This window comes from Patulibacter sp. (assembly GCF_030655195.1).
GTDB lineage: Bacteria > Actinomycetota > Thermoleophilia > Solirubrobacterales > Solirubrobacteraceae > Patulibacter.
In genome coordinates this window covers 1-43888 of sequence record NZ_JAURWA010000042.1, presented here as the reverse complement: position 1 = coordinate 43888, position 43888 = coordinate 1, and the positions used below count along the sequence as shown (strand labels likewise).

Sequence of the window (43888 nt, the reverse complement as noted above, 5' to 3'; positions counted from 1 at the left end):
GCGCCGCGCCGCGCCGCGCCGGGGTATCTGCGGGGCACGGCTCTGGTCGAGCTCTGGGCGGGTCCGCCTCCGGCGCGGCTCGCCGGCGCCCGCTGGCGCACGCCGTCCGGGACCCGGCCGACGGCCGGTCTCCGGATGCGGACGGGGTGCACCCCGCCTAGAGTGTCGGCATGCGCTCCAGCCGCCGCCGTCCAGCCCGGGCCCTCACGGGCCTCTCGATCGCCGTCGCGGCCGGCCTGGGCCTGTCTGCGTGCGGCACGTCGACGATCAAGACCGACCAGGTCGAGTCGACGATCGTCAAGCAGTTCGCCGCCCAGGGCGTGAAGCTCACCGACGTCGACTGCGAGGACGGCGTGAAGGCGGAGGTCGACGCACGGATCAACTGCACGGCCTTGAACCCCACCGAGACGAAGCTCGTGCTCGAGGGCAAGGTCACCAAGATCGACGGCGACAAGGGCTCGTTCCAGGTCAAGGCCGTCCGCGGGATCGCCAAGGGCACGGTCGTCGCCGAGCAGGCGAAGATGATCTACGACGCACAGGTCGGCGAGACCGCCCGCGCGTTCACCTGCCCGGCCGAGGTCCCGCTCCCCACGACGCCGAGCGTCACCTGCAAGCTGACGGCGGAGGACGGCAAGACGTCCGACGCGAAGGTCACGGTCGACGCCCAGAACCAGCTCCGGGTCGAGGTCGCGGACGCGTCGAAGTAGGCCGATCGGGACGAGGGGCGGCGGGGAGTACGTCGGCGGCACGCCGCGAGTACGGCCCCGCGGCGAGCAGGGTCCCGCGGTGGACGCGGCCCCGCGATGGGCGCGGCCCCGCGATGGGCGTGGCCCCGCGGCGGGCGTGGCCCCGCGGCGGGCCTGGCCCCCGGCCCGGTGACCGCACCCGGACCCGGGCGGGTCAGCGGCCGCTGTAGCGCGTCGCGGCGCTGAGCACCAGCAGCGCGAGCGAGCAGACGAGCACCGCGACGGCGACCGCCGACTGGCCGACGACGGCGAGCGCGGCCGCGCCGCCGACCCCGCCCAGCGCGAGCGCCTGGTCGTAGGACTCGTGGGCGGAGAGCGGGAGCGTGGACGCGCGCGGGCCGCCGACCGAGGTCAGGGCCACACCGGCGATCAGGACCCCCAGGGCGACCGAGATCACGGTCCCGGCGGGGTCCGCGCCGAGCAAGAACGGTGCGGCCATCAGCGCGAGACCGAGCGGGAACTCGATGGCGCCGTGGGCGGCGAAGGGGATGCGACGGGAGGAGGACATCGTGCGGTGCATGCTCCCCGCGCCCGCACTCCGAGGGTGTGGCGCGGGTCACGGCCGGGGTGTGGGTCGGGTCACGCGAGCTACCGCCGGTCGCAAATCGCTCCGGAGCGCGCGACGGCCAGCCGGTACCGTGTCGTCCGAATGCCCAAGGTCCGCCTCGACACGCTCCTGCACCAGCGGGGCCTGTACCCCTCGCGATCGGCGGCCGCGGCAGCGGTGCTCGCCGGCGCCGTGCGCCTCGGGGGCCCGGACGCCAACCCGCACGCCCGGCCGCTGAAGCCCGGGCTGCAGGTGGGGGAGGACGTCGAGGTCGAGACCGCGCAGGCCGCCCGCTACGTCTCGCGCGGCGGGACGAAGCTCGAGAACGCCCTCGACGCGCTCGACGTCGACGTGACCGGACGCCACGCCCTCGACGTGGGGGCGTCGACCGGCGGGTTCACGGACTGCCTGCTGCAGCAGGGGGCGGTCGCCGTCGCCGCGGTCGACGTGGCCTACGGCGAGCTGGCGTGGTCCATCCGCGAGGACGACCGGGTCACCGTCATCGAGCGACAGAACGCCCGCGAGCTCACCCGGGAGCAGCTGCCCTTCGCCCCGGACCTCGTCGTGGCCGACGTCTCGTTCATCTCGCTGACGAAGCTCCTGCCGGCGATGGCGGGCGTCGTCGCGGAGCGCTTCGACGCGCTCCTGATGGTCAAGCCGCAGTTCGAGCTGGGCCGGGGACGCGTCGGTCGCGGCGGGGTGGTCCGCGAGCCCGCGCTCCGTCGTGAGGCCATCCGCACGGTCGCCGCGGCAGCGGCGTCCGGGGGCTGGTCCGTGCTCTCGGCGGTCTCCTCGGGTCTGCCGGGACCCAAGGGCAACCAGGAGACGTTCCTGCACCTCGCCGAGGCCGGCCGGGGCGGCGTCGACGACCTCGACGCCCTGGCCCTGGCCGCCGAGCCCGAGGTGGTGTCGTGAGCGAGGGGCGGGCCGCGCGCTCCGCGTCGGTCATCACGCACGGCCGGCCGGCGCAGTCCGCCGACGCGCTGCAGGCGCTGCTGCGCGTCGCCGCGGAGACCGGCACCGAGCTGCGCTTCGACGACCAGGAGGTCGAGAAGCACGAGCTGACGTCCGGTCCCGGCGTCGTGGCCGGTGGGGGCTACCGCCCCGACTCCGACCTCTGCGTCGTCCTGGGCGGCGACGGGTCGATCCTGAAGGGCCTGCGCCGTCAGATCTGGACGGGCGTCCCGATCTTCGCCGTCAACCTGGGCGAGATCGGCTTCCTGGCGACGATCGACCCCGCCGAGCAGCTCGACGGCCTGCGCCGCGCGTTCGCCGGGGACTTCGAGGTCCTCGGACTGCCGGCGCTCGAGGCGACGCTGCCCGACGGCACGTCGTACTCCGCGATCAACGACATCAGCGTCAACCGGCGCTCCGGAGACCGCGTCGCGGAGCTCCAGTACGGGATCGACGGCGAGGACGTCGGGCAGGTCCGCTGCGACGGCCTGGTCGTCTCCACCCCCGCCGGCTCGACGGGCTACAACCTCGCCAACGGCGGACCGATCCTGGCGTGGGGCGTCGAGGGCTACGCCGTGTCGTTCATCGCCCCGCACACCCTCTCGGCGCGGGCGCTCGTGGTCTCTCCCGACGGCGAGCTGACGCTGCACAACGGCTCGTCGTCACCGGTCGAGCTCGGCGTCGACGGCCGTCCGCGCGGACTGATCGGCGCGGGAGAGGTCCTCCGCATCCACTTCCGCCGCGAGGCCGCCGTGCTCGCCCAGACCGAGGGCACGAGCTTCTACCGCCGCCTCCGGGAGAAGTTCGGGCGTCTCGCGGGGTGAGGCATGCGGGCCCCGCCCCGAGCGTCTCGGGTCGGGACCGGCTCACGGGTCGTCAGGGCTCGGGGCACCCGCAGGGGCGGACCGGGACGGTCGCGGAACGACGCCGGAGGGGTTGCGAAACAGCATCGTCACGCGATCCGTCCGCGGTCGATGCGAACCTGTGTTCGTGTTGCTCGAGCTGCGCGTCGAGAACCTGCTCCTGATCGAGCGGGCGGAGCTGGACCTCGTCCCCGGACTGAACGTCGTCACGGGGGAGACCGGTGCGGGCAAGACCGTGCTCGCTCACGCGTTGGACCTGCTGCTGGGCGCCAAGCCCCGGTCGGGCATCGTCCGGCCGGGTGCGGCCGAGGCGTGGGTCGAGGGCGTCTTCGCGCTCGACGGCCGCACCGACGTGCTGCCGCCCGAGATCGCCGAGCGCCTGCCGGAGGGCGAGGACGAGGTCGTCCTCGCGCGCCGGGTGACGGCCGAGGGCCGGTCACGCGCGTTCATCGGCGGCCGGTCGGCCACGGCCGCGGACCTGCGCGAGGTCGGTGGGGCGCTCCTGGCGTTCCACGGCCAGCACGAGGCCCGGCGGCTGCTGTCCCCGGCCGCGCAGCTCGCGCTGCTCGACGCGTACTGCGCGTCGGAGGAGGCGGCTCCGCGGCGCAAGGGCGCCAAGGCCGCCGCCGAGGGGCACCTCCAGCGCCGGGACGCCCACGCTGCGGCCCACGCCGCGGAGCGCGACGCCCGCCGCCGGCTCGAGGAACTGCACGACGCCGCGGGCGCGCGGGAGCGCGAGCTCGACCTGCTGCGCTTCGAGCTGCAGGAGATCGACGACGTCGCGCCCGTCGAGGGCGAGCAGGAGGAGCTCTCCGCGGCCCGCGAGCGCCTGCGGCACGTCGAGGCCCTTCGCGGCGCCGCGTACGTCGCCTCGCAGGCCCTGGGCTCCGACGAGGGCAGCGCCGGCGCCGGGCTGGCCACGGGCGAGTCCGCGCTGGACGCCGTGGCGGGCGTCGACGCGGACCTCGACGTGCTCGCCGCCCGGCTGAGCTCGCTGCGGATCGAGGCCGACGACCTGGCCGCCGAGCTCGCCCGGCACCTCGACCGCCTCGATGCCGATCCCGCCGAGCTCGAGCGGGTCGAGGAGCGGCTGCAGGCCCTCTCGCGGCTGGAGCGCAAGCACGGCGGCAGCGTGCTGGCGGTGCTCGACCACGCCGAGCGGTGCCGTCAGCGGATCGCCGAGTTCGAGGACGTCGAGGGCGCCACGGAGGCCGCCGAGGCCGACCTGGCCGACGCCCGCCGTCGCCGCGAACGCCTGGCGAAGGAGCTCTCGGCCGCGCGGTCCGCGGCCGCGCCGCGGCTCGCCGCCGCCGTCGTCGAGCGGCTCGCGGGTCTGGCCATGCCCGCGGCCACCCTCGAGGTCCGCCTCGAGGAGCGCGAGCCCGGGCCCACGGGCGCGGACCACTGCGAGCTGCTGCTGGCGCCCAACCCCGGCGTGCCGGCCGCACCGGTCCGCGAGTCCGCGTCGGGCGGCGAGCTCTCGCGCGTGATGCTGGCGCTGCTGGCCGTCGCCGGGGCCGGGACGGACGCCACCCAGGTGTTCGACGAGATCGACGCCGGCGTCGGCGGACAGACCGGGCGCGCGGTCGGCGAGCAGCTGCGCGCGCTCGGTCGCGAGGGCCAGGTCCTCTGCATCACCCACCTGCCGCAGATCGCGGCGCTGGCGGATCGCCACTTCGCGATCGAGAAGACGACGTCGCAGGAGACGGCGGTCACCGTCGTGCGGCGCCTGGACGATCCCGAGGTCGTCGGCGAGCTCGTCCGGATGCTCGGGGGCGAGACGGGCGACGAGGGCGCCCGCCGCCACGCCGAGGAGCTGCGCAGCGCCGCCTGAGCGGCGCCGCGCGGGACGCTCAGCCCTGGGGCTTGGCGTCCGTGTCGAGCTCCAGCGACGCCGAGTTGATGCACCAGCGCTGGCCGCCGGCACCTGGGCCGTCGGGGAAGACGTGGCCGAGGTGGCCGCCGCAGTTCGCGCACTTCGCCTCGACGCGGACCATCCCGTAGGCGCGGTCCTCGTGGAGCGTCACGGCCTCGGCCACGACCGGGTCGGTGAAGCTCGGCCAGCCGGTGCCGGAGTCGAACTTCGTGTCGCTGGCGAACAGCTCGGTGCCGCACGCCGCACAGCGGTACGTGCCGTCGTCCTTCGTGTTCCAGTACTTGCCCGAGAAGGCGGGCTCGGTGCCGCACTGGCGCAGCACGGCGTACTGCTCGGGGGTGAGCTCCTCGTCCGGCTTGACGGTGACGCCGGCGGGGGCGGTGGAGGGCTGCGTGTCGGCCATGGGGATCTCCCGGATCTCGGAGGACGGACCGTCGGTCGCGACGGACGCCACGACGACACGTCCATCGTCGCACGTCGGGCACTCCGGGCCGCAACCTTCCTGCTCGTAGCGGGAATCGCCGTCCGGGGACGATCCCGGGCGTCGTGGGGCGGCCGGGCCACGTCCGGGACACCCGGTACCGTCAGCGACGGCTCACGAGGTCGGGAGCCGCCCCAGGGCGGTCCTCCCGAGCCCGCCCGCGCACCCCGCGAGCCCGCCGTCCAGCAGCTCCAAGACGAGGAAACACCCGTGCCAGACCGCTCCCCGACCAAGTACGTGTTCGTCACGGGAGGCGTCGTCTCCTCGCTCGGCAAGGGCATCGCCGCAGCCTCGATCGGCCGTCTCCTCGTCGCCCGCGGCCTGACGGTCTCTCTGCAGAAGCTCGACCCGTACATCAACGTCGATCCGGGCACGATGTCGCCGTACCAGCACGGCGAGGTCTTCGTGACGGAGGACGGGGCCGAGACCGACCTCGACCTCGGGCACTACGAGCGGTTCACGAACACGAACACGTCGAAGGCGTCCAACGTCACGACCGGCGGCATCTACGACACCGTCATCCGGCGCGAGCGGCGCGGTGACTACCTCGGCGGCACCGTCCAGGTCGTCCCGCACATCACCAACGAGATCAAGAACCGGATCAAGCTCGCGGGCGAGTCCTCGGACGTCGATGTCGTGATCTGCGAGATCGGCGGCACCGTCGGCGACATCGAGTCGCTCCCGTTCCTCGAGGCCATCCGCCAGTTCCCGGTCGACGTCGGTCGGCGCAACTGCATGTACGTCCACCTGACGCTCGTGCCCTACATCAAGCACGCCGGCGAGCTGAAGACGAAGCCCACCCAGCACTCCGTCAACGAGCTGCGCCGCATCGGCCTGCAGCCGGACATGCTGATCTGCCGCTCCGAGGCCGTCCTCTCGCGCGACATCCGCTCCAAGATCGCCCTGGGCACCGCGCTGCCCGAGGACATGGTCATCTCGGGCAAGGACGTCTCCGACGTCTACGAGATCCCCCTGTGGTACCGCGAGGAGAAGGTCGACCAGCGCGTCGTCGACCACTTCGGCATCGACGCCCCGGCGCCGGACATCAGCGCCTGGGAGGAGGTCGTCCGCCGCGTCCACGCCGCCTCGGGCGTCACCCGCATCGCGGTCGTCGGCAAGTACGTCAAGCTCGAGGACGCCTACAAGTCCGTCGTCGAGGCGCTCAAGCACGCCGGCGCCTGGGACGGCACCGCGATCGAGATCGACTGGGTCGACTCGGAGCACCTCGAGACGGAGCAGGCCGCGATCGACCGCCTCTCCGGCGCCGACGGCATCCTCGTCCCCGGCGGCTTCGGCGGCCGCGGCATCGAGGGCAAGATCCTCGCCTGCAAGGTCGCCCGCGAGCGGCGCATCCCGTACCTGGGCATCTGCCTGGGCATGCAGATCGCGGTGGCCGAGTTCGCCCGCCACGTGGCCGGCATGCCGGGCGCCAACTCCACCGAGTTCGACGCCGAGACCGAGTGGCCCGTCATCGACCTCCTGCCGGAGCAGAAGGAGGTCCGCGACCTCGGCGGCACGATGCGCCTGGGCGCGGACCCGATCCGCCTGCAGCCCGGCACGCGCATCCGCGAGATGTACGCGGAGGAGACGATCTACGAGCGTCACCGCCACCGCTACGAGGTCTCGATCACCCTGCGGCGCAAGCTCGAGGGTGCCGGCCTCGTCGTCGGCGGCACCTCGCCCGACGGCCGCCTCGTCGAGGCGATCGAGCTGCCCGAGCACCCGTTCTTCGTGGCCGCGCAGGCGCATCCGGAGTTCAAGAGCCGCCCGGAGCGCCCGTCGCCGATCTTCCAGGGCTTCGTCGCCACGGCGCACCGTCGCGCGACGGACCGTGCCGCCGAGCGCGCCGACGCGGTCGCCGAGGCGCGCTCGTAGCCGAGGGATCCACCCCGTCGGGGCTCGGGTCGCTGTTCGACGCGCCCGCGGTCCCGTCGGCGCACGACCACGAGCGGCTGCGCACGACGTTCGCCGACCTCTGCGCGGTCCGCAGCCCGTCCGGCGGGGAGCGGCGGATCGCCGACGACGTCCTCGGGCGACTCCGGCGCCTCGGGCTCCGGGTCGAGGAGGACGACACGGCCCCCGTCCTCGGGGGCGACGCGGGCAACCTGCTCTGCCGGATCCCGGCGGCCGGCGGCACCGCGGAGGACCCCGACTGCGGCGGCACGGCCCCGTGGGTCCTCCTCTGCGCCCACCTGGACACGGTCCCCGTCGGGGCCGTGGTGCGGCCGGCGTGCGTCGACGGCGTCTGGCGCGACGCGGGCGGCGGGGTGCTCGGCGCCGACAACAAGGCTACGGTCGCGGCCCTTCTCGTCCTGGCCGAGATCCTGGCGCTGCGTCCCGTCGGGGCCGCGGTCGAGCTGCTCCTGACCGTCCAGGAGGAGCCGCAGCTCCGCGGGGTCACCGCGATGGACCACGGTGTCCTGCGCTCCCGGACGGGGGTCGTCGTGGACCACCCCAGTCCGCAGGGGGGCCTCGTCGTCGGCGCGCCGGGGCACGTCCGCTTCGAGGCGCACCTCACCGGACGGGCTGCCCACGCCGGGATCGCCCCGGAGCAGGGGCGCAGCGCGGTCGTCGCCGCCGCGCGGGCCGTCCTCGCGCTGCCCGCCGGGCGGCTGCCGGACGGGAGCACCGTCAACGTCGGTCTCGTCGAGGGGGGCGCGGGAGCGGGTGTCCCCGGCGCACCCGTCGTCACCAACGTCGTCCCCGCGCACGCCCGGCTCGTCGGCGAGATCCGTGCCCCGGACGACGACGCGCTCCAGCGCACGGTCGACGCCTGCGAGGCCGCCCTCCACGACGCCGTGCACGACCCCTCCGGTCCCGTCGACCTGGACCTGACGCTGGAGACCCGCTTCCGGCCCTACGCCCACGCCGCGTCCGCACCCGTCGTCCTGGCGGCGGAGGCGGCACTGCGGTCCGTCGGTCTGACCCCGCGGCCGTTCGCCGACGCCGGTGGCAGCGACGCGAACGTCCTGAACGCCCGCGGCCTGCCGACCGTGAACCTGGCCGGCGGCAACCGCGGGGCGCACGAGGCGGGGGAGGCCGTCGACGACGTCGACCTGGGCCGGACCCTCGACCTGCTCGCGGCGGTCGTGCGCGGCGTCGCGGTGTAGGGCGGGCCGCGACGCGGTCCAGGCCGCGACGGCGTCGGCCGCACCCCCGGTCAGGGCAGGAGCAGGAGATCCGTGAAGCCGACCGGACCGGTGTAGCGGTCCGCGAGCTCGGCGACACGTTCGGCGGGCAGGTCGCGCGGGGGTCCTTCGAGGAACGGCGGACCCAGGTCGACGACCGTCCGGAAGGAGGACGCGATCAGTCCGTGCAGCGTCTCGAGGCCACCTGCGCGGCGCAGACCGTACGGCCAGTACTCGATGGAGACGGGGATCCCGGCCGCGAGGACCGAACGGGCCCCCTCGAGGACCTGGGCCTCGTGGCCCTGGACGTCGATCCACATGATCGCGACGTCGGAGAGGTCGACCCGGCCGTCCGAGACCAGGCTGTCCAGGCGATGCGCCGGGACCCGGACGACGGTCCGCTCCGCCTCGCCCATGGCGTCACCGTGGGACCGGGGGTCGCCCACCCGGACGCGGTGGTCGCCGCCGTCCTCGCCCGAGAGCTCGAACTCGACCTCCCCGTCGGTGCTCGAGAGCGCGGCCTCCACGATCTCCACCCGATCGGCGAGACCGTTGGCCACCACATTCTGGTGGAGCAGCCGGAGGTTGCCCGGCTCGGGCTCGAACGCGACGGCGCGGGCGGCCCCGAAGCGGGCGACCGCGTAGACGCTGGTGGTCCCGATGTTGCCGCCGACGTCGAGGACCGTGCGGCCGGCGAGGGGCTGCGTCGTCCCCACGCGCTCGCCGAGCACCTCCACGAGACGGTGCATCGCGCCCTCGTCGAAGCCCCTGTGGGCGAACGTCACGCGGCCGATCACGTCGTCCCCCGTCGACACGAGGAAGCGGACGCCCTCCGCGTCGACGGCCAGGACGGGGGTGAAGCGCTTCGCGATCCGGAAGAAGTACTCCCGGACGAGTTGCTCGCGCCGCCCACGGTGGTTCAGCACCAGCTTGGCGAGCGTCTTGAGTTCCTGGACGAGAGCGGCGATGGGGCGGCAAGCTACTACGGACCGGCCAGCGATGGAAGGGTGCACGGGGGCCGGGACCGCGCCCGTGCGCCACCGACCGCCCGCGGTCCGGATGCGGCGTACACCCCCGGACGGCACCCCCGACCGGCGATTCGTTGTCACGCCGGTATCAGATGAATGTCTGTTTCATGCGTACACCGAGCCCGAGGCGTCGACTGCACGGAACATGGGTCTCGCTGTACTCCGGACGCTCGTCCGCTCCTGGCTGGTCGTCGCGGCGCTCTGCCTGATCGGCCCCGCGACCACGCAGGCCGCGGCTCCGCCGCTCAAGGGCGTCGCGGTCGACGTCCTCTACGGAGAGTCGGACGCGGACACGCAGCTCCAGCTCGACCGCGCGCGGAGCCTCGGCTCGAACGTCGTGCGTCTCAGCGTCAACTGGTCCGGACTGGAGCCGTTCCGGAAGGGCGAGTACGCCCAGTGGTACCTCGACCGCCTCGACCGTGCCGTCGACGGCGCCGCGCGTCGCGGGATGGGCGTCGTCATGACCCCGGTCTCCACCCCCTGCTGGGCCTCCTCCGCCCCGGCGAGCATGCGCCGGCAGTGCGCCGGTGCCGACTGGGACACCGGTGCCGTGCAGTGGGCGCCGAGCCGCGCCTCGGACTACGGCGACCTGGTCGGCATGCTCGTGCGTCGCTACACCACGCGCCTGACGGCCCTCGAGGTGTGGAACGAGCCCAACCTCCCCGAGTTCCTCCGCAACCCCCGTCCGGCCCAGGTCTACGTCGGACTGCTCCGGGCCGCCTCGGCGGCGAGCCGCAAGGCCGATCGTCGCGTCCAGGTGCTGGCCGGCGCGCTCTCGGGCTCGGACACGGCGTTCCTCGGGGAGATGTACGCCGCCGGTGCCAAGGGCCTCTACGACGGCCTGTCGGTGCACCCCTACAACGGCGACCGGGCGCCGGAGGTCCTGCTGGAGGCCCGGTGGATCGCGGCGTCGTTCGTCCAGGGCGTCCCTGCGGTGCGCCGCCTCGCGCTCAGCCGGCGCGACTCCAGCCCGCTCTGGGTGACCGAGTTCGGCTACAACACCTCGACCACCCGTGGCGTGGACCAATGGTCCGACGGCATCAGCCCGGACGACCAGGCGGCGTGGCTCTCCCGCTCGGTCGCGATGCTGGGCGCCCTGCCGTACGTCCGGACCGCGACGATCTACCACCTCCGGGACCGCGGCTCGAACCCCGCCGCGGCCCAGGACAACTTCGGCCTCCTCACCCGGAGCTACGCCCCGAAGCCCGCCTACGCGGCCGTCCGCGCGGCGTTCGCCGGCTCCCGGACGCCGGTCGCCGCCCGGACGCGTGCCGCGCGGGCCAGGGCCGCACGCGCCAGGGCCGCCAGGGACCGGGCGTCGCGGCGGCAGAAGGTCGCGGCGGTCGCCGGGTCCGTGGGGTCGACGCAGCGATCCTGGGTCGACGGCTGACCGAGGGGACAGCGAGGGTCGTCGGCCTCCCGCCGGGACCTGTCGCTGCTCCTTCGGCACCGGAGCGTTCCGGCCGGCAGGGACGTGTGGCGGCCCGGATCGACCTGTCCGCGTCCCGTTAGGGCCGGGGACGTGTCCTCGCGAGGCGCGCCCCGAAGCCTTCGTGGGCTACGCGGCACCAGAACATGTACCGCGTCGGTCCGGCGTAGTGCCGCAGGACGGTCCGCGCCGGCCGCGCCGCCTCGCGGTACTGCAGGTAGTCGTCGCCCCGGATGACGTACCGGTCGGGGTCCAGCGGCAGACCGCCGGCGTCCTGCATGGCGAGGTGGACGACGCCCTGCTCGATCCAGGCGCCGTCGTCCAGCCGGTCCAGCGCGGCCAGGCGACCCACCGCGTCGGTCCAGTCGAGCCGGCCGTGCAGGACGACGACCCCGGTGTTCGTCGGCGCCGTGCGGCGATCGGGGTCGACGATGCGCCCGTCCAGCACGTCGTAGCAGTCCAGCTGGTACCGGGGGGCGGCCTCCGCCCCGGCGAGGTCGACCTCGAGATCAGCCGCCCCGATGTCGAACAGGACGTCGGAGTCGACCATCAGCGTGGCGCCCAGGACCGGCAACGACGACATCACCGCGAGCTTCTTGCCCAGGGGGTGCGCCGCGGCGAACGCCGCCACCGCCGGATCCGGATCGGACGCCACGTCGTCCCAGTCGCGGACCCGCACGCTCGGATGGAGCCTCCGCAGCAGCGCGCGGCCGGCGTCGTCGTGGCTGCCGTCGGAGGCGACGGTCCACGACCGCGGGCGTCCCCCGTGGCGCAGGAGGCTCCGGATGCTGGCGACCTGCTCGGGCAGGTCGCGCTGCGACGAGAAGGACCACAGGTCGACGGGCAGGTCGGCGTCCCGGACCTCGGTCGAGGTCGCGGTCCGCTCGAGCCCGGCGACGTAGGCCCGTCGCGCGAGCGCGCCCTCCACGTAGCCGGCGACGCATCCGGGATGGCGCAGCAGCGCGGCCCGCTCGCGCAGGCGGGGCCCGGAGGACCGGGGGGCGGCGGGCGGCAGCCGGGGCGGATGGAGTCGCGGGTCGTCGACCGCGAGGGTCGGACGCGCTCGGGGATCGTCGGTCATGACACGGAGCGGCGCACGAGGACCTGTCTGACAGCGCGGAAGTCCGCCGGGAACAACGACCGCTCCGCCAGCACCAGGACACCCGCGTAGACGGCCATGGCGACGGGCAGGACCGCCAGGGCGTCCCCGAGCGCGAGGACCGCGGCGACGGCGGCCGCGGAGGCGACGAGCGGACCCGCCGTCGCCCGGACCACGAGGACCGGACCCGTCGCGCGACGGGCGAGCACGAACAGCAGTCCGGCGGTCAGCGCCATCGAGAGCGACATCGCCAGGGCGGCGCCGTCCTCGGCGTGCGGGGGCACCAGGGCGAGGTTCAGGCCGGCGTTGCACGCCGCCCCGACGAGGAGCCCCGCGACGACGGCGCGCTGACGGCCCAGCGCGGCGAGCACGTTGCAGGTCATCGTGAACGCTCCGGTGAACAGGATCGCCGGGGCCAGGAGCTGCAGACCCGACACCGCGTCGACGTACTGCGGTCCGTAGACGAGCTCGATGATCGGGTCAGCGAACAGGGTCAGCGCCAGCACCATCGGTGCGGTCGTCACGACGAGGACCTTGAGCACCCTGCCGTACGCGACGCCCATCGCGGCCCGGTCGTCGGGCCCGATGCGGGACAGCATCGGGAACGCGGCGAAGGCGAACGTCGCGACGACGAAGAGGCAGCTCTCGAACAGGCGGTAGCTCGCGCCGTAGAGCGCGACGGCGGTGGCGGGCTGCAGCAGGCCGAGGATGATGACGTCGAGCCTCGAGAGCGCCGCCCCGAACACCGACGAGAGGCCCAGACCGAACGAGTCGCGGAGGACGGCGCGGGCACCGGCCGCGCTGCGTCGCCCGTGCGGCACCGCCCCGATGCGGAGGGCACGGGACAGGGTGAAGAGCAGGCCGATCGTCGCGCACGCGATCCAGATCAGGGCCACGACGACCAGCCCGGCGCCCTGCGTCAGGGCCGCGATCCCGAGGAACGCGGTCGCCGAGCGCTGGAGCAGCTGGCCCTGGGCGATCGGCCCGGTGCGCTCCACGCCCCGGAGCACCGCGTGCACGCTCATGGTCACCAGCTCGATGAGCGTCGCGAGGCCGAGGAGCGCGGTCCCGATCACGACCTGCCGGTCGTACCCGCCGATCGCGGCGACGCCGACCACCGCGGCGATCACGAGGACGCCGAGCCCGACCTTCGTGGTGACGGAGTCGCGGAACGCGTCGCCGGCGGCGACGTCGCCGCGGGCGACGAGCTTCGTCGTCGTGAAGTCGACGCCGAAGCCGGCGACGAGGACGAGCAGCGCGAGCGACGCGGCGGAGGTGAAGTCGCCGAAGTCCTGCTGTCCGAGCTCCCGCGCCATGACGGCGTAGAGGACGAGCATGGCGACCTTGCTGCCGGCCTCGCCACCGGCCTGGATCACCGAGTTCGCGGCGATCCGCCGCGCGCCCGCGACGCCGCCGTGGCCGTCCGCGTCGGTGGCGGGGATGCCGGTGACGTCGCCGGGGGCTCCCGCGACCGCGGCGGCGGGAGCGCCCGCGACGCTGCTGGGCTCGTCGGCCATCGCCGGCTCAGGCTCGGCCGGAGGCCGGGGGGTCGTCCGGGTCCTCGGCCGCGACGGCGTCGAGGATGTAGTACGACGCCAGGTTCGGGTGCGCCCCGGACGCCGCCCACTCCTCGTACAGCAGGTAGGCGGCCCGCAGCGCGGGGGAGAACGAGAAGTACCAGCCCGCGGTGAACACCGGGACCACCGTCGCGCGGCCCCACGCGGTCTCGCCGACCGTCGTCAGCTCGTCGTAGGTGCAGTGGTCGTAGTGCGCGCGGAACACGGTCTCGGGCTGCCGGCCCAGCAGCCGGTGCATGAGCAGCTTCGCGGCGGAGTGCGGGACCACGCGGTTGAGGACCGAGCCGATCGACCACGAGCCGGCGAGGTAGCCGAGGAACCTGCCGCCCGGTCGCTGGTAGCGGCCCAGGTTGTGCAGGGCCAGCGGGACGTTCTCGACGTGCTCCATCGTCAGCCACGAGAGGACGAGGTCGAACTGGCCGACGAGGTCCGGCTGGAGGACCGTGATGTCGGCGACCCGATGGTCGTCGTAGGAGCCCGGGGGAGCCTTCAACAGCTCGTCCTCCTCGACGTCCAGACCCACGTACTCGACGCCCGGCGGCCGATCCTCGACGGGGACGACGGGCAACGACCCCGCTCCGACGTCGAGGATGCGGATGCCCGGGCGCAGCGACTCGGCGAGCAGCCGGTCGAAGGGCACCCGCCAGGAGTCGGTCGCGTACCGCACGGGCAGACGACCGCGCAGCGACTCGCGCACGATCCTCCCCGCGTGGCGGCGCGGACTCGACCGCTCGGCCCCGGGCAGCCAGACCTCGATGTCGAGGTGCTCGGCGAGGGCCAGCGGATCGTCCTGGGCGGCGGCCGGGACGGTCCGCCACGGGTCACGGGACACGGAGATCCTCCGATCGGGGACGACGATGGGCGACGAGCCCGAGGTGCGTGGCGCATCCCGCGAGCACGAAGACGGCCACGGCGATGTTGAAGTTCTCGAGGGGGTAGTCCACGAGTCCCTGGACCGCCAGGGCGACGAACGAGGCCCCGAGCCCGAAGGCGAGCGCGCGGTCGAGCTCCGCCCTGGCGCTGACCGCGCGGCGGATCGCCGCGACGAGCCCCACCGAGAAGGCGACCAGGCCGATCAGGCCGAAGATCCCGAGCTCGACGAGGATCGTGAGCGCGATGTTGTGGGCGTGCGTCGTCACGCCACCCGTGATGGGGATCCCGTACTGGACGGAGTAGTCGCGGAACTCGAGCGCGCCGACGCCGAGCAGCGGGCGGTCGGCGACCATCCGCGGGACGGTGCGGTAGACCTGGCCCCGCGGATCGGTCCCCGCCTCGCTCGACGTCCCCGAGATCCGGGAGACGATCCTGTCGGCGTCGACGGAGGACGTCAGCGGGTTCGCGCCGACGATGCTCAGCACGACGAGCAGCAGGACGCCGGCTCCTGCGGCGCGACGGAACGGCCGCCAGAGCATGAGCACGAGCAGGCCGACCGCCAGGCCGAGGAACGCGCCGCGCGACAGCGTGAGGCTGAGCCCGAACGTGGCGCACAGCAGGGCGACGGCCATCGGCGGCCGCCACAGGACCGGCCCCTTCAGGAGCAGCGCGAGCTGGCACGGGATGGCGAGGGCGAGGAAGATGCCGAGCCCGTTGGGACTGCCGAAGCTCCCGGCGGCCCGCTCGCCGATGGCGGGGTCGTAGAGGACCGGTCCGGTGGCCGGCGCGACGGCCGCGAGGAGCCCGACGAGTCCGCCGCACACCGCGAAGGCCAGGATCACGCGTCGGACGTCCTCGGTCCGCGGGGCGGACACCAGCGCGTTGAAGAGCAGGAGGCAGGCGCCCCAGTTGACGACCTGCCTGAGGGGATACGACGGCTGCGGCGCGAACAGGACGCCCGTCCCGCTGGCGATCACGAGGATCGCGAGCCCGACGCCCACGGTCGTCGGGACGACCGCCAAGGGACGGGTGGCCCACCACCGGGCCCCGGCTCCCACGGCGGTCAGCAGCAGCAGCCCCTGGGCGGGCGAGATGGCCCCGCCGGCGGCGAACGTGTCCAGGGGGATGGCCAGGACGGCGACCGCCAGCGCGGGGAGCGGCCGCGCGAACGCGAAGCCGAGCCACACGAGGGCGAGGACGCCGCCGACCACGAGGACCGGCGACCCGGAGGCCGCGACCGCCAGCCCGAGCAGGGCGGCGACCGCCAGCAGCCCGACGGCGAACGTCGATCCGTCGGGGATCCGCGGGGTGCGGGGTGCGAGGCGGGCCGGGGCGCTCAACGCGACACGACCCCGCCGTTCCGCTCAGGCGCCGGCGGGAGCGTACGCATGGGAGTAGGCGTAGTAGGCGAAGCCCTCGTCGCGGGCGTCGGTCAGGACGATCCCCGTCGGGCGGTCCGGCAGCCGCCCGAGCACCTCGACGGCCGCAGCGGCCTGGTCGCGGGTCGTCTGGCCGCGTCGCAGGCAGAGCAGGACGGCGGCGGCGTGGGGCACGATCTCGAGGGTGTCGCCCACCGGCAGCAGCGGCGGGGTGTCGATGACGACGTAGTCGTAGGCGGCCGAGACCTCGGCGACGAAGGTCCGGAAGCGCTCGCTCGCCAGGAGGACCGCCGGGTCGGGCACCGATCGGCCGGCCGCGATGCAGACGAGCTCCCCGCCCTGCGCCCCGCCGGGCACGGTCTGGATGATGTCCTCGGGCTCCGCGAGGCCCTGCAGGTAGTCCGAGAGGCCGGGCTCGGCCTGCAGACCGAAGCGCGACGCCACGGTCGGGCGCCGCAGGTCGCAGTCGACGAGGAGGGTCCGCCGGCCGGATGCCGCCTCGACGTGCGCGAGGAAGGTCGAGACGGTCGACTTGCCCTCCTCGGGCAGCGGGCTGGTGACCACCACGACCTGGGCCCGGGCGTCCGCCAGCTGGAAGCCGACGTTCGTGCGCAGGATGCGGAAGGCCTCGAGGTGCTCGTCCGACAGGGCCTCCTTGCCGCCCGTGGCGGACGGGCTCTTCCCCAGGGCGTCGCCCTTGATGGTCCCGAGGACCGGCCGGTCGACGAGCCCGCGGACGTCGGCGACGTCCCGGATCCGGCGGTCCAGGGCCTGGCGGAGGAAGACCGCGACGAGCGCGAGCACGAGACCGAGGACCAGGGCGAGGACGCCGTTGCGCACCGGCCGGGGCGACGTGGGGCTGTCGGGGCGCTCGGCGGCCTCGACGACGTCCACGGGCCGCGCGAGGCGTGCGAGGCCCTGCAGGCGCGTGATCTGCTGCAGGTAGGTGGCCTGGGTGACCGCGTCGGCCCCGTCGCCCAGTCGCGCGGCGGTCCGCTGCAGGTCGCGCGCGGCAGCGGTGTACCGCGCGCTCGTCTGCTGCGCGATCAGGTCGCGGGACTCCGCGGCGAACGCGTTGGCGAGGTCCGTCGCGAGCTGCGCGGTCCCGGCCTCGGCCGTGATGTCCACCAGGTTGCTGGCCGGCTCCACCACGGCCTGGATCTTCGACTGGAGCTCGGAGGCCGGGGTGGTGAGCCGGAGCTTCGCCCGCACGCGCTCCGCGACCTCAGCACCGGTGATCGTCGTGGCCTGCGCGGCCGCGGCCTTCTCGGGCGTCGCGGCCGGGGCGGCGGGCGTCCCGAGCGCCTGGAGGTCCTGGCTCTGGTCGTTGAAGCCGACCTTCGCGACCGCCGTGTAGGTCACCTGACGGGTCAGGGAGAACACGACCGACGCCACGAGGGCGACGATCACGATCCCGATGATCAGCGCGCGTTGGCGCCGCAGGACGTCGAGGTACTCGCGAAGCGGTACGGAATTCGGTGACTCGTCCACAAGTGTGACCTCGGTCGAACAGGCGCGTACGCTACCAGCGGCGCCGGGGGAGCCAGGGGAATATCGCCCCGGTGGCCGGATCCCCCTCGCGGTGCCGGTCGGGCCCCCCTCCGCGGGACGTCGGCTCCACCGGACCGCTCCCGGCGGATCCCCCGGTCCGCGGACCCCGCCGCGGAGCGGCCCGGGCCTCGCGGCGCGCCGCGCCCGCCGCTACCGTGGCCGCATGTCGACCCCACCCGACCGCCGGTTCGAACGCACCGGCGGCACCACCCTCCACGACGGACGGGTCGTGCACCTCGTCGAGGACACCTTCCGGTACGCGGACGGCGCGGAGGTCCGCCGCGAGATCATCCGCACGACGGGCTCCGTCGGGATGCTCGTCCACGACGGCTCCGACCTCCTGCTGACCCGGCAGCCGCGCGAGGCGATCGGGCGGTCCGACAGCCTCGAGATCCCCGCCGGCCGTCTGGACAGGCCCGGGGAGGACCCGGCCGACTGCGCGCGGCGCGAGCTGACCGAGGAGGTCGGGTTCGCCGCCGCGAGCCTGCGGCCGATGCTGACGTTCCAGCCGTCCGTCGGGATCCTCGACGAGACCGCCCACCTCTACGTCGCGTGGGACCTGACGGCGCAGCGCACCGACAGCGGGGAGGACGAACGGATCGAGGTCGTCCGGTGGCCCGTCGGCGACCTGGAGGGGGCGCTCGAGCAGGTCTCGGACGCCAAGACGATCATCGCGCTGCAGTGGGCGATGATCCACGGCCTGCCCGGTGTCTGACGGGGTAGCATGCGGCCCGCCGCGCGACGTGCGTGCACCGCAGACATGAACCCCCGAGCGTCCCTCCGCGACCCCCGCCGTGCCGCGACCAGCTGAACCGGTCCGTGCTCCGGGGACGTCCGGCGCGCCCGTCGCCGACGCCCCGGTGGCGATCGTCCACGACTACCTGAACCAGTTCGGCGGCGCCGAGCGCGTCGTGCTCGCCATGAGCGCGCTCTGGCCCGACGCACCGATCCACACCTCGCTCTACCGCCCCGGGTCGGTCTACCCGGAGTTCCGGGCGCGCGACGTGCGGACCTCGTGGGTGGACCGGCTGCCCGTCGACGAGCGGTTCCGCGCCCTGGCACCGGTGCTGCCGTCCGCGATGCGCTCGCTGGGCGTCCTGCGCAACGACCTCGTCGTCTCGAGCTCCAGCGGCTGGGCGCACGGCGTGCGGACGGCGCCGGGCAGCACGCACGTCGTCTACTGCTACACGCCGGCCCGCTGGCTCTACCCGCGCCTGACGGGCGGCGAGCGGCCCCACCCGGCGGCCGCGCTCCCGCTGCGCGCCCTCCGTCGCTGGGACCTGGGGAAGGCGCGCCTCCCGGACGGGTACATCGCCATCTCGCGGCTCGTGGCGGACCGGATCGCCGCCGTCTACGGCCGCCGGAGCGACGTGGTCTACCCGCCGGTCGACACGTCCGCCTTCACGCCGTCGCCGCCCGGGACCCGGCTGCTCCTCGTCTCGCGGCTGCTCCCGTACAAGCGGGTCGACGTGGCGATGGCCGCGGCGCAGGCGGCCGGCGTCGGGCTCGACATCGTCGGCACCGGGCCGCTCCTGGAGCCGCTCCGGGCCGTGGCGCCGAAGGGCGTCGTCCTGCACGGACGGGTCGACGACGCCACGCTGCTGGAGCTCTTCGCGTCGTGTCGTGCCGCGATCCTGCCGGGGCAGGAGGACTTCGGTCTCCTGCCGCTCGAGGCCAACGCCTCGGGCAAGCCCGTCATCGCGCTGGCCGCCGGCGGGGCCCTCGAGACGGTCGTCGACGGGCGGACGGGGTTCCTCTGCCCCGAGCCCACGGCCGACGCGTTCGCCGCGTGCATCCGGCGGCTCGACGACCTCGACGCCGACCCCGCGGTCTACGCCCGACAGGCCGAGCGCTTCTCCGCCGAGGCGTTCGGCCGCGAGCTGACCGCGGCGATCGACCGGATCCGCGACCGGCGGGACGCCCCGCACACCTCGCGACACGGTCGCGGCGGGACCGGGGCGGGCGGCCCGCGGTGACGGGACGGGCATCCCGCGGGCCACGCCCGGTCCGCGTCGCGTTCGTCGCGCCGAGCGCGGTGCTCGGGGGCGCCGAGGCCGTGATGACGGGGGTCGTCGACGCCCTGGGCGACGGCTGGGTCGCGGGGGTGGTCGTCCTGCAGGACGGACCGCTGGTGTCCGCCCTGCGCGGGGCGGGCCGTCGGGTCGCGGTCGTCCCCGCGCCGCGCGGGCGGGGCCTCCCCGGGGCCGCGCTCCGCCTGCGCCGGGCGCTGCTGGCGCTCGACGCCGACGTGGTGCACGCGAACGGGATCAAGGCGGCGCTGCTCTGCGTCCTGGCCGGACCGGGGTGCGGGCGGATCCTGTGGATGAAGCACGACACCACGGGGGACGTCCGGCTCTCGCGGCTCGTGGCGCTCGGCTGCGCGGACGTCGTCGGGGTGAGCCGCACCGTGATGGCACCGTTCGCGCGACGGCGCCGGCGGGCCGGCGTCGTCCGCAACGGCATCCCCGAGCGCACCGTGGACCGCGCCACCGGTCGCGCCCGCGTGCTCGCCGCCCTGGGGCTCGGCGGACCGGACGACGCGGCGGACGGGGCGGGGGAGGACCCCCGACACGACGCCGGGGGCGAGGCTGCGCCCGAGGTCCTCGTCCTCGTGGGCCGGATCGCGCTGGGGAAGGGCCAGCTCGAGCTCGTGGCCGCGCTCCCGCGCATCGTCGCGCGCCGGCCGACGGTCCGCGTCCTGCTGGTCGGCCCGTCGGACCCGGCGTTCCCGGGTCTCGACGAGGAGATCCTCCGCGCGGCCGAGGTGACGGGCGTGGGCGACCGCGTCGTGCTCACCGGGCACCGCTCCGACGCGGTCGAGCTCATCGCGGGCGGCGACGTGCTCGTGGCCCCCAGCGTGCGCGACCCCGGTGGGTGGCGCGAGGGGTTCGGGCTGGCGGTCGCCGAGGCCATGCAGGCCGGGACGCCCGTCGTCGCCTACGACAGCGGGTCCCTCTCCGAGGTCCTGGGAGACGCCGGGGAGATCGTCCCCGAGGGCGACCGCGACGGCCTGGCCGACGCCGTCGTCGCGCTGCTGGAGGACCTGGACCGCCGGGCCGCGCTGGCCGCCCGTGGCCGTCGCCGGGTGCGCGACGAGTTCCCCGCATCGGCCTCGATCGACGGCCTCCGCGCACGGTACCTTCACCTCGCCAACCCCCGTCGACGCCGTCGACGCCGTCCCACGGAACAGGACCAGACATGAACAGAACGGCCGCCCTCCGGCACGCCGCCAGGCGCCTGGGCCTCCGCGCCGCGCTCCAGCGCACCGGCGGCGCGCTCGGGTTCGACGTGGTGCGGCGCGACTTCTACAGCCCGGTGCCCGACTGGCGGGCCGAGCCCCCCGCCCGCTGGAGCACGCCGAGCGCGATGCCGGGCGTCGCGTTCGACCTCGACGCACAGCGCGCGACGTTCGAGCAGGACCTGGCGCCCCGGTTCCCCGAGTTCACCCCGCCCGTCGAGCCGGGGGCCGACCCTGCGGAGTACCACTACGCCAACGGGTTCTTCGGTCCGCTGGACGCCGACGTCCTGCACGCCGTCATCCGCTGGGCGGCGCCCGGTCGGGTCGTGGAGCTGGGGTCGGGGCACTCCACGACGGTGATCGCCGCCGCGGCCGCCAAGAACGCCGCCGATGGCTCGCCGCTGCGCCACGACGTCTACGACCCGTTCGCGCGGGAGGAGCTCCGGACGGCCATCCGGGCCAGCGCCGACCTGCACCTCGTGTCGGCGGTCGACGTGCCGCTCGCCAGGTTCGAGGAGCTCGAGGCGGGCGACGTCCTGTTCGTCGACACGACCCACACCGTGAAGCTCGGGAGCGACGTCAACTTCGTGATCCTCGAGGTCCTCCCGCGGCTGCGCCCGGGCGTCCTCGTCCACATCCACGACATCTTCCTCCCGTGGGAGTACCCCAAGGCGTGGTTCTCCGACCTCGAGGTCTACTGGGCCGAGCAGTACCTGCTGCAGGCCTACCTGTCGGGCAACGACCGCTACGAGGTCGTCCTGGGGAACGCCGCGCTGGCCCGGGAGCACCCCGACGTCGTGGCGCGGGCGGTGCCGCAGATGGCGCACGCGTTCAACCCCGGATCCATGTGGTTGCGGGCCCGATGAGCGTGGGGGACGGCGGATCGCCCGTGACGGCGGCGGTCCCGCGGGACGAGACAACGGCCGACGCCCCTCCGGTCGGGCGGGGCGGGACCGCACGGCGCATCGGTCGCCTCCTCGCCCGGGGACCGCTCCGGCCCGGGCAGTTCGACGACGCCCGGCGCATCGCGCAGACGCCGGTGCTCCGCGCCCTGGTCGCGGGCGGCCCGGGGGTGACGGGCGCCGTGCTCGACGCGGGGTCCGGTCGGGACGGCCTGTACGACGCGTTCCTCGCGGAGCAGCGCGGCGTCCGGAGCGTCGCCCACGTGGACCTCGACCCGCCCGCCGGCGACGATCGTCCGGGGCACACCCAACACCGCGCGTCCCTGACCGACCTGCCGTTCGACGACGCGTCCTTCGACAGCGCGGTGTGCTTCGAGGTCCTCGAGCACATCGAGGACGAGCGCCGGGCGGCCACCGAGCTCGCACGGGTCGTCCGGCCGGGCGGCACGGCGCTCGTGAGCGTGCCGATGCCCCCCGCGCCGTTCGATCCCGCCCACGTCCGGGAGGGCTACGCCCCGGCGCAGCTCGACGCGCTCCTGCGCGACGCGGGCTTCACCGTCCTGGCGCGTGGCACCTGCATGTACGGGCTCCTGCGGGCGCTGATCGCGGTCTGGCGCCTCCAGGGGCGCGTCGTGTTCGGCGACCCCACGGTGGGCTACGTCCCCGCCGGCGTGGTGCGCCTCGTCGCCCATCTGGACCGGCGCCTGCGACTCGGGCGCCCCTGGGATCTCGTCGTGCTGGCGCAGCGGACGGACGGTCGCTGAGGCCTCCGGATCGCGCTCGCCCACCGACCTATACTGCGACGCCCCACCGACCGACACGGGAATCCGATGGCCCCCACGTTCTGGGAACTCTTCACCGCCGACTACCGCGCGCTGTACCGGGACCGGGGCGACTCGCCCCGGAAGAGCCGGCTCGCCTTCCTCCCGCGCCTCGTGACGAACCCGTCGCTCCACGCCGTGCTGCTGTACCGGCTGGCGAACGCCTCCCCGCGGTACCTGGGGTGGTTCTGGCGGCAGGTCCTCGTGTCGAAGCACGGCATGGACTGGACCGGTCACATCGAGATCGGTCCGGGCCTCCGGCTGCCCCACCCGATGGGGATCCTCATCGGGCCCGGCGTGCACCTGGGGTCGGAGGTGCTGATCTCCCACAACGTGTCGATCGGCGGGGACGCCCACGGCCGGGCACCGAGGATCGGCGACCGGGTCGCCATCTACCCGGGAGCGATCATCATCGGCAACGTCACGATCGGCGAGGGGTCCATCGTCGGCGCAGCGAACTTCGTGACGTCCGACGTCCCGCCGAACTCGGTGGTCAAGCGCGGCGTCGTCGAGCCGATGCGCGAGTCGTCGTTCTCCCGTGAGGTCGACCGCACGCCCTGACGGCGAGCGGCGTCGGCCGTGACGCGGCGGCTACGGCGTCCCCGGTCCCGGCGTCGGGGCCCCGGCGTCCGCCGCACCAGGGGTCGCGCCACCCTGACCGAGCGCGTCCTCGTAGAGCCCCAGCCCGACGTCGGGCCGGACCGCGCGGCGGACGCGGAGGACGTGGCCGACCCACACAAGCGGCATCGCCACCCGGAGCCAGACCGGCGTCACGGGGTCGCGGCGGATGCGTCGGCGCATGCCGGCGAGCCACAGCCGCTGGTCGGGGTGGTCGAGATGCCCGAGGCTCAGCGAGTCGCCGTGGACGCGGTAGAGCCGGCCCTCCGCGCGAAGCATCCGCACCCGTCCGCGGATGGCGAGGTGCGTCGACAGCGACCAGTCCTCGAAGAACTCGATCTCCTCGGCGAACCCGCCGGCGTCCTTCGTCGGCGCGGTGCGCAGCAGCGCCGGTCCCGTCGTCGTGAACGGGTTGAGGACGGTCGAGATCAGGGCGAACAGCCGCCGCCGGTTGCACAAGCGGTACATCGGGTCGCGGGGCCACGGCCAGATCTCGCGGGGGCCGCCCTCGGGCGTCCAGGTCCGGCTCTGCGCCGTGACGGCCACGGTCCCCGGGTCCGCGTCGAGGACGGACATCAGGCGCGTCAGCGTCCCCGGGAGCATCAGGTCGTCCGCGTCCCAGAACATGACGTACGGCGTGCGGACCGCCCACAGGCCGGCGTTGCGTGCCGCACCGACGGCTAGGCGCTCCGGCAGCCGCAGGACCTCCGCCCCGACCGGTGCGGGCACGGGCTCGTCGGCGGCGTTGTCAACGAGGAGCACCCGGACCGGGACGTCGTCCTGCAGCACCGTCGCCACGGCCTCGGGGACGTACGCGGCGTGGGCGCCCCAGACCGGGATCACGACGGTGATCCGGGGGGTCGTCGAGGCGTCGTCCGGCCGCTCGTGGTCCGCTGGTGCGGGCGTCTCAGCCCCTGTCGGTGCCATGTCGGCGCATCCTACGTCCGTCGGGGCGTGGTCGCACGTGCACGAGCGACGAGCACCCGGGGAGCCTCACGGCGTCGTCCCGCGCCCGCCGCTCGAGGCGAGGCTCCGTTCGAGGAACGCGTTCTGCGTCTCGCCCGCCTTCGCGAGCTGGTCCGCGTCGACGGTGGAGTGCACGAACGGCGCGGACCCTGCCCCGAGGACGACGAGCCGACCGGCGGGCAGCGCGCTCTCGAGCCGGCGCACCTGGGCGATGGGGACGTACCGGTCGTTCTCCGCCGCGATCTGGAGGACGGGCATCCGCAGCGTCGACGCCACGGCGCTGGGGCTGTACCTGCGCAGGCCGTCCGCACCGAACGCGCGACGCGCCCACCCGGCGGTCGGGGCGCCGGGCGCGTCGCGGGCGAGCGCGGTGAGGTCGGTCGGGGCCGCCTGGCTCACGACGCACGCCACGTCGGGGCGTCGCGAGGCGACGAGGAGTGCGAGGTGCCCGCCGGCCGACTGCCCGAAGAGGCAGACGCGGTCGTTCGGGAACCGCTTCCGGGTCTGGTCGTAGCGGGCGAGGAGGTCGCGGAACCCCTGCGTCCCCGCACGGTAGTCGGGCGAGACCGTGATGAAGCCGGACTCCTGCAGGAAGCGCGCCGCGGGACGCTGCGCCCGCATCGTCGCGGGATCCGGACCGGCCCAGCCGCCGCCACGGACGAGCATCACGACGCCCTTCGGGCTCGCACGGTCGTTCGGGTCGGACGGGAGGCCGACCGTCGCGGGCGGGCGCCCGCCCCCGCTCGGGAGCGCGTCGGCCGGCGGGGCGACGTCGTCCTTCGCACCGCACCCGGTCAGCGCGACGGCCAGGGCGACCAGCGGGACGACGGCGACGCCGTTCAGTGCTCTCACGACCCGCAGGATAATCCCCTCGCGCGCGCCCTCGGGACGGTTCGGGGGCGGCGTGTCGCCCTCCGTCGTCAGGACCGGGGGGATCCGCGCCGTCGCACCGTTCGTTGCAACGGGCGGGCGGCCCGTTGCACGCGGCAGGGGGCCGGGCCGGGAGGGCGCATCCAGACGGCGTCCATGCAGCCAACCGCCGCGGCCACCACGCTCCCCACCGTCCAGGGGCTCGTCCTCGACTTCCTGGCGTACCTGGAGTTCGAGCGCGGCCTGTCGCGCAACACCCTCGACGCCTACCGGTCCGATCTGGGCCAGTACGCCCAGTTCATGGAGGCACGCGAGCACGACGTGCTGAGCGCCACGGGTGAGGACATCAGCGCCTTCCTCGACGGCCTGGCCGGGGGCAGCCCGGGCCCCGAGGGCACGGTGCGCAAGCCTGCCGCCGCGGCGACCGTGCAGCGCAAGGCCGCCTGCCTGCGGTCCTTCTACCGCCACGTCCGTCGCGAGGGGCTGCTCGATGCGGACCCGACCGCCGACGTGCGCGGGCCCCAGAAGCGCGAACAGCTGCCGAAGGTCCTGACCCGCGCCGAGGTCGCCAAGCTCCTGGCGATGCCCGGCCGCGACGGCAGCGCCGAGCCGATCGTGCTGCGCGACAAGGCGATCCTCGAGCTGATGTACGCCTGCGGCCTGCGCGCCAGCGAGGCCACGGGTCTGGAGATCGGCGACGTCGACCTGGAGGACGCGATGCTCCGTGCCCGTGGCAAGGGCAGCAAGGAGCGGATGGTCCCGGTCGGACGGCGGGCGATCGACGCGCTCGTGCGGTACGTCCGCGACGGCCGCGGCACGATGGTCGGCGGAGGCAGTGAACGCGCGCTCTTCGTCAACGCGCGCGGCGGGAAGCTCAGCCGGCAGGGGCTCTACAAGATCGTCCAGCGCCACGCCAAGAGCGCCGGCCTCGACGACCGCATGAGCCCGCACACCCTGCGCCACAGCTTCGCGACCCACCTGCTGGCCGGCGGCTGCGACCTGCGGACCCTGCAGGAGATGCTCGGCCACGCCGACATCGCCACGACGCAGATGTACACGCACCTCTCGGCCCAACGCCTGCAGGACGTGTACCGGGACGCGCACCCGCGCGCCCAGCACGCCTGATCGGTCGGTGGGGCCCCGGGGCGCCGATCCACCCGGTGCGCCAGAATCGCCCGGTGGCCTCCGCCCCGCGCACGCCTCGTCGCATCCCGCGGCGCCCGACGTTCGGTCCGCCCGGCGCCCGTCCCGCCGCCGATCGCCGGTCCTGGTTCCGTCTGGGGCCCGCCGCGGTCGTGGTCTTCGCCGTCGCGATCCTGCTGATGCCGCTCCTCGGCGGGGGACGCGAGCGCACGCGGCCCACCGAGATCGTCCGGCCGTCGCCGCCGAGCGGGGGCTTCACGGTGCAGAACATCGGCCTGGGCACCCTGGTCAAGCTGCCGCGCGACCCGTGGACCACGCGCGGGTGCGACGACCGCGGCGCGCTCCCCGACGAGAACCAGCCGTACCTGCGCTGCGTCGTCTCGAGCGGTCCGGGGATCGTCTCGATCTGGATCTACCCCCGCGGCCGGAAGGGGCCGGCGACGCGCGAGGAGCTGCAGGTCGCCCGCCGCGACCTGCTCTCCGCGTCACGTCAGCGCGAGGCGAGCTTCGTCCGCAAGGCCGCGGTCGTGACGCGCTACGACGGGCTCCCCGCGATCCAGGTCCGTGGGACGGCGAACGTCCTCGGTCGCCCGCGCACGATCCGCTCCACCCACGTCTTCGTCGGTGGGCGCGAGATCGTCATCGACGCGTACTCCACGAACTCGTCGTTCCGCCGCATCGACGAGACCGTCTTCCGGCCCGTGCTGCGCTCCCTGACCATCGCCCCGGACTGGCGCCGCGTCCGCGCCCAGGACGAGGTGCCCGGCGACGGCCGGTGAGCGGGCCGGACCGCCCGTCGACGGCCCGTCGTGCGTTCGTCGTCGTGCTCGACGCCTGCGGGGTGGGTGCCCTGCCCGACGCCGCCGACTACGGGGACGCCGGCTGCGACACGATCGGCCACCTGGCGCGACTGGAGGGCGGCCTCGACCTGCCGGTCCTCGGCGGCCTCGGCCTGGGGCACCTGACCGCCGTGCAGGGCGTCCCGCCGTCGCCCCGGCCCGCCGTCCACGGACGGCTCGCCGCGATCGGTCCGGGCAAGGACTCGATCTCCGGCCACTGGGGCCTCATGGGCGTCGCCGCCCCCGACGAGCTGCCGAGCTGGCCGACCGGCGTGCCCGCCGACGAGCTCGGCCTGATGGGCCGGGCCGCCGGCCTGCCGCTCCTGAGCGGTGCGGTCAGCGACGGTCTGCGCGCGCTGGACCGCTGGGGGCCGGAGCACCTGCGCAGCGGTCGGCCGATCCTCTACACGTCGTCGGTGGACTCGGTGCTGCAGGTCGCCGCACATGCCGACGTCCTCGCCGAGGGGGAGCTCCACGCGCTCTGCCGCCGGCTCCACACGGGCCTGCCCGACGCCTCGCGCCCCGCACGCGTGATCGCCCGGCCGTTCACCGGGCCTCCCGGGGCCTTCCGCCGCACGGGCGGTCGGCTCGACGTCGCGACCCCCGCACCGTCGCGGTCGCACCTCGACGAGCTGCGCGACCGCGGCGTCCCGGTGCACGGCGTCGGCAAGGTCGTCGACGTCTTCGCGGGCCGCGGCTTCGACGCGACCACCCCGGCGTCGACCAACGCGGCCGGCATCGAGGCGGTCGACGGGCTGCTCGACGCGCTCCCCGGCGGACTCGCGTTCGTCAACCTCGTCGAGACCGACGACCGCTACGGCCACCGCAAGGACACCGCCGGCTTCCACGCGGCCCTGCGGGGCGTCGACGCCGCGGTCGGCCGGTGGCTGCCGCGGCTGCGGCCCTCCGACCTGCTCGTCCTGACCGCCGACCACGGCGTCGATCCCGCCGCGCCCCACGCCTTCCACACCCGCGAGCACGCGCCGCTGCTGGCGGTGGCCGCCGGTCCCGACGGTGCCCCGCTGAGCTCCCGGCACGACGGGACCCTGGCCGACGTCGGGGCGACCGTCCTGCACTGGCTGTCGGGCGCCGGCACCGACCGGGTGCCGGGTCGCTCGTTCCTGCCGGACGCCGCCCCGGTCCCCGGCGGCTGAGCCCGCCCACCCGCTCCACGAGGCGTCGCCCGTGCCCGGTCCGTACCGTCGGAGGGGTGCCCGAGCTGCCCGAGGTGGAGACGATCACGCGGCAGCTGCGGCCGCACCTCGAGGGCCGGATCGTCGAGGGGCTCGAGATCCTCGACCCCCGCTGGTGCGACCCGGACGACGTCGCGGGCACGGAGGCCGCCCTCGTCGGACGACGGATCCTCGCGCTGCAGCGCCGCGGCAAGCACCTCGTCTGGCGGACGGACGCCGGCACCCTCCTGCTGCACCTGCGCATGACCGGCACGCTGCTCGTCGGCGCCGCGGACGACGTGCCCTACCAGCGGGTCGTCCTGACGCTCGACGACGGGACCGTCGTGCGTTTCTGCGACCCGCGCCGCTTCGGGACGGGGCGGTTCTTCGCCGACGACGCCGCGGCGGCCGCGTACCTGGACGACCGCCTCGGTCCCGAGCCCCTCGGCGACGCGTTCGACGGCGCCGCGCTGCACGCCGCGGTCCGGACCCGCCGGTCCCCGATCAAGGCGCTCCTGCTCGACCAGCTGGTCGTCGCGGGCGTGGGCAACATCTACGCCGACGAGGCGCTGTTCTTCGCGCGCGTCCACCCGCAGCGGCCGGGGGACCGGCTGACCCGGTCGCAGTGCGCGCTGCTCGCGGAGGGCGTGCGGGTGTCCCTGGAGCACGGGATCGCCTCGGGCGGCGCGACGATCGACGACTTCCGTCACGTCGACGGCGTCGAGGGGTGGTTCCAGAACGACTTCGCGGTCCACCGGCGCGCGGGCCTGCCGTGCCCGGCCTGCGGCGCGCCGGTGATCAAGCGCGTCGTCGCGGGACGGGGGACCTACAGCTGCGACCGCTGCCAACCGCGCCCTCGGGCGCGGCGGCGGCCGGCGGCGGGGTGACCCGGGCGCGGCCCGGGTCGCGGCTCAGGCGCCGACGAGCTCCTTGAGGCGACCGGACTTGTCGGCCGCCGACAGCTCGTCGAACCCGCCGACGAGCTGCTCGTCGATGAGGATCTGCGGGAACGTCATCATCCCCGTCTTCTGCGCGAGCTCGGCCCGCGTCTCGGGATCGCGCCCGAGGTTGACCTCCTCGTAGGGGAGGCCCCGCTTGTCGAGCAGCGCCTTGGCGCGGACGCAGAAGGGGCAGGCGTTCGTGGTGTAGACCGTGATCGAACTCATGACTTCACAAAGTATAGTAGGCCCGTGAGCGGCACGCGAGTGAGCACGGAGGCCGTCGTGCTCCGCTCCATGCGGTACGGCGAGGCGGACCGCATCCTCCACGCGATCACGCCCGAGCACGGCCGGATCGGCGCCGTCGCCCGCGGGGCGCGTCGGCCGAAGAGCAAGCTCGGCGGGCGCCTCGAGCCGCTGTCGGTGGTGCGTCTCGAGCTGATCCGCGGTCGCAGCGACCTGCACACCGTCGTCGGCGCCGACACGGTCGTGGTGCACCACCGGATCCTCACGAGCCACGCGGCGCTGACGCACGCCCAGCGCGCCTGCCACGTGGTGGACCGCACCGCGGCGCCCGACGAGCCGGCGGAGCGGGTCCACGGCCTCGTCCGCACGCTCCTGGCCCTGCTGGACGCCCGCCCCGACGAGGCGCACGAGGGGCTGCAGCAGGCGTTCCGGCTGAAGCTCCTCTACGCGCTCGGGGTCCCGCCCGCGCTCGGTGCGTGCGTGCACTGCGGCCGTGCCGAGCACCTCGTCGGCTTCGACGCGGCCGGTGGCGGCGTCGTCTGCGCGAGCCACCAGGCGGGCGCCCCGGGCATCGCCGCGGAGTCGCTGTCGTTCATGGTCGACGCCCTCGGCGCCCCGCTGTCGGCCGCGCCCCGGCTCGGTGAGCGTCCGTCCCGCCAGGTGGCGCGGGCGTTCGAGGGCATCGCGATGCACCACCTCGGCGTCGACCTGCGGGCCCGCGACGACTGACGACGGTCCGGCGCTCCGGGTGCCGACCGAGGGGCCGCGGAGCCCGCCCCGACCGACCGCCGGCGCGCCTCGGGACGGCGCTCCGCGTGGCGACGCGGGCCGACATCGTGTCGTCCCCGGCTCCGGGACCCCGGGGTGCGATCATGGGGACCGATGTCCGCCGTCGCCCCCACCTCGAGCCTCGGCGACCCGCACGCCCGGCGCCGCGCGTTCGAGGACGCGTTCCTCGCGCCCGCCGCGGCCCGCACCTGGCCGACGGGGCGCGCCGCCGACGAGCAGGACGACCCGCTGCGCACGCCGCTGCAGCGCGACCGCGACCGCGTCGTCCACTCCAAGGCGTTCCGGCGGCTCAAGCACAAGACCCAGGTGTTCCTGGCGCCGGAGGGCGACCACTACCGCACGCGGCTGACCCACACGCTCGAGGTCACCGGCATCGCCCGCACGGTCGCCCGCGCGCTGGAGCTCAACGAGGACCTCGTCGAGGCCGTCGGCCTGGCGCACGACCTGGGCCACGCCCCGTTCGGGCACATCGGCGAGGACGCGCTGGACGCGTGCCTGAAGCCCCACGGCCGGCGGTTCCGGCACTGGGAGCACTCCGTCCGGATCATCACGACGCTCGAGGACGCGCCCAGCACGGTGCGCGAGGTCGGCGGCCGGGCGCTGAACCTCTGCGCGGACGTCGTCGACGGCGTCGCGGGGCACTCGGGCCGGTCGCCGATGCCGCGCACGCTCGAGGGACGGATCGTCCGCATCGTCGACCGCATCGCCTACCTCAACCACGACATCGACGACGCGATCCGCGCAGGCGTGCTGCGCGAGCGCGACCTGCCCGCCGGCCCGATCGGCGAGCTGGGACCGACGCCCTCGCGGCGCATCGACCGGCTCGTGCAGGACCTCGTCGAGACCTCGCGCGCGGCGGGCGACATCGCCCAGGGCGACGCGGCCGGCGAGGCGATGGACGCCCTGCGCACCTGGATGTTCGAGCACGTCTACCTGGCACCCGCGGCGCAGGCCGAGCACCGTCGCGCCCACGAGCTCGTCCGGCGGCTCTTCGACCACCACCTCGAGACGTCCGCCGACGACGACGGCGAGGCACCGCCCGCCGCCCGGCTGCCCATAGGCCCGGCCGACGGCGGGTGGGACCAGTACCACGTGCAGCGCGAGGCGGATCCCGACGCGGACGCCCTGCAGCGCGCGACGGACTGGGTCGCCGGCATGACCGACCGCTACGCGCTGCGCGCGTACGCGGACCTCGTGATCCCCCGCGTGCACGCGGGGTAGGGCGGCACCCGGTGGCGCGCATCGCCGAGGAGGACATCGACCGCGTCCGCGACGCCACCGACTTCGCGGCGCTCGTGGAGCAGCGCTGCGAGCTGCAGCGGGCCGGGGTGGGCAGCTACATGTGCCTCTGTCCCTTCCACGACGAGCGCACGCCGTCCATGTCGATCAAGCCGGACGACAAGCTCTTCCACTGCTTCGGCTGCGGTGAGGGCGGCAACGTCTTCAAGTGGGTCGAGCTCACCGAGGGCGTCGACTTCGCCGGCGCGGTCGAGCTGCTGGCCGACCGTGCGGGGATCCAGCTCAAGACGCCCGAGGAGGACCCCGAGACGGCCGCCCGGCGCGCGAGGGAGAAGCGGCTGCTCGAGCTGCTGGACCGCACGTCGCGCTACTACGAGCGGCAGCTCTGGGAGTCGCAGGAGGGCGCGGACGCCCGCCGCGAGCTGCAGCGCCGCGGGCTGGACCCGGACCTGCTGCGGGCGTTCCGGGTCGGCTACTCGCCGCGACGGGGCAACCCGGTCCTGCAGGGCTCGCTCGCGGCCGGCTACGCGGTCGACGAGCTCCTGGCCGCCGGCGCCGTGCAGCGCGGCCGCGACGGACGGGACGACCTCTACGACCGCTTCCGCCGGCGGATCATGTTCCCCCTGTCGGACCGCCGCGGGCGCATCCTGGGGTTCGGCGGTCGGGCCCTGGACCCGGAGCAGAAGCCGAAGTACATCAACTCGTCCGACGGGGTCGTCTACCGCAAGGGCCGCCACCTCTTCGCGGCGCACATCGCCCGCAAGCAGGCCGCCCGCACGGGGGAGGTCATCCTCTGCGAGGGCTACACCGACGTCATCGCGCTGCACCAGGCGGGCCTGACCAACGCGGTCGGCCTGATGGGCACCGCGCTGACGCCCGAGCAGATCGTCGCGCTCGGCAAGCTGGCACCGTCGGTGATCCTGGCGCTCGACGCGGACCGGGCCGGGCGCGAGGCGATGCTCCGGGCCGCGCAGCTCGCCGCGGGCTCCGGGCTCAAGCTGCGCGTGGTCCTGGTGCCCGACGGGATGGACCCCGCGGACCTGCTGCTCAAGCGCGGCCCCGAGGCGCTGACCCGGGCGTTCGCCGAGCCGATGGCGCTCGGCCGCTTCCACGTCGGGCACGTCCTCGACCAGTCCGACCTGAGCACGTCGGAGGGCAAGGACCGCGCGATCGAACAGCTGCGGCCGGTCTTCGCCCAGCAGCCCCCCGGGGTCCTGCACATGGAGCTGATGCAGCACGCGGCCGGTCGCCTGCGTCTGGACCCCACGGCCCTTCAGGCCTTCCTGGACAACGCGGCGCCGGCACCACCGACGCGGACGGACGCCCGCCGCCCCGGCGGGGCGCCCGGCGGTGCGGCCCGGGGCGGGCGGCCGAACGGTGGGGCCCCCGGCGACCAGGCCGGGCGACCGGGCGGCGGCGGACGGTCGGACCAGGGCGGCCGACCGGGCTCCGGCGGATCCGGCGGATCGTGGTCCGCGGGCCCTCCGCGGCCCCAGGTCCCGGCCCCGAGGCCGGTGCGGCCGGCCGTCGGCGGGTCGGACGCCGTCGCCCGGGCCGAGCTGTCGTTCCTGGCGGAGTGCTGGGCGGCCGGCCCCGAGGCCGCGGGGCTGCTCGACGACCACCGCATCGACACGCAGATGGGCCGCGACGTCCACCGCAGCACGGCGGTCGCGCTGCGCGAGGCCCTGCGCTCCGGCGCGGACCGGCCGAGCTCGCCGGACGACTCCACCCGGCGGATGCTCGACCTCGTCCTCGACAAGGCCCGGGCCGTCGAGCACCCGTCGACCGCGGCCGCCGAGCTGCGGGGTCTGGAGCTCGAGCTGAGCGTCGTCCGCGAGCAGCTGCGCTCCGGACGCACCCTGCAGGAGGGCGGCAACCCCAGCCACCTCGTCCTGCGTCGCATGGAGCTCGAGAAGCGGATCGACGTCGGTGCCGGCGAGATCTGGAAGGGTCCGCGCCGCACGGCGTGAGCGGGTTGCCGGACCGGCGTCCCGTGCGCCACACTGTCGGGAGTGATGACCGGCACACAGCCACGGCCGCACGCATGACCGCCTGGGGCGACATCATCGAGAGCGCGGCGCGGTTCGAGCCCGTGGCGCAGGAGCACGGCCTGCACCTGGTGACGAACCTGCGGCCCGGCGTCGGCGAGGGTCGCCCACGTCTGCAGGTCGAGGTCCACAACGTCGCCCTCGAGCTGCAGATGCTCCACGTCGTGCCGGTCGCGGACGGCGCCGCGTGGATCGACGCGCTCGGCAGCCTGCTCGACGTGCCCACGGAGGAGCTGCCGCACCCCGACCGGTGGGCGCCGATCACCGACGAGTACCTCGAGCACCGCCTGGCGCTCGAGGACCTGCCGCTCGTCGAGGACCCCCGCGGGGGCTGAGAGCGGTCCGCGTCCGCGGCCCCGGTGTCAGTACCAGACGAAGCGGAACCGCTGGCCGGAGCAGTACCGGCGCAGCTTCAGCCCCTGGACGGATCCAGCGCCGCGGTTCTGCCGTGCGTCGACGTAGGCGACGTCCGCGTCGACGGTTGCGCGGGCGGCGGCGGGCGGGTACTCGTCGCGGTCCTCGCCCGGCCGCGTGGGCACGCCGGCCAGCAGCCGGGAGCGTCGCCGCGACGCGCCTTCGCGCCGGAGCGTCAGCACGCGCGGCCGGCCGGCAGCGATCGCCCGGTCCCAGTGCTCGCGGACGAGCGGGTACCTCGTGCTCGACAGCCCGACGTCGACGACGCGGTCGGTCCGCCGGCACCCCACGGGGTCCGCCGCGGTGCGGGTCGAGGGCCGGGAGCCGGTGTCCGCCTCCATGCGGGTCGCAGGACCGGGGCCCGCGGGGCCGCCCGCCACGAGCACGACCAGCGCGACCACGGCGGCCAGCAGCAGCGCGAGCAGGGGGCGGAGGGCGCGGGGCACGCCGGGCAGGGTAGAGCCGGGGTCGGCGGGACCCCGGCCGGCAGACCCCGGCCGCGGCGTCGGCCTCGATGCGGGTCCGTCGCGGGCCCAGGGGCGTGCCGTCGCCGGGGAGCGGTGCGTGGCCCCGGAGCCCGGATGCGCACGCGGGGCGGGTCCCGCGGTCCGCAGATTGTCCGCCTGTCCAGGGGTTCCCGCCGATCGGCCCGGCAGACTCCCGATCGAGTCCTCCGACCTGCGTGCCACGGGGTGCGCCGGCGGTCCGGACGACCTGCGACGAGAGGGAACCGACCGCCGATGACCACCACCATCGCCGCACTCACCGACGACCACTGTCGCGCCCTCGCGATGGTGGCCGAGCGGCCACGCCGGCACGACCGCCTCGTCGTCGACCTGTCGGACGACCTGTCCGGCGCCGACGCTCCCGGCCGCGGCTCCGAGGCCCTGACCTGGCTCGACGCCCACGGCCTGGCCAGTGGTCCGTCGTCGGATCTCGGGGTCTGGCAGCTGACGAGCCAGGGACGGGCGATGCTCGGCCAGGTCCAGTCGCGCGTCGGCGGCCAGTAGCGCCGTCGGCGGCGGCCGAGGTCCCGGAAGGCGCCCGCGGCGCTCCCCGGCCTCCCCGACCGTCGATCGGCACCCGGCCGTCGGTCGACTCCCGACCGTCGATCGGGAGTCGACCGACGGTCTGCACCGCGGGCGGCGGGGACGCCTCCGCGGCCCGGGGCCTCAGGTCCCGCGCAGCTGCTCGTCCGTCGCGTCGTCGGTGCGGCCGCCGTAGTGGCGGTGCAGGACGTCCGAGAACCGCTCCTCGTCCGGCGCGGCGCGTAGGAACAGGGTCATCGAGGAGCGCAGCTTGAGCGCATCGATCCCGCCGAGGACCTCCTCGGCCGACGCCCCGGTGACGGCCAGCAGCGCGTCGACGCTCTCGCGCAGTCGCGGTCCGAGCACCGGGTGGCGCAGGTAGGCGCGGGCCTCCTCCAGCCCTGAGATCGCGAAGCGCCGTGCGGTCGGGCTGCTGCCCAGGCCTGCGACCTGCGGGAAGACGAACCACATCCAGTGGCTGGTCTTGCGCCCGCGCGACAGCTCGGCCACCGCCGCGCCGTAGGTGTCGCCGGCGTCCTGCGCCTCGACGAAGCGCTCGAGGTCGAAGGGATCGGTGTCGGTGCTCATGGATCCACGGTGTCCGGTGCGGGCCGGGGCGAAACACCAGGTCGCGCTACCGTGCGCCGTCGCAGTGCGTCGCCCATCGTCCAGATCGTCCTCCGTCCCCGGTCGCCCGGGGCCCCGCGTCGCGGTCGCCGGCGCGGCGATCGTCCTGGTCCTCGTCGCCGTCGTCCTGCTGTCGGGCACCGGTGGGTCGGGGGGAGGGGACGCACGGGCGGACGCCTGTCGCGCGCTCCAGGGCGACCTGCGCCCGGATGCCGGGGGCGCCCGGTGCGACGTGCCGCGCACCGCCTTCACGACCGAGCGGGTGCGGCTGCGACCCGACGGGACGGTCGACCCCGCCGACGCCCGGGTGCGGCGGGCGGCCTGCGCCCGCGACGCCCGCTCGGCGCGGGACCGGGCGGTCGCCGCGGCCCGGACCCGGACCGTCGGCGCCTACGCCTCCTACCGGTGGGCGACTCCCGGGGTCTGTCGGGCATCGCGGGCGACGCTGCCGGCGGCGACGGCCGCCGGAGAGCGTGCGACGCGCCTGCTCGAGCAGGCGGACCGTGCACAGGCCGTCGACCCCGCCGCCGCGCTGCGGCTCGCCCGCCGCGCGGACGCCGTGATGAGCAGCACCCGCTCGCGCGCCGCGATCGCGCGGGCCCGGGCCGCCCTGGAGCCGTCCGAGCCCCGCCCGTCGACCCAGCTCGTCTCGCCGAACGAGTACCTCGGCATCGACTGCGCGTCGATCGGCCGGGAGTTCCGCGTGGCCCCGGGCTCGGACCCGGCGCACGACCCGGACGGGGACGGTCGGGCCTGCGAGGGGGAGTGACACCTGCGTCGGGCCGGCAACGAACGTTGAGACTTCGTGGCGAACAGTGCCGATCCGGGTACGTTCGGCGCCGTGTCCCGCGTGCGCCTCTTCCGACTACTCCTCGCCGCGCTGGCGGCGCTCGCGCTCGCGGTCGGCGGGCTGCCCCACGGCACGGAGCCGGCCCAGGCGGCCACCTGCGCGCAGTTCGCGACCCAGGCGGCCGCCCAGGCCGCGGCGAACACCCGGGACGGCGACGGCGACGGCATCTACTGCGAGAGCCTCCCGTGCCCGTGCGCCGGACCGGCCGCCCCGGCTCCCGCGCCGAGCGAGCCCGCGCAGCCACCCGCACCCGCGCCGCAGCCGGCCCCTGCTTCGCCGACCACTCCGACACCCACACCCGACCCGACCCCGACGGTGGTGCCCGGCTCGGCCGACCCGGCGGGGTGCACGGTCGTCGGCCGCGTCGTCGACGTCGGCCTGTCGAGGACGAAGTACCCGGCCGTCCGCAAGCACTGGGAGCGGGCCATCCGGAAGGGGTATCCCCGGGTCCTGACGATCAACCGGGCGGGTGCGTCGGGCCGGCGGTCCAGGCTCCTGTCGGCGTACGCGACGGCCCCGGGCCGGGACCGCGACGAGTACCCCATGGCGATGGCCCGGACCACGGTCAGGGCGGACGTCGCCCTCGTCGACAGCTCCCAGAACCGCGGCGCGGGCGCTGTCCAGGGGATCAAGCTCCGCCGGTACTGCTCCGGCCAGCGCTTCAGGATCGTCTGGTACTGACCGCCTCGCCTTCGGGCGGGAGGCCCAGAACGACAGAAGCCCAGCGGCGGCTGGGCTTCCTTCAGGCTCCGGGGGCGGGACTCGAACCCGCAACCCTTCGATTAACAGTCGAATGCTCTGCCATTGAGCTACCCCGGAACGCGACGGGGATGGTACGCGATCCGCCGGGCGCGCGGCGTGCCGCGGCCGAGGTCCGCCGCGAGCGCCCGGTCAGCCCTTGCCGCGTGCCGCCAGGGCCTCGACCAGCGGGGCACCGCGATCGGTGCCGTCGCCCGCCGCCACCCACGCGGCGATCTCGGCGGCGCGGGCCGCGTAGGAGGGGTCCGAGACCGCCTGGAGGACGGCCGTGCGCAGCGCCCGCGCCCCGGCGAGCCGTCGCGGCAGGCGGATGCCGGCGCCGGACCAGGCCAGGCGGGCCGCGTTCTCGTACATGTCGCCCGTGGCCGGGACGGCGATCACCGGCTTGCCGGCCGACAGGGCCCGCAGCAGGGTGCCGTGGCCGGCGTGGCAGACGACCACGTCCGCCAGGGGCATCGTGCGGCCGTAGGAGACCCAGGGCACCAGCAGGGCGTTGTCGGGGACCTCCATCGGGCCCAGCCGCTCGATCTCGGCCTCGCTGACCCGGTTCTGGGCGGCGAGCACCCGCACGGGCGCGTCGGCCAGGCCCCGCAGCGCGGCGCGCAGCAGCGTCCCGTCGGGGTCCTGCGAGGTCGACGGCGCGACGAGGACGAGCGGCCCGTCGCCCTCCGGCAGCGGGACGTCGTCGGCCGGGGGCTCCCACACGAACGGCCCGACCGTGTGGGTGTTCGACAGCGGCGTCGGGCGCGGGTAGGCGAGGTGCGGGACCGAGCCGATCAGGACGAGATCGCGGCTCATCCCGCCGTGGTGGTGCTCCAGGGCCGGCAGACCGACCTGCTCGCGGACCTCGTTGAGCTCGTCGCGCCCGTGGTCCAGCGCGCGGTCCACGAGCCGGCCCATCCGCCGCCATCCGGCGCGGCCCAGACGCGTGCGGGCGATCCGCGCGCCGCTGGCGAACGGCGGCCAGCCGACCTCCGTCCGCGGGTCGACGTGGGGGACGAGGGTCGCCACGGGCACGCCCCGCAGCTCGGCCGCCAGGGCGGGACCGAGGGTCAGGATGTCGGCCACCACGACGTCCGGGGCGAACGCGTCGACCAGGGGCAGCGTGTCGAGGGTGGCGCGCTGCGCGGCCTCGTACGGGGTCAGCGGCTCCTGCCCGAGCTGCGGGAACACCGGGTATTCGGGGGCGGCCTCGAACCGCAGCCCGGCGGCCTCGACGTCGACCTTCCAGCGCAGCCAGGTCTGCACGCAGACCTCGTGGCCGCGCTCGGCCAGCCGCCGGCCGAGCGCCATCACGGGGAAGGCGTGGCCGGGGTCGCCGAACGCGCCCAGCAGGATGCGACGCCGGACGATCACGCGGGCCCCTCCGCGTGCACCCTGCCGCGGGGGACGCCCACCGCGGCGGGGCGCCCCGTGCCCCCGGTGCTCAGATCGCCTCGGCGGCGGCGGCCAGCTCGCGCAGCTGTGCGATGCGGCCGTCGCGGGTCGTCGTGGCGGGGGTGACGACGATCGTGTCGACGCCCGCCTGCTCGAAGACCCGCAGGCGCTCCGTGACCTCGTCCCGGGTGCCGAACAGGTTCAGGCCGCGCAGCAGGTCCTGCGGGACCGCCTGCATCGCCTCGAGCTTCTTGCCCTCGAGGTAGAGGTCCTGGATCTCCTTCGCCGCGTCCTCGAAGCCGTAGCGGGAGACGGCGGCGTTGTAGAAGTTCTTCTCGCGCGAGCCCATGCCGCCGACGTAGAGGGCGGCCATCCCGCGCATCATGCCCTCGGCCGCGCCGTCGGGGTCCTCGCCGATGTGGAGCGTCGTGGAGGGACAGACCTTGACGTCGGAGCGCTGCCGGCCGGCCTTCTCGACGCCCTCCCACAGCGACTCGAGCGCGGTGTCGGCGTGCTCGGGGGAGAACATCATCGGCAGCAGGCCGTCGCCGATCTCGCCGACCAGCCGGGTGTTGTTCGGGCCGATCGCCGCGATGTAGATCGGGATCTCGTCCTGCACGGGCGTGATGGTGAGCTTCAGCGCCTTGCCGGGGCCGTCGGGGAGCGGCAGGTCGATCGTCTCGCCGTGGTACTCGAGGCGCTCGCGGCGCAGGGCCTGACGGACGACCTCGACGTACTCGCGGGTCCGCTTGAGCTGCTTGCCGAAGCGCTGACCGTGCCAGCCCTCGGCGACCTGCGGGCCCGACGTGCCGAGGCCGAGGATGAACCGGCCCTCGGTCAGGTTGTCGAGCGTCGCGGCCGTCATCGCGGTCATCGCGGCGGACCGGGCGGGCATCTGCATGATCGCCGAGCCGATCTTGATCGTCGACGTCTGGCCGGCGATCCACCCGAGGATCGAGACGCTGTCGGAGCCGTAGGCCTCGGCCGCGAAGACCGAGTCGTAGCCGAGCCGCTCGGCCTCCTGCACGATGGCCAGCTGGTCGGCGCCGGTGAGGCCGAGGCCCCAGTAGCCGAGTTGGATCCCGAGCTTCATCTGCAATCTCCCGTTCAGCAGGGCGTACGCCGTTGCTTCTGATGGACGTCCGTCCTACCTTGGATCGGCCGCCGCGGTCCCGTCGCACTCTATTCGAGGGGACCCGCATGATCCGAAGCCGAGGAACACCCCCCGTCATGTCCCGCAACACCCTGATCCAGGACCTTCGCCACACCATCGACTGCATGCCGATGCACACGCGCGTCGCGATGCTCCAGGGCGTCCGCGAGGACACGATCATCGTCGGCGCGTACACCGACAGCGACGGTGGGGTCTGCCCGATGCTCTCGGCGCACCGGCGCGGCGGCCGCACGACCTTCATCCAGTTCGCCCGCACGTGGGACCGCTTCACCAAGGCGCCGAAGGGCAGGTCGCGCCCGGCGAAGGAGCGCGAGCTGCAGATCCTCACCCGCCACCTCGAGGCGTCGATCGAGGCGGAGTCCGAGCTGATCACCGCCACCGAGATGGGCTCGGCGATCGCCGAGCACCGCGTCCTGGTGGAGCGGCGCGAGGTCGAGGAGCAGGCGAGCGCCAAGCGGGCCCGTCGCCGCGAGCGCACCGCCGTGGCCGCGAGCCCGAACCGGATCCCGTCCTGGATGCGCCCCATGGGCTCGATCGAGGAGTACGAGCGTGCCATGGAGGAGGTCGGCCGCCAGAAGGTGCGCCTCGGCCTCGTCGGCGACACCGCCGGCCCGGTCGACGAGCAGACCGCGCCCGCCGAGGAGCGGCGCGGGACCTTCATCGCGGGCTGACCCCCGCGCACACCCGGGTGGCCCGACGGCCCGCGCCCTGCGCGGGCCGTTCGCGTCCCCGGGGCCCTCGCGGCCGGCGGGCCGAGAGCCGGCGGCCGTCCGGGTGGCGGCCGGTCCGCGGGGGCGAGCGCCGACGCGCCCGACTAGGGTGCCGGGCCGGGACGTGACCGGGGCATCCGCCGCGCCCGCACCCTCGATCGACATGGCCGGCTACCTCGCACTCGCCCAGCTCGCCCGCACGGCGAACGACCGGATGCGCGCCGCCCGCGAGCTCGAGGCCCGCTGGCAGGCCCTGCCGCCGGACGAGCAGGAGGAGGCCCGCGCGGAGTGGGTCACCCTGAAGGCCGCGCTCCGCGACGTCAGCGCGCGGATGACCGCCGGACCGCGTGGCTTCGCCAAGGGCTTCCGCGCCGGCCTCCGCGGCGAGGACGTCGAGCAGCCCGCCGACGCCCGCCCGCTGGCGGCCGTCGTGCGCGACCTGCACGCGGCGTCGACGGCGCTGAAGGCGAAGCTCGACGCGGTGGAGTGAGCCCGCCCCGCCGGGCGGGTACCTCGTGCTGATGGGCCGGGCGGGACTCGAACCCGCATCGGACGAATTATGAGTTCGCGGCTCTGACCATTGAGCTACCGGCCCGCGGCCCGGAGGCACGCGGGAGGAAGCCTGCCAGAGCCGGCGGACCGCGGTGGCGCCACACACTCAGCCACATAGTGGGAAGGAGTTCCGGTGCCCGCAACCAATCAGGTCATCGCCCATGAAGCGCACGGCCTCCTCTTCCACGACCGCACTCGCGCCGATCGTCGATCACCAGACGCTCACCGAGTACATCCAGTCCCGATTCGACGAGTTCTCCCGGTCGCAGAAGGACGTCGCGCAGTACATCGTCGACCATCTCGACGAGGTGGCGTTCCAGACCGCGGAGGAGCTTGCCCGGCGCGCGAACACGTCGAGCTCGACCGTCGTCCGGTTCAGCCAGGCGCTCGGGTTCCACGGCTTCCCGGACCTGCAGGACGCGGCCCGCGACGAGTACCGCCGCCGGGTCGAGGCCCGCGTCGGCGTCGCCGGGGGCACCGGTGAGGCCGAGCCGCTGTTCGGCCTGGACCAGAGCCCGGGGGAGGCGTCGATCGCCGCGGACCACCTGGCCGTCGAGGAGACCGCCCGGCGCGTCTCGCGCAGCGTCCTGGACGCCGCGGTCGAGGAGATCGGCAAGGCGGACCGCGTCATCATCGTCGCCGCCGACCAGGTCGCCTACTTCGGCACGTACTTCCGCCACCTGCTGATGCTCCTGGGCATCCCGACGGACATCGTCGCCAGCCACGCCCAGGAGGGCCGGGCCCGCCTCGCCCGCCTGGACGAGAACGCGGTCCTGATCGGCATCACCGCCGGCCGGGCGCACCCGCTCGTGGTCCGCTCGCTGCAGCTGGCCCGCCACCGCCGCGCCACGACGATCGCGATCACCGACGCGACGCTCTCCGAGGCCGCGAAGCTCGCGCAACACAGCCTCTTCTACTCCTCCAACAGCCCGTCGTTCGTGCGCTCGCACGTCGCCCTGCTCTCGCTCCTGCAGGCCATGGCCCAGGGCATCTACGCCAACGACGGTGCCCGCGCGGACCGGATCCGCGCCTACCGCCTGAAGTAGCCCCGGGACCCGGTCCCTCCTCCGCCCGCGACCCGGGCGGTTGCGGACGGATCGTCGTCACCCGTCCCGTCCACGCGCGACAGGACGACGAGGAGTCCGAACGCACGTTCCTGCGAGAATCGTGCCCATGCGCGACGAATCGACTCCACGGGTGAAGACCGGTCTCGCGGAGATGCTCCGCGGGGGCGTCATCATGGACGTGATCGACGCCGAGCAGGCGAAGATCGCCGAGGCCGCCGGCGCCACCGCCGTCATGGCGCTGGAGCGCGTCCCGTCGGACATCCGCCGCGACGGCGGCGTCGCCCGCATGAGCGACCCGCAGATGATCCGCGAGATCCAGGCCGCGGTCACCATCCCGGTCATGGCGAAGGCGCGCATCGGCCACTTCGCCGAGGCGCAGATCCTCGAGGCGCTCGAGGTCGACTACATCGACGAGTCCGAGGTCCTGACCCCGGCCGACGAGGCCAACCACATCGACAAGTGGGAGTTCGAGGTGCCGTTCGTCTGCGGCGCCACGAACCTGGGCGAGGCGCTGCGCCGCATCGCCGAGGGCGCGTGCATGATCCGCTCCAAGGGCGAGGCCGGCACCGGCGACGTCGTCGAGGCCGTCCGCCACATCCGCTCGATCCGCGGCGACATCAAGCGCCTCGCCGGCATGGACGGCGGCGAGCTCGCCACCGCGGCGAAGAACCACCAGGCCCCGCTCGAGCTCGTCCGCTGGGTCGCGGCCAACGGCAAGCTGCCGGTGCCGCTGTTCTCCGCCGGCGGCATCGCCACCCCCGCCGATGCCGCGCTGATGATGCAGCTCGGTGCGGAGTCGGTCTTCGTCGGCTCGGGCATCTTCAAGTCCGAGGACCCGCAGACCCGTGCGGAGCGCGTCGTGATGGCGACCACGCACTTCAACGACCCGGCCAAGGTCCTCGAGGCCTCCACCGGCCTCGGCCGCGCGATGGACAGCCTCGAGGCGCGCAAGCTGCCCGAGGACCAGCTCCTCGCCGGCCGCGGGTGGTAGCCCCGCTCGTCGGCATCCTCGCGCTGCAGGGCGGTGTGCTCGAGCACGCCGCCCACCTGCGCGCCCAGGGGGCGGAGGTCCGCGAGGTCCGCACGCCCGCCGGGCTCGAGGGCCTCGACGCCCTCGTGCTGCCGGGCGGGGAGTCGACCACGATGACGCTCGGCATCGCCCGCGAGGGCCTGGCCGACCCGCTGCGCGCCTTCGCCGCGTCGGGACGGCCGCTGATGGCCACCTGCGCGGGGCTCATCCTGCTGGACCGCACCCACCTCGACGTGCTGCCGATCGACTGCGAGCGCAACGCGTTCGGGCGGCAGATCCGCTCCTTCGAGGGCGACGTCGCCGTGGCCGGCATCGACGGGCCGCCGCACCACGGGGTCTTCATCCGCGCACCGAAGGTCGTGGCGCACGACGACGACGTCGAGGTCCTCGCCACGGTCGACGACGCCGTGGTGGGCGTCCGGCGCGGCAGCGTCGAGGGCTACGCCTTCCATCCCGAGCTGACCGACGACGGCCGGATCCACGCGGCGTTCGTCGCGCGGGTCCGGGCGTAGGACCTAGCGCAGCGGCGGGATCTCCGTCGGGTCCGCGGGGACCGTCGGGATCGTCGGCCGGGTGACCGGGGCGACGCTCTGCTCGTCCCGGCCGGCGAAGGCCCCGGCGGCGATCAGGGCGCCGATCAGGACGACGAGCAGCAGGACGGCGGGCACGCCGAGCTGGCGGACCAGGGGGACCTCGAGGGCGCGCCGCCCGACGCCGGTGATGCCGCCGTTCGCGACCGTCGCGGGCACCACCGTGGAGGCCGGACGGTCCTCGGTCGTGGCGGGCGGGCCGGGCGCGTCCTCGTCGCGGGCGCCGACCGACGGGCCGCGGTCGTGGTCGCCGTCCCTTGCGGTGCCGGCGCCCTCGTCGACGGCGTCGGCCGTGGTCGCGTCGCGGTCGGCGGGGGTGGCGGGCGCCGTGGTCGCCTCCCGGTCCGCGG

At 74.9% G+C, this 43888-nt stretch carries 44 protein-coding genes, 2 tRNA genes and 1 pseudogene; 29 read left to right on the top strand and 18 right to left on the bottom strand.

Annotated features, from left to right (window positions below; translation table 11 throughout):
• The first annotated feature begins 170 nt into the window (after nt 1-170).
• The gene (locus Q7T67_RS04660) at nt 171-707 is read left to right on the top strand and encodes a DUF4333 domain-containing protein (protein ID WP_304786488.1); all 537 of its coding nucleotides are present in this window, start codon (nt 171-173) and stop codon (nt 705-707) included.
• A gap of 193 nt (nt 708-900) precedes the next feature.
• On the opposite strand, the gene Q7T67_RS04655 is transcribed toward Q7T67_RS04660, so the two are convergent.
• Nucleotides 901-1254 carry a hypothetical protein gene (locus Q7T67_RS04655; protein ID WP_304786485.1) on the bottom strand — a complete coding sequence of 118 codons (354 nt, stop codon included), beginning with the start codon at nt 1252-1254 and terminating at the stop codon, nt 901-903.
• 141 nt (nt 1255-1395) lie between these two features.
• Between Q7T67_RS04655 and Q7T67_RS04650 the strand changes: the two genes are divergently transcribed.
• From Q7T67_RS04650 to recN, 3 genes are all read left to right on the top strand, one after another.
• Nucleotides 1396-2208 (top strand): TlyA family RNA methyltransferase, encoded by an 813-nt coding sequence (locus Q7T67_RS04650; RefSeq protein ID WP_304786483.1) that lies wholly within the window; start codon nt 1396-1398, stop codon nt 2206-2208.
• Nucleotides 2205-3071, top strand: coding sequence for an NAD(+)/NADH kinase (locus Q7T67_RS04645; protein WP_304786481.1), 867 nt, complete (start codon nt 2205-2207; stop codon nt 3069-3071). The genes Q7T67_RS04650 and Q7T67_RS04645 overlap by 4 nt, the downstream gene beginning before the upstream one ends.
• Nucleotides 3072-3237: 166 nt before the next feature.
• On the top strand, nt 3238-4944 hold the full coding sequence (recN, locus tag Q7T67_RS04640; RefSeq protein ID WP_304786479.1) for a DNA repair protein RecN: 1707 nt from the start codon (nt 3238-3240) through the stop codon (nt 4942-4944).
• A 19-nt stretch (nt 4945-4963) separates the two neighbouring features.
• Here the strand turns inward: recN and msrB are convergent, their stop codons facing one another.
• Nucleotides 4964-5389, bottom strand: coding sequence for a peptide-methionine (R)-S-oxide reductase MsrB (msrB, locus tag Q7T67_RS04635; protein WP_370695360.1), 426 nt, complete (start codon nt 5387-5389; stop codon nt 4964-4966).
• Nucleotides 5390-5677: 288 nt separating this feature from the next.
• Here msrB and Q7T67_RS04630 point away from each other — a divergent pair, with 288 nt between their 5' ends.
• Nucleotides 5678-7342 carry a CTP synthase gene (locus Q7T67_RS04630; protein WP_304786476.1) on the top strand — a complete coding sequence of 555 codons (1665 nt, stop codon included), beginning with the start codon at nt 5678-5680 and terminating at the stop codon, nt 7340-7342.
• 32 nt (nt 7343-7374) lie between these two features.
• Nucleotides 7375-8577: a M20/M25/M40 family metallo-hydrolase gene (locus Q7T67_RS04625; RefSeq protein WP_304786490.1), complete on the top strand. Its 1203-nt coding sequence runs from the start codon at nt 7375-7377 to the stop codon at nt 8575-8577.
• A gap of 50 nt (nt 8578-8627) precedes the next feature.
• On the opposite strand, the gene Q7T67_RS04620 is transcribed toward Q7T67_RS04625, so the two are convergent.
• Entirely contained in the window at nt 8628-9608 is a 981-nt protein-coding gene (locus Q7T67_RS04620; RefSeq protein WP_304786474.1) for an FkbM family methyltransferase, read from the bottom strand.
• Between the two features lie 160 nt (nt 9609-9768).
• On the opposite strand from Q7T67_RS04620, the gene Q7T67_RS04615 reads away from it, so the two are divergent.
• Complete coding sequence (locus tag Q7T67_RS04615; RefSeq protein ID WP_304786472.1) at nt 9769-11013, top strand: cellulase family glycosylhydrolase; 1245 nt, start codon at nt 9769-9771, stop codon at nt 11011-11013.
• Nucleotides 11014-11131: 118 nt separating this feature from the next.
• On the opposite strand, the gene Q7T67_RS04610 is transcribed toward Q7T67_RS04615, so the two are convergent.
• From Q7T67_RS04610 to Q7T67_RS04590, 5 genes are read right to left on the bottom strand one after another with little or no spacing between them, the layout of a single operon-like run.
• Nucleotides 11132-12133, bottom strand: coding sequence for a hypothetical protein (locus Q7T67_RS04610; RefSeq protein WP_304786470.1), 1002 nt, complete (start codon nt 12131-12133; stop codon nt 11132-11134).
• Nucleotides 12130-13668, bottom strand: a complete 1539-nt coding sequence (locus tag Q7T67_RS04605; RefSeq protein ID WP_304786468.1) for a flippase — start codon at nt 13666-13668, stop codon at nt 12130-12132. The genes Q7T67_RS04610 and Q7T67_RS04605 overlap by 4 nt, the downstream gene beginning before the upstream one ends.
• 7 nt (nt 13669-13675) lie before the next feature.
• On the bottom strand, nt 13676-14560 hold the full coding sequence (locus tag Q7T67_RS04600; RefSeq protein WP_304786466.1) for a bifunctional 2-polyprenyl-6-hydroxyphenol methylase/3-demethylubiquinol 3-O-methyltransferase UbiG: 885 nt from the start codon (nt 14558-14560) through the stop codon (nt 13676-13678).
• On the bottom strand, nt 14550-15941 hold the full coding sequence (locus Q7T67_RS04595) for an O-antigen ligase (RefSeq protein WP_304786464.1): 1392 nt from the start codon (nt 15939-15941) through the stop codon (nt 14550-14552). The genes Q7T67_RS04600 and Q7T67_RS04595 overlap by 11 nt, the downstream gene beginning before the upstream one ends.
• Before the next feature lie 24 nt (nt 15942-15965).
• Nucleotides 15966-17471, bottom strand: coding sequence for a polysaccharide biosynthesis tyrosine autokinase (locus Q7T67_RS04590; protein ID WP_304786462.1), 1506 nt, complete (start codon nt 17469-17471; stop codon nt 15966-15968).
• 223 nt (nt 17472-17694) lie between these two features.
• On the opposite strand from Q7T67_RS04590, the gene Q7T67_RS04585 reads away from it, so the two are divergent.
• The 6 genes from Q7T67_RS04585 to Q7T67_RS04560 all read left to right on the top strand — a co-directional run bounded on the left by Q7T67_RS04585 (nt 17695) and on the right by Q7T67_RS04560 (nt 23053).
• Nucleotides 17695-18246 carry an NUDIX hydrolase gene (locus Q7T67_RS04585; protein ID WP_304786460.1) on the top strand — a complete coding sequence of 184 codons (552 nt, stop codon included), beginning with the start codon at nt 17695-17697 and terminating at the stop codon, nt 18244-18246.
• Nucleotides 18247-18391: 145 nt separating this feature from the next.
• The gene (locus Q7T67_RS04580; protein WP_304786458.1) at nt 18392-19507 is read left to right on the top strand and encodes a glycosyltransferase; all 1116 of its coding nucleotides are present in this window, start codon (nt 18392-18394) and stop codon (nt 19505-19507) included.
• Between the two features lie 83 nt (nt 19508-19590).
• The gene (locus Q7T67_RS04575) at nt 19591-20733 is read left to right on the top strand and encodes a glycosyltransferase family 4 protein (protein ID WP_304786456.1); all 1143 of its coding nucleotides are present in this window, start codon (nt 19591-19593) and stop codon (nt 20731-20733) included.
• Nucleotides 20730-21635: a class I SAM-dependent methyltransferase gene (locus tag Q7T67_RS04570; RefSeq protein ID WP_304786454.1), complete on the top strand. Its 906-nt coding sequence runs from the start codon at nt 20730-20732 to the stop codon at nt 21633-21635. Before Q7T67_RS04575 ends, Q7T67_RS04570 begins: the two co-directional genes overlap by 4 nt.
• Nucleotides 21632-22435, top strand: a complete 804-nt coding sequence (locus Q7T67_RS04565; protein WP_304786452.1) for a class I SAM-dependent methyltransferase — start codon at nt 21632-21634, stop codon at nt 22433-22435. The genes Q7T67_RS04570 and Q7T67_RS04565 overlap by 4 nt, the downstream gene beginning before the upstream one ends.
• 66 nt (nt 22436-22501) lie before the next feature.
• Nucleotides 22502-23053 carry a serine O-acetyltransferase gene (locus tag Q7T67_RS04560; RefSeq protein ID WP_304786450.1) on the top strand — a complete coding sequence of 184 codons (552 nt, stop codon included), beginning with the start codon at nt 22502-22504 and terminating at the stop codon, nt 23051-23053.
• Nucleotides 23054-23083: 30 nt separating this feature from the next.
• Here Q7T67_RS04560 and Q7T67_RS04555 read toward each other — a convergent pair whose 3' ends face one another.
• Both Q7T67_RS04555 and Q7T67_RS04550 read right to left on the bottom strand, forming a co-directional pair.
• Complete coding sequence (locus Q7T67_RS04555; RefSeq protein WP_304786448.1) at nt 23084-24037, bottom strand: glycosyltransferase family 2 protein; 954 nt, start codon at nt 24035-24037, stop codon at nt 23084-23086.
• A gap of 66 nt (nt 24038-24103) precedes the next feature.
• Nucleotides 24104-24928 (bottom strand): S9 family peptidase, encoded by an 825-nt coding sequence (locus tag Q7T67_RS04550; protein ID WP_304786446.1) that lies wholly within the window; start codon nt 24926-24928, stop codon nt 24104-24106.
• A 174-nt stretch (nt 24929-25102) separates the two neighbouring features.
• On the opposite strand from Q7T67_RS04550, the gene xerD reads away from it, so the two are divergent.
• From xerD to mutM, 4 genes are read left to right on the top strand one after another with little or no spacing between them, the layout of a single operon-like run.
• On the top strand, nt 25103-26071 hold the full coding sequence (gene xerD / locus Q7T67_RS04545; RefSeq protein WP_304786444.1) for a site-specific tyrosine recombinase XerD: 969 nt from the start codon (nt 25103-25105) through the stop codon (nt 26069-26071).
• Between the two features lie 53 nt (nt 26072-26124).
• Nucleotides 26125-26868 (top strand): hypothetical protein, encoded by a 744-nt coding sequence (locus tag Q7T67_RS04540; protein ID WP_304786442.1) that lies wholly within the window; start codon nt 26125-26127, stop codon nt 26866-26868.
• Nucleotides 26865-28082: a phosphopentomutase gene (locus tag Q7T67_RS04535; protein ID WP_304786439.1), complete on the top strand. Its 1218-nt coding sequence runs from the start codon at nt 26865-26867 to the stop codon at nt 28080-28082. The genes Q7T67_RS04540 and Q7T67_RS04535 overlap by 4 nt, the downstream gene beginning before the upstream one ends.
• Before the next feature lie 56 nt (nt 28083-28138).
• Complete coding sequence (mutM, locus tag Q7T67_RS04530) at nt 28139-28987, top strand: bifunctional DNA-formamidopyrimidine glycosylase/DNA-(apurinic or apyrimidinic site) lyase (protein WP_304786437.1); 849 nt, start codon at nt 28139-28141, stop codon at nt 28985-28987.
• A 24-nt stretch (nt 28988-29011) separates the two neighbouring features.
• Here the strand turns inward: mutM and grxC are convergent, their stop codons facing one another.
• Entirely contained in the window at nt 29012-29266 is a 255-nt protein-coding gene (gene grxC / locus Q7T67_RS04525; RefSeq protein ID WP_304786435.1) for a glutaredoxin 3, read from the bottom strand.
• Nucleotides 29267-29290: 24 nt separating this feature from the next.
• On the opposite strand from grxC, the gene recO reads away from it, so the two are divergent.
• From recO to Q7T67_RS04505, 4 genes are all read left to right on the top strand, one after another.
• On the top strand, nt 29291-30013 hold the full coding sequence (gene recO / locus Q7T67_RS04520) for a DNA repair protein RecO (RefSeq protein ID WP_304786433.1): 723 nt from the start codon (nt 29291-29293) through the stop codon (nt 30011-30013).
• Nucleotides 30014-30166: 153 nt separating this feature from the next.
• Nucleotides 30167-31294 carry a dGTP triphosphohydrolase gene (gene dgt, locus Q7T67_RS04515; RefSeq protein ID WP_304786432.1) on the top strand — a complete coding sequence of 376 codons (1128 nt, stop codon included), beginning with the start codon at nt 30167-30169 and terminating at the stop codon, nt 31292-31294.
• 11 nt (nt 31295-31305) lie between these two features.
• Complete coding sequence (gene dnaG, locus Q7T67_RS04510; RefSeq protein WP_304786430.1) at nt 31306-33282, top strand: DNA primase; 1977 nt, start codon at nt 31306-31308, stop codon at nt 33280-33282.
• 74 nt (nt 33283-33356) lie between these two features.
• Complete coding sequence (locus Q7T67_RS04505; protein WP_304786428.1) at nt 33357-33695, top strand: hypothetical protein; 339 nt, start codon at nt 33357-33359, stop codon at nt 33693-33695.
• Nucleotides 33696-33722: 27 nt separating this feature from the next.
• Here the strand turns inward: Q7T67_RS04505 and Q7T67_RS04500 are convergent, their stop codons facing one another.
• Nucleotides 33723-34220, bottom strand: a complete 498-nt coding sequence (locus Q7T67_RS04500; protein WP_304786426.1) for a NucA/NucB deoxyribonuclease domain-containing protein — start codon at nt 34218-34220, stop codon at nt 33723-33725.
• A 294-nt stretch (nt 34221-34514) separates the two neighbouring features.
• Here Q7T67_RS04500 and Q7T67_RS04495 point away from each other — a divergent pair, with 294 nt between their 5' ends.
• Entirely contained in the window at nt 34515-34784 is a 270-nt protein-coding gene (locus Q7T67_RS04495; protein ID WP_304786424.1) for a hypothetical protein, read from the top strand.
• Nucleotides 34785-34946: 162 nt separating this feature from the next.
• On the opposite strand, the gene Q7T67_RS04490 is transcribed toward Q7T67_RS04495, so the two are convergent.
• The gene (locus tag Q7T67_RS04490) at nt 34947-35390 is read right to left on the bottom strand and encodes a DUF1810 domain-containing protein (protein WP_304786422.1); all 444 of its coding nucleotides are present in this window, start codon (nt 35388-35390) and stop codon (nt 34947-34949) included.
• Between the two features lie 64 nt (nt 35391-35454).
• Here Q7T67_RS04490 and Q7T67_RS04485 point away from each other — a divergent pair, with 64 nt between their 5' ends.
• Together Q7T67_RS04485 and Q7T67_RS04480 are read left to right on the top strand one after the other, a co-directional pair.
• Nucleotides 35455-36198, top strand: a complete 744-nt coding sequence (locus Q7T67_RS04485; protein ID WP_304786420.1) for a hypothetical protein — start codon at nt 35455-35457, stop codon at nt 36196-36198.
• A 72-nt stretch (nt 36199-36270) separates the two neighbouring features.
• Nucleotides 36271-36960, top strand: a complete 690-nt coding sequence (locus Q7T67_RS04480; RefSeq protein WP_304786418.1) for a hypothetical protein — start codon at nt 36271-36273, stop codon at nt 36958-36960.
• Between the two features lie 66 nt (nt 36961-37026).
• Here Q7T67_RS04480 and Q7T67_RS04475 read toward each other — a convergent pair.
• From Q7T67_RS04475 to Q7T67_RS04465, 3 genes are all read right to left on the bottom strand, one after another.
• A tRNA-Asn gene (locus tag Q7T67_RS04475) sits at nt 37027-37098 on the bottom strand.
• 72 nt (nt 37099-37170) lie between these two features.
• A complete protein-coding gene (locus tag Q7T67_RS04470) occupies nt 37171-38394 on the bottom strand; it encodes a glycosyltransferase (RefSeq protein ID WP_304786416.1) in 1224 nt (407 codons plus the stop codon).
• Nucleotides 38395-38464: 70 nt separating this feature from the next.
• A complete protein-coding gene (locus tag Q7T67_RS04465) occupies nt 38465-39508 on the bottom strand; it encodes an LLM class F420-dependent oxidoreductase (protein ID WP_304786414.1) in 1044 nt (347 codons plus the stop codon).
• A 137-nt stretch (nt 39509-39645) separates the two neighbouring features.
• Here Q7T67_RS04465 and Q7T67_RS04460 point away from each other — a divergent pair, with 137 nt between their 5' ends.
• The gene (locus Q7T67_RS04460) at nt 39646-40260 is read left to right on the top strand and encodes a hypothetical protein (protein WP_304786411.1); all 615 of its coding nucleotides are present in this window, start codon (nt 39646-39648) and stop codon (nt 40258-40260) included.
• 163 nt (nt 40261-40423) lie between these two features.
• Nucleotides 40424-40789: a hypothetical protein gene (locus tag Q7T67_RS04455; protein WP_304786409.1), complete on the top strand. Its 366-nt coding sequence runs from the start codon at nt 40424-40426 to the stop codon at nt 40787-40789.
• A gap of 32 nt (nt 40790-40821) precedes the next feature.
• Here the strand turns inward: Q7T67_RS04455 and Q7T67_RS04450 are convergent.
• Nucleotides 40822-40894: transfer RNA gene (locus Q7T67_RS04450), tRNA-Ile, on the bottom strand.
• A gap of 118 nt (nt 40895-41012) precedes the next feature.
• Here Q7T67_RS04450 and Q7T67_RS04445 point away from each other — a divergent pair.
• From Q7T67_RS04445 to pdxT, 3 genes are all read left to right on the top strand, one after another.
• Nucleotides 41013-41897 (top strand): MurR/RpiR family transcriptional regulator, encoded by an 885-nt coding sequence (locus Q7T67_RS04445; RefSeq protein ID WP_304786407.1) that lies wholly within the window; start codon nt 41013-41015, stop codon nt 41895-41897.
• Nucleotides 41898-42024: 127 nt separating this feature from the next.
• Nucleotides 42025-42909 carry a pyridoxal 5'-phosphate synthase lyase subunit PdxS gene (pdxS, locus tag Q7T67_RS04440; protein WP_304786405.1) on the top strand — a complete coding sequence of 295 codons (885 nt, stop codon included), beginning with the start codon at nt 42025-42027 and terminating at the stop codon, nt 42907-42909.
• Entirely contained in the window at nt 42903-43460 is a 558-nt protein-coding gene (gene pdxT, locus Q7T67_RS04435) for a pyridoxal 5'-phosphate synthase glutaminase subunit PdxT (RefSeq protein WP_304786403.1), read from the top strand. The genes pdxS and pdxT overlap by 7 nt, the downstream gene beginning before the upstream one ends.
• Nucleotides 43461-43463: 3 nt before the next feature.
• On the opposite strand, the pseudogene Q7T67_RS04430 reads toward pdxT, so the two are convergent.
• Nucleotides 43464-43888: pseudogene (locus tag Q7T67_RS04430) on the bottom strand (hypothetical protein); the annotation flags it as partial.

Coding starts and splice junctions, on each gene's coding strand:
- Q7T67_RS04660 (WP_304786488.1), top strand. CDS start 171: ATGCGCTCCAGCCGCCGCCGTCCAGCCCGGGCCCTCACGGGCCTCTCG.
- Q7T67_RS04655 (WP_304786485.1), bottom strand. CDS start 1,254: ATGTCCTCCTCCCGTCGCATCCCCTTCGCCGCCCACGGCGCCATCGAG.
- Q7T67_RS04650 (WP_304786483.1), top strand. CDS start 1,396: ATGCCCAAGGTCCGCCTCGACACGCTCCTGCACCAGCGGGGCCTGTAC.
- msrB (WP_370695360.1), bottom strand. CDS start 5,389: ATGGCCGACACGCAGCCCTCCACCGCCCCCGCCGGCGTCACCGTCAAG.
- Q7T67_RS04615 (WP_304786472.1), top strand. CDS start 9,769: ATGGGTCTCGCTGTACTCCGGACGCTCGTCCGCTCCTGGCTGGTCGTC.
- Q7T67_RS04610 (WP_304786470.1), bottom strand. CDS start 12,133: ATGACCGACGATCCCCGAGCGCGTCCGACCCTCGCGGTCGACGACCCG.
- Q7T67_RS04605 (WP_304786468.1), bottom strand. CDS start 13,668: ATGGCCGACGAGCCCAGCAGCGTCGCGGGCGCTCCCGCCGCCGCGGTC.
- Q7T67_RS04585 (WP_304786460.1), top strand. CDS start 17,695: ATGTCGACCCCACCCGACCGCCGGTTCGAACGCACCGGCGGCACCACC.
- Q7T67_RS04575 (WP_304786456.1), top strand. CDS start 19,591: ATGACGGGGGTCGTCGACGCCCTGGGCGACGGCTGGGTCGCGGGGGTG.
- Q7T67_RS04570 (WP_304786454.1), top strand. CDS start 20,730: ATGAACAGAACGGCCGCCCTCCGGCACGCCGCCAGGCGCCTGGGCCTC.
- Q7T67_RS04565 (WP_304786452.1), top strand. CDS start 21,632: ATGAGCGTGGGGGACGGCGGATCGCCCGTGACGGCGGCGGTCCCGCGG.
- Q7T67_RS04560 (WP_304786450.1), top strand. CDS start 22,502: ATGGCCCCCACGTTCTGGGAACTCTTCACCGCCGACTACCGCGCGCTG.
- Q7T67_RS04555 (WP_304786448.1), bottom strand. CDS start 24,037: ATGGCACCGACAGGGGCTGAGACGCCCGCACCAGCGGACCACGAGCGG.
- xerD (WP_304786444.1), top strand. CDS start 25,103: ATGCAGCCAACCGCCGCGGCCACCACGCTCCCCACCGTCCAGGGGCTC.
- grxC (WP_304786435.1), bottom strand. CDS start 29,266: ATGAGTTCGATCACGGTCTACACCACGAACGCCTGCCCCTTCTGCGTC.
- dgt (WP_304786432.1), top strand. CDS start 30,167: ATGTCCGCCGTCGCCCCCACCTCGAGCCTCGGCGACCCGCACGCCCGG.
- Q7T67_RS04505 (WP_304786428.1), top strand. CDS start 33,357: ATGACCGCCTGGGGCGACATCATCGAGAGCGCGGCGCGGTTCGAGCCC.
- Q7T67_RS04495 (WP_304786424.1), top strand. CDS start 34,515: ATGACCACCACCATCGCCGCACTCACCGACGACCACTGTCGCGCCCTC.
- Q7T67_RS04490 (WP_304786422.1), bottom strand. CDS start 35,390: ATGAGCACCGACACCGATCCCTTCGACCTCGAGCGCTTCGTCGAGGCG.
- Q7T67_RS04465 (WP_304786414.1), bottom strand. CDS start 39,508: ATGAAGCTCGGGATCCAACTCGGCTACTGGGGCCTCGGCCTCACCGGC.
- Q7T67_RS04460 (WP_304786411.1), top strand. CDS start 39,646: ATGTCCCGCAACACCCTGATCCAGGACCTTCGCCACACCATCGACTGC.
- Q7T67_RS04445 (WP_304786407.1), top strand. CDS start 41,013: ATGAAGCGCACGGCCTCCTCTTCCACGACCGCACTCGCGCCGATCGTC.
- pdxS (WP_304786405.1), top strand. CDS start 42,025: ATGCGCGACGAATCGACTCCACGGGTGAAGACCGGTCTCGCGGAGATG.